Below are 53,573 nucleotides of genomic sequence, written 5' to 3'. Positions count from 1 at the left end.
CGAGCCGATGCTCAGGACGCCGAACTGGAGCGGATCGTCGTACAGCCCCGGCTCCAGCGCGTAAAACAGGACGCTGAAGACGCCGATCGTAACGGCCGAGGTCGCGATGACTCGTGCCGGACTCTCGCCGTAGCCGGACGTCGTCCCGATGATCCAGTTCTCGACGTAGTCGATGAGGTGTCCGAGCCGCCGTCGATTGGAATCCGCCTCGCGGGCCAGGTCGAGATACTGCCGCCGCCGCTGGAGCATTTCCCGGACGAAAAACCGGGATGCCGACTCGTTGTCGTTGATGACGTTGGCTCCGTTTTTCGCCAGCAGATACGTGTACTCGAGGTCGCGGGCGGGCTGATCGTGGTAGTTCGGCGTCGGCAGCGTCTCGGGGTCGATCTCGAGCAGGGAGTTCCAGGCAGCAACCCTGTCTTGGGCGTAGGACTCGGTGTCCGGGTCGGGTACTGCCTCGAGCGTGAAGGCTGCGCCCGGAACCGTTACACCGTCGTCTTCGGAACTCGACGTCCTGTTGTCTGTCGACGCCCCGCCCGTCGACGTCCTGTCGCCAGTCGACGCCTCGCCCGTCGGAGCACCGTTCGAGCGAACCCGCCTCGAGGCGAGGTGGAGTCCGTACTGGAGCAACTGCCCGGCACGGTTCTCCGCGTCCCGTTCGGGGTCGTCGCCGTCGTCCGCGCGGTACATCGAGTGGATGTCGTAGTTCGTTCGCTTCAGGTCGATCCCGTCGCTGTCCCTGAAATCGAAGTGCTCGAACCGGGTTCGCAGGAAGCGTACGTGTCGTATCAACTCGCCGTCGCGGTCGTCGCCGTCGTCCGCGTGCTCGAACGTGACGTGCCCGACCGTCGCGTCCGCGAGGTCGTAGAACACCCAGCCGCGGTCGGACTGACCGAAGGTTCCCGTCGCGATCTCGCTCCCCGCGAGGTCGACGAGCGTCTCCGTCGGCGGAGCGGTCGGCGAGGGGCGGATCGTTACGTCGTCCGCGAACGTCGTCTCCTTGAGATTCAGGGCGCCCGCACAGTCGACCCCGGTGAAGTCGGCCGTCCGGAACGTCGCCCCGCGGAAGACGGCGTGCTCGAGCGTCGCGTTCTCGAAATCCGCCTTCTCGAAGGTCACGTTCTGGAAGTTCGCCAGTCCGAGATAGGCGTTTTCGAACCCGGCCGAGGGGATGTCCGCCTTGAAAAAGGAGACCTGATCGAAACGGGCGTCCCGGAAGTGACCGCTCGCGACGTCGGCCCCGATCCAGTTCGACACCCCGAAGACGGCCCCGTTGAAGTACGCACCGTCGAACGCCGCCCCCTTGAACACGGCGTCGTTGGCACGGACGCCCCGGAAGTCACCCTCGCCGATATCGGCGTAGTAGACGTTGATCCGGTCGAACGTCGCGCTGTCGAAATCGACCACGTCGAACGTCGCGTGGACTCCCCGAACGCGATCCGCACGCAGGAAATCGAAGCGGCCACGATCGATCGTCGCGCCGTCGCAGTCGATCGTGCCGGCAGTCGCGTTCCTGAGATCGACCGTGTCGACGTCTGCGCTCCCCAGTGCCAGCGCGTCGACGCTCGCGTCCCGCCAGTCGAGCAGCTTGATCGTCGCGTGTTCGAGGTCGCAGTCGCCGAGCGCCGCTGCGTGCGCACGCACTGCGTCGAACGTCCCCTCGAGTCGGAGTTCGTCGACTGTCGCCATGCCGAACTCGAGGCGGTCGGTCGCGTCGGTTGCGGCGCAGGCGAGGTGATCGACGTCGGCGTACCTGAAATCGAGCGGATACGTGTCGTTCGTCTCGACGCCGACGCCGCCCGTCAGGTCGAGGCCCTCGAACCGGCCGCCGACGAACTGTTTGCGTCGGCGGCTCTCGGCCCCGCCGCCCGCGGCCGACTCGAGGCGCTCGCGGAGCCACGCCGTCTCGTCGGTGTCGTCGGGCCGTTCCGCGGGCTCGAGGTGGGCGAGACAGCGATCGCGTCCCTCGAGCGGTGGGTGGGGACACTTCCAGACGCCCGCGTCGGTGAGGTCGTCGTCGGGCAGGTCACTGTCGGGATGGTTGTGGTGGGACGCTCGTGACGGGTCCAGCGAGAACGTACACTCCCTCTCGGAGGGTCCGCCCGACGAAGACATACCCCCAACACTGAATGTTCCGATGGTAAAGATTTCGTTCCTGGAGCGTTCGAACTGCCGTTCGCGGCTTGCCGGGCAAGTCAGGTGACGTACAGCGAGTACGCGATCACCACGAAGCCGGCGAGCATCAGGAGGCTCTCGAGGAGGATACCAGTCATCAGCCCCACGTCCAGCAGTTCGTAGAGCATCCCGGCCAACACCAGTCCGAGCGTGACGAGGCCGAACCCGCCCGCGAGCAATCCGAGTGCTTGCTGGCGGGTGCGGCGGTAGGCCTTGAACGCGAAGAACGTGATCATGCCGCCGACGAGCAAGCTGAGCGTCTTGACGACGGTAAGCGCGATCGCGATCGTCGCCTCCGCGGCGTACGAACTCATGTCTCGGTAGCAGAAGATTACCGACGACGACCAAGTAGTTTGTCTTCCGCGCCCGTCATTCGTCCCGTTTCCGCTCCACTGTTCCACGTTTCTTCTCGAGTCTGGGAAACGATCGTCTCCCGGATCGACGTGTCGCCACCGCTGTCTCGCTCTCACCGTTCGTCCGCGACGAGCGCCGTAGCTGTTCCTCTCGCGAGGGATCCGAGAGGGGAACCGAGGAGCAAGCGGAGCGAACCATTTTGGTCACGGCGGACCGACTGTCCGACGATGACGCGACTCGTCGAACTCGAGGCGACCGGTCCGCGAACGCTCGATCCGTCGGATATCGACGACGAGAAGGGGGACGTCGCGGTCTGTCAGTGCGGTCTCTCGGACACGTTTCCGTTCTGTGACGGGAGCCACCGACGGACGGAGGACGAGGAGGACGGCGAGACCTACGTCTACGAGGACGGCGAGCGGGCCGTCGTCGACCGAGTGGTGACGGAACGGAAAGCCGAGGACGAGGACGAGGACGAGAACGAGAACGAGAACGAGGACGAGAACGAGAACGAGGACGAGAGCGGCGGCGAGCGCGAGGACTAGTCCGAGATCGACCGCGCGGAGTTTATCACGACCAGCAGGCTGCTCGTCGCCATCGCCACCGCCGCGAACAGCGGGTTCAGGAGTCCGGTGATCGCGAGCGGAATCGCGACGGCGTTGTAGAAGAACGCCCAGCCGAGGTTCTGTCGGATACGGCGGTGAGTGCCCGCCGCGAGGTCGAACGTCTCCGGGACCGCCTCGAGGTCGTCGCCGACGATCACCGCGTCGGCGGCGTCGGTCGCCAGTTTCGTCCCGCTGCCCATCGCGATGCCGACGTCGGCGGCCGCCAGCGCGGGGGCGTCGTTGCTCCCGTCGCCGACCATCGCGACGGTGCCGCGGGCCCGCAACCGGCGGACGGTTTCGGCTTTCCCCTCCGGCGGGACGCCGGCGAAGACTTCGCTTACCCCCTCGACGGCCCGGAATCGGTCGGCCGCGGCCCCCTCGTCACCGGTAAGGACGACGACCTCGCGACCGCTCGAGAGCGTTTCGACCGCTCGTTCCAGTTCCTCGCGGGGGGAGTCGCCCACGACGATCGCGCCGCGAGCACGCCCGTTCCAGCCGACTGCGACGGGGACGTCGCCGGCCGTTCGGGCGTCCGCGATTCGTGACTCGAGGCTGTCGGGGATCTCGAGGTCGGACTCGCGGAGGTAGTCCGGATGGCCGACGACGACGCGGTCGCCGTCGACGACGCCGCTGACGCCGCGGCGGTCGCGTTCGAAGTCGTCGGCGCTGACGCCGGCAGGGAGGGTGGGCTCCCCGTTTTCGTCGTCGGGGTGGTCGTCCCCACCGTCACCGTCCTCGTTGCTGTCGCCGAAGGCTGCCTCCGTGATCGCGGCCGCGATCGGATGCTCCGAGAGGGCTTCGACGGCGCCAGCGCGCTCGAGGAGCGTCGTCTCGTCGGGTCCGTCGCTCCCCTCCGTCGCGTCCGCGTACACGTCGGTCACCGTCATCGTCCCCGTCGTGAGCGTTCCCGTCTTGTCGAGCACGACGACGTCCACTTCGGGTGCGTCCTCGAAAATCGCTTCCGCGGCGACGACGATCCCGCGTTTCGCGGCCGACTGAATTCCGGAGGCGATCGCAAGCGGCGTCGCCAGTCCCAGCGCACAGGGACAGGAGACGATCACGACCGTCAGCCCGACCAGCAGCGCCTCCGAGGGGGTCGAGCCCCGCGCGAGCAGGACGACCGTCGCGGCGGCTGCGAGGGTCAACACGAGCGGGACGAAGATCGTCGCCAGCTTGTCGGCGAGTCGCTGGACGCCCGGCCGCGAACTCTGGATCGACCACAGCAGGGAGACCAGCCGGTCGAGGGTGCTCTCGGCGTCCTCGCCCACCTCGACGACGACGGGGGCGTCCGTGACGACGGTTCCCCCGCGGACCGGATCGCCGGGTGCTTTCTCGACGGGAAGCGACTCGCCGGTCACCAGCGACTCGTCTACTGCGGCCGTTCCTTCCACGAGGTCGCCGTCCAGCGGGATCCGTTCGCCGGGGCGAACGAGCAGTCGGTCGCCGGGTTCGACCCTCTCGAGCGGGACCGTCTCGCCGTCCTCGCGGCGGGCCTCGTCGACCTGCTGCTCGGTGAGGTCCGACAACAGGTTCGTCGCGCGGCGCTTGATCCGTTCCTCGTAATAGGTACCCGCGGTGACGACGAGTATGACGGCGACGCTGACGTCGAAATACAGGTCCGTCCGCCCGAGAACCATCGCGAGCGTGCTGTAGGCGTACGCGCCGACGGCCGCGGTCGCCACGAGGAGGTCCATGTTGGGCATCCCCGCCCGGAGGCTGACGTACGCACCTCGGAGGATCGGGTACCCCGTGTAGAAGAGGACGAAGGTGGTCATCAGCCAGATGTTGACCGCGACGTAGTAGCCGTCGTAGCTTCCGAAGTCGGCCACCGGCTCGTAGCCGAAGTAGGTCGGGTAGAGGAAGACGGCGTACCACACCATCACCATCATCCCGAACAGCCCGCCGCCGACGAGGAACTTTACGAGCGCCTGTCCGTCGTCGGCCTCGTGGTCGCTCTCGCGTCCGCGCTCCCGCGCGGTGTAGCCGTAGCCGGAGACGACGTCGGCGAGGTCACCAGTTTCGACCCGGTCGGGATCGTACGCCAGCCGAACCGTCTCCGTCGCGTAACTGGCCTCCGCAGCCAGGACACCGTCGGCGGACTCGGCAGTCGTCTCGAGGAAGGCCTCGCAGGTCGAACAGTGCATCCCGTCGACCGAGAGAAACGCCTCCTCGCCCTCGCCGTCCTCGAGCGCGTCGTCGGGGTCGGCGGCCTCCGAACCCGCGTCCCCGTCGGCCAGCCGGGATCGGAGCGCGCCGGGGTCGGGTTCCGCGCCGGCCGAATCGGCGTCGGCGTTCGCATCCGAGTTCGACAGCGTCCGACTCACCTCGAGACAGCCCCGACAGCAAAAGCGTCCGTCGACGTCCGGCGCGGCGACCGGCGGCTCCGGAGTGGGGAGGTCACAGAGGTCGCAGCCGGTCGGTCCGTCGTCTCCCCCGCCGCCCTCCCCGAGTTCGACGGCGGGCGGGACGGCGGCGAGATCGGCGTCGTCGCTCGAGCGGCTTCGGTCGGACGCGTCGTCGTCCGCGCTCGAACCCGGCGTGGGTGTCGATCGGCTAGTGTCTCGAGCCATGTGGAGAGGAGGATCGGTCGTCGGTCCGCTCGAATGGTGGGCGGACGCGATACGCGTGGCACTCGAGGGTGCTCGGTGTGGGTCGTCGGGTGAGCGGAGAACTCATGGGTGCGGAGTCGTGACCGAGCCGCGAACCGTTCGGGTGTCGCCGAGCCCGCCGCTTCGAGGGCTCGGACGGCTGTCGAATCCGTTTACGCACTCGTTCCGTTGTCGCCGGAGCCGTGTCCGTGGTCGTGTCCGTCGCTGTCGACCGGCGACATCGCGACGTACAGCGACGCGAAGATTATCGCGACGTTGAGCGCGGCGACGAAGCCGGCGAGTCCGGGACGACCGATGCCGTAGATTACCGTCGGCACGAATGCGAGCAGTCCGGCTGCGGCTGCGTGTCGGGGTTCGAGGTCCTCGAACGTCATTGTGTATTCCTGCGTATGATGGCTACTTAAAGGATGCACCCGTTCCCATCCTGCTGGAACGACAGGGAGGGGTAAGTCCTACCCGTTCACTACCCTCCCGTATGAGTTCGGCGACAGAGCAAAGTGCGGAGCGGCCGGATACGGCCGCAGACGTCGACGGACCGATCACGGAGATCGGTCACGACGAGTACGATCCGATCGGGACGTTGGTGCTCATCGGACTGTACTTCCTGATCCTGGTAGCACTGTGGTTTTTCATGTACTTCGTGGAATTCGTCGGGAACGACCCGACGGTCGTTAGCTCGATCCTGATGGGGGTGGGGCTCGTATGAACATCCACACGTACGAAAAAGCGTGGCTGATCGCCGCGATGCTGTTGATCGTTGGCTTCATTGCAACGATCACGTACGGGTCGATCGGCCTCGGCATCGCGATGGTCGACGACGAGGGTGGCTCGATAGACCCCAACGAGGTCTTCGACCACGAGGAGTTCAGCGACCCGGGGGTCCAGCAGGTCGGTGAGGACGAGTACGAGGTCTACGTCCGCGCACAGACGTTTACGTTCGTCCCCGACCCCATCGAGGTGCCCGCCGGCAGCGAAGTCACCTTCCACGTGACGAGCCCCGACGTGATCCACGGCTTCAGCGTCGTCGGCACGAACGTCAACACGATGGTCATTCCCGGCGAGATCTCCACGATGACCGTCGAGTTCGACGAACCCGGCGAGTACGGCCTCGTCTGCAACGAGTACTGCGGTCCACAACACCACGAGATGTCCGGCCAGTTGATCGTCACGCCCGAAGAGGACTTCGACCTCACCGAACTCTCCGCCGAGGCGCCCGACGAGGTCGCGACCGGTGAGGAGATCGAGGTCACCGCTACGGTGACGAACGGCCAGCTCGAGGACCTCGATACCACCGTCACGGCCGAGATCGGCGACGTGACTCTCGAGGAAGACGTAACCGTCGCGGGCGACAGCTCCGAGGAGGTTACCTTCGCCGTCGACAGTTCGGACCTCGGCGAGGGCGAACACGACTGGACGGTCACCGTCGACGACTACGAGGAGAGCGGCCAGGTGACGGTTGGAACGGACGAGGACGACGAAAACGACGAAAGCGACGACACGACCGATACGGAGGACGACAATGAGTAACGCGACGACCGCATACTTCGAGGATTTCCCGGAAGAGTCTAAAGTCATCCACTCGGCGTTCTGGAGCTCGTTTATCGCGCTCACTATCGGCGGCCTGTTCGGGCTGATCCAGGCGCTTCACCGGACCGACGTGTTCCGGTTCATGGACTCGGCCGACTACTACACTGTCCTGACCGCACACGGGGTGTTGCTCGCGCTCACGTTCACGATCTTCTTCCTCGTGGGCCTGTTCACGTGGGCTGTCACGACCAGCCTCGACCGCGGGATGGTCGATCTGCGCTTCACGTGGGGCTGGTACGGCCTGATGGTGCTGGGCACGATACTCGCGGCGGTCCCGATCCTCGCTGGCTTCACCGACTCCATCGACATGAGCGCGAGCGTGCTGTTCACGTTCTACGCGCCGCTCGAGGGCCACCCGCTGTTTTACGTCGGGCTCGTCCTGTTCGTCGTCGGGAGTTGGCTCGCCGGGGTCGACTGGTTCCGTACCTGGTGGGCCTGGAAGCAGGACAACCCGGATGAACGCATCCCGCTGCCGACGTTTATGGTGCTGACGACGACGCTGATGTGGTACCTCGCGACCCTCGGCGTCGCCGTCGCCATCCTCGCCTTTATCCTGCCGTGGACGCTCGGTCTCGTCGACGGCATCAACCCGCTGCTGACCCGGACGCTGTTCTGGTTCTTCGGCCACCCGGTCGTGTACTTCTGGCTGCTGCCGGCGTACATGATGTGGTACATCATGCTGCCGAAATTCGCCGGCGGAAAGCTGTTCAGCGATCCGCTCGCACGCGTCGTGTTCGTCCTCTTCCTGATCCTCTCGGTGCCGACCGGGATCCACCACCAGTACCTCGACCCCGGTATCGCGGAAGGGTTCAAGTTCATCGCCATGACGAACACGATGTTCCTCCTGTTGCCGAGCCTGCTGACCGCCTTCACCGTCGTCGCGAGCATGGAACACGGTGCTCGTCAGCGCGGCGGGAGCGGCTACCTCGGCTGGCTGAAGGCCCTGCCCTGGCGCGACCCCGTCTTCACCGGGATGTCGCTTGCGGGACTGATGTTCGCCGCAGCCGGCTTCTCCGGGATGATCAACGCCGGCATGAACATCAACTATCTCGTCCACAACACCTTCTGGGTCGTCGGCCACTTCCACCTCACCGTCGGTACCGCAGTCGCGCTGACGTTCATGGCCGCCTCCTACTGGTTCATCCCGCAACTGACCGGCAAGCGCCTGTGGAACCGTTCGGTCGCGCTGGTCCAGGTCCTCCTGTGGTTCATCGGGATGACGTTCATGTCGAACGCGATGCACCGCGGCGGTCTGTTCAGCATTCCCCGCCGGACGGCCGAACCCCAGTACGAGGAGTTCGCGTTCGAGGCCGGCGTCGGCTCCGTCGCCGAACTGGATCTCCAGGTCGCACTCGGGGGTACCCTGCTGTTCCTCTCGCTCGTCCTGTTCCTCGCGAACATGGTCGTGACCGTCTTGGGGGACCGCGCCGAGAGCGGTTCCATCCCGGCGAACACCTACGCCGATACCCTCTCCGGATCCGAGGACGCCCCCCTGATCCTCGACAACCTGAAACTCTGGACGACCATCGCAGTCGTTCTGGTCGTGTTCGCGTACACGCTCCCGATACTGAGCGTGATCCAGGACGGCGGCCTGTTCGGCTACGAGATCAACGGCTTCCCGGTCAGCATCGCGCCGTTCCTTCCCGCCGAACTGCCCGCCTCGCTCGAGACCGTTACCGCTGCCCTCCCCGAGATCGAGGTGATCCCGTAGATGCGTGAGATGCGGGTCTCCCCTGAGGCGCTACTCGTCGCCGCGGCCTTCATCATCCCGTTCGCGGTCGAGTTCCGGACCGTCCTCTCGTGGGTCGGGATCGAACTCACCGCCCTCGAGACGGCCCTGCTCGGCCTGGGAATGATCCTGGCGTTGCTCGCGTGGGCCTTCCGCCCGGCCGACGACGACAGCGAAGAGCGCCCGAAGCGGAAGGGTGACGGCGGACGCCCGAACCCGAACGAAAACAGAGGCTGACGCCGCCCTCGGGCCTTTCATCGATCGCTGATTCGACTCTCGAGGCTGATCGACGCTCGGATCTGCGGTTTCCGTCAGTCAAAACCGGTTCGCGTCCGCGATTCTCCGCTTCGTTTCTCCGACGAGTCGGTCGACTACCACGTCTCGATCCGGCCCTCGTGAACGTCCTCGACACAGCCCTCGCAATCCGGGTGGCCGTCCTCGTAACAGGCCGGCCGGTACCGGTCGTCCAGCATCGCCGCCCGTTTCTCGGCGTAGCGTCGACAGATGATCTTCGCACGTCCCGCCTCGTCCGACGGGAGCGCGCGTGCGTTTTTCGCCACCTCGTACGCCTCGCGGGCCTCCTCGAGTTGGCTGTCCGTCGACTCCCGTATCTGTTCGTACTGCTCGCCCGCTTCACGGAGTTTCGACCGCAGGAACCGCTCGAGTCGACGATCCGGCATTCACCCATTCGTTCGGTCGCCGGTCACATAGTCCCGTCGCCGGCGCGCGCACTCCGGGCACCTAGTGTGTCGAAAACCGAGAGACGGAGAGTAAGCGTTAACTTCCGGCCACGTTTTCCTCCGAGTAGAGGGCCCTTAGCTCAGTCTGGTTAGAGCGCTCGGCTCATAACGAGGTCGGACACCGGTGCGATCGCGTGAGACACCGAGTGGTCGATGGTTCGAATCCGTCAGGGCCCATCCAGAAACTGCACGGTTTTGAGCCGATATATTTGTGTGATATCGGGTCTCTGTCACTTACTATCTAATCCCGAGTAATAATTGAATGTTGTAGGTATAAAATATTTTATCTTTTGGGTGCAGATCACTGTCATCAGTACTTCTCTGGTGACCAACGGAGAGAGGGTAGTTACTCAATCAGGGGCCGACCCACTCCGATGGAACGGCCAACAGAGGAAGTCCACTGTCAGCGGACTAGTTCTCCGAACATAGCTAGCGAGGGATGCGTGGGTTCATCTAGAGCATATAATTCAGGCACTGCAAATCTCGGTTCGTCCGACGGATGCGCTCAGGCGAATTCCCGATCCGGTTCCACGAGCGGTGACGGCTCCTCGATCGTGATCTCGCTGCCGTTGGCGATGCGGACGGTGTATCCCTCGTACTCGAACTCGATCGTTGGCCGTCCGCGATCGGTATCAGCCGTTCGACAGATCGCATCGAGTGCGTCGGTATCGACCGCGGAGTGAAGCGGCGGATGCAACTCCGTCGACGGCACACCTTCGCGTTCTGCGACCTTCTCCACGACTCGGTGGCTGATGGGTGGATCGGAATGCATGCTCCCCGCTGCCAGATTCTCGGTAATAAAAGCCCGTGTCGTTGTAATGACGCTCGTCTGCCACCCGTCAGACAACGTCCGGTTCGCTCGTGGCCGGGCCGGGGGGCCTTCACCCAGTCTTCGGTGGAAACGACGCCACGACGGCATCGATCGACCCGCACCCTCGTCAGTCCGGTTCCTCATCCATTCCCGAACAGGTGCCAGCAGCCGACATGAGCGAGTACGAAGCCCGGTCCGATCCCACCCGGCAAGGCGAGTCTTTTCAACCCCGTCGCCCCTGCTCGCACGAATCCGCCCGTCCAACTCGAATGAGGGCCGCGAATCCGGTCGCGACGACGAGCATGAGCAGGGGTCAGTCGGTGGGTGGTTCATCGTCGGTCGTCCGGCACGCGTCGAAGGAAGCCTCGAGCCTGAATCGATCGATCGACGCGATCCGTGGCCCCCACACTCGGGGGGCTTCAGATAGCGGTCGACCACTCGGTCCCGCAGTTCGAGCACTCGAAGATGCCTCTCACGCCGCCCTCGAGCGATCTTTTCTCGAGTAACTCTCCCAGGCCGTCACATTCCGGGCACCGAGCGTTCATCGACCCTCGATATTCGGTCCCAACGTATGAGTTGCGGTTCCAATCAGTTTGGTCTCGCCGTCCGAGAGTTTAAATCGGATCGAGCGGCCACCGTCCCCATGGCCGATTCGATCGATCTCGAGACGAACACTACCCCCCGCCATGGCGTCACGTTCGTCAGCGTGACTGTCACGAACGGCCGGGCGACGCCTCAGCGCGTGCGGCTCGAGCCACGGTTCGACGCGCCGGTCTGGACCCCGAGTGCCAGGCGCGGGGCTGCAGTCGAGTGGACCAACGGCGCGTGGCGGGGCGTCGTCGACCCGGGGCGAACCCGCGGACTTGGGTTCGCGACTCCCGCCGATCCCCGGCCGAAGCCGGTCGAGGTCACCGCTTCGACCCGCATTTCCGGGGCAGACGGGCTGTCCTCGCCGGACACCATCCTCGATTCTCTCGAGTCCGGCTCGCCGGCCGGCGTTCCGCCGTCGACGTCGATCGACGGATGATCGTGGCAGTCGGAGGTGGCAAAGGGGGCGTCGGCAAGACGACCGTCGCGTTGAACCTCGCCCGGGAACTCGGGGCGGTCGTCGTCGACGGTGACCTCGCGACGGGCGATCTCCCCTCTTTCGAGGGTCCGACGCTGCACGACGTGCTCGCCGGTCGAGCCGACCCCGACGACGCGGTCGTCGAGCACGGTGCCGTCCCCGTACTCTCGAGCGGTCGCTCGCTCGCTGGCGTCCGGGCGTCGCTGCTCTCCGAACTCCCGCGGGTCCTGCACCGACTGGAACGCGAGCGGGGACGTGTCGTCGTCGACTGTCCCGCGGGGCTCGCCCGCGACGTCGGCTATCCGCTACACGCGGCGACCGTGGCTGTACTCGTAACGATCCCGGAACGGGCCGCTATCGTGGATGCGGTCCGTACACGAGCGCTCGCTCGGGACCTCGGAACGCCGGTCGGAACGATCGTCATCAACCGGGCGTCCGACGACGGCATCGCGGGGATCGCAGACCGACTCGAGTCGAAACTCGGCACTGGAGTCGCAACCCTCGCGGAGCGGCCGACGATCGCCGTCGCCGCCGAACGCGACAGGCCGGTCCGGGACGCGTATCCGACCTGTCCGTCGGTCGACTCCTTCGCGTCGATCGCGAGCACGCTCGAGACAGCCACGGAGGAGTAAGTCCGTACCGCTACTCCTCTTTTCCCTGCCCGTCGTCCCGTTCCGCGGCGAACTCGAACGCGGTGGGGTCACCTTCCGAACCGAGACCATTCCGCTCGCCTTTCTCACGCCGGTCGAGTTCGACGATCGGCGATCGACGGCCGTCGGGCCGAAATTTCGGTACCGCGATGCGGTGCTCGACGCCCGTTCCGACGCCCGCGCTGATCGTCCGGACGTCGAACACCGCATCGGCGAGGTGCAGCGTCGTCGTTCGTCGGTTCGGCTCCGCGCCCCGGAGACAGTGCAGTATGGCGATTCCACCCGTCTCGGACATCCGATCGGCGACGGCGTTCAGCACGTCCGGGTACGCCTCGCCGGCCGTTCGCTCGAGCGGAGCCACCGAGTCGATCACGAGGTTCGCACCCTCCGGTAACTCCCCGATCAGTCGGCGCGCGTGTTCGACTGGCTCGTCCCGGTCGAGGCGCCGTACCGTCGGGTTGCCGGTCCGGACCGTCGTCGACTCTATCGCCCGCTCGACGTCGTTCCTCGAGCGATCGGTCGTCAGGTACAGCGTTCCTCTGGTCGCGGTCGCCTCGTAGAGGAGCCGTTCCGACTGACTGGCCGGATGAGCCGTCACGGCAACGACCGTTCCGGGCGGTACGCCGCCGAGTGTCCGATCGACGGCGCGGTTCCCGGTCGAGAGCAGGGACTTCGCCGACCCTTCCCGATCGCTGCCGGGGGACGGGGTCGCGGTCGCCCGGCGGGCCACTGCAGCCGCGAGGTCGTCGAACGCCGTTCGCGCGGCGGCTTCCGTCAGCGGTGACTCGCAGTCCGGGACGGTGCCGAGAACCGGGATACCGAGGGTCGACTCGAGGGTATCGGTCACTCCATCGGTCAGGGTGACGATCGCACCGGCGATGGGGGTATCGAGTCGGCGCGCGATTTCGACCGTCGTGGCGGCCGCGTCCAGGCCGCGGTCGGTGGCGGTCGTCACTACGACGACCGCGTCGGCGTACTCCAGTGGTTCGACCGCGTCGGGGCCGGCCCCGGACGGACAGTCGACCAGTACCTCGGCGCCGGTTCGCTCGAGGCGATCGATGGCGAGTTCGAAATCGACTTCGGCCCGCTCCGACGGCTCCGGTGCGGGGACGATCCCGACGCCGGCACCGACACCGTCGCCATCGGGTCCCTGCCGACCCTGGACGACCGCCTCGAGTTCCTCGTCGGACGCGACATCGACGAGCGTGGGGTTCCGATCCGCCCCTGCGACGACGTGCAGGTTGGGCAACTGTCGGTCGGCGTCGACGGCCACGGCGGGCGTGCCCGCTCTCGAGAACGCGTCGGCCAACCCGATCGTCACCGTCGTCTTTCCACAACCGCCTTTCGCGCCGGCGATAGCGAACATGCCGCGATTGGTCGCGCCTTCCCATTTGAACCTGTAGCCGTCGGCCGGCATCGCTGTATCACTGTCCCCTCTCAGCGCGGCGGCCAGCGCGTGACGGCCGTGGTTTTCGACCGACGGCACCATTATTAGAATAGAACGTGTATTGGTAACTATGCTCAATGACCTGCTCGAGGAGTCGAACACCGCGTCGATGAGCGAGGAACAGATGCGGACGCTTCTGGAGGAGGAAGGAATCGGCATCCTCGCGCTGCCGACCGAGGGCGTCCCGTACGTCGTCCCGATGTCGTTTGGGTACGACGGGGAGTCGATGCTGTACTTCGTCTATCTGCTGTTTGGAACCGAAAGTCGCAAAGAGGACCTTTCTGACGACGTCGGGCGCGGGCGGTTTCTCGTCTACCGCGCCGAATCCGTCTACGACTGGCAGAGTATATCCCTGACCGGTCGGATCGTCGCCGTCCCGGACGACGAATGGGACACCCTGCGGGACGCGATGCAAAACGCCTGGCACCCCAATATATTCGCGTCCGCGAACCCGATGCGCGGCGTTCGGGGTTACCGGTTCCGGATCGAGTCGTGGACCGGGATCCAGCAACGGGACGGAGCATAGATTTCGGTTCGGGACTCCCCTTCCGATGCCCGCTCGAACGAAGGCCGTGGGGTCGTCACGGGTGCCAGTAAGCCGTTAGATGGAACGCGCCCGACTCCCGGTCGTTCGAAATTTGACGTTCTGCGACCAGCGTAACGCCCTTCTCCGATCCAGCCGTAACGAAACGTATGCTCGAGGGTCTCCGGTCGCGCGTCCGTGCGATCGGGTCTCGGCTCCGTCGAATCGAACGGCGCGAACGACGCGAACTGCGGGCGTGGCTCGAGAACACGCGAAATCTGATCCGCCTCTCGGCGCTGCTTTTCGTCCCGGCGCTGCTCGGTTTCGTTACGGCACTGTCGAACGCCGTTCCTGCCCTTCCGTTCTTGCTGTTTCCGCCGCTTGCGTCCGGAGCGTACACGCTCTTTTCCGAACCGGAGAGCGAGTACGCCTCCCCGCGGCGGTTCGTCGGAGGATTGACGTTGGGCGCAGTCTGTGGCTGGATCGCACTCGAGGTCGTCGGACGATATGGGTACGGCAGTTCTCCGGGAACGTTCGAGGCCCACGCCGGCGCCGCGGCCTTCGCTATCTTCCTCACCGGTTCGTTCACGTGGCTTCTCGATCTGGAGGAAGCACAATCGTTCTCGACTGCATTGCTCGTGCTCCTCACCGAACCGCTCGGAACGAATGCCGACGGTACCGTCATCGGCGTGTTCCCCGGCCGAACGGGCGCCGCGATCGCCTACGTGTTCAGCGTCTTCGTCGCGACGTCGCTGGTCGCTGCCGCGTTCGTCGGATGGCGGCGGTGGTTCTTCGAGCGACGCGCTCATCTCCTCTATGCAAGCACGACGGCCGACGACGCAGTGCTCGTCCCGATTCGAGGTGACCGTCCCGGGGCGACTGCGATGCTCGGCGCTCGCCTCGCGGCCGCACACGAGGCCGGCAAGGTGGTGCTCCTCGAGGTCGTCGATCGAGAGTCGGTCGACGATGTCTTGGACGGCCAGTCACCGAACGGGCTGGACGATACCGGCAGTGAGGAGGAAACTGATGACCGTGAAGAGCAGGCCGCGGGAGGCCACCCAACTCACAGTTCGGCGCGATCGGGTCCGGATGCAGACCAAGGGGACCCCACACCAGATGGGGGTGACGGCCGAACACGCGCCGAAACCCGAGTCGGAACCGAAACCGCCGAACGGATCGAGGAATATGCTCGCGAAATCGAAGCGGAGACGAACGTACCCTGTCAAGTCGCCGTCGTCGCGGGCAACGAGGACGATCCGACGACCGTACTCGCGGCTGCCCGGAAAACGGAGTGCGATCTGATCGTCGCCCCCTACGAATCACGTGAGGGCCACGACCGAGAGGGGCCGTCAGGGTTCGTTCGTGACCTCCTGCACGGGGGGCTCGACGTTCTGGTTCACCGCTCGAAGAAGGGCCGGGACGACTGGCAGCGAGCACTGGTCCCGGTTCGCCGCGAGAGCGATATCGCGCATGCGATGGTCGACTTTGCGACGCGGCTGGTGGGTGACGGAACCGTCAGTGTCTGTCACTGCCTCACTCGAGACCGGGACCGCCGACGGGCCGAACGAATGCTCACACGACTTCTCGAACCGTTCGACGGGAACGCCGACAGCGTGGACTGCGATTTCGAAAGCCGTGTCGTCGGTGATACACCGGAGGCGTTCGTCGCCGACCGCGCGACGCAGTACGACATCGTTCTCGTTGGCGCAAGTACCGATCGTTCCACGGTGTCACGCATCGTCTCTACACCTACCGCCGAGCGCATCACTGAACTCGACTCCGACCTCGCAATCGTTGCGACTGCTCGAGAATGATCGACGCCAGTCGGTCTCTGGTGGCCGATTCTCCTTCGAGTGGTGACATTTGGTTCGTTGCAATGAGCTCGAATCCAGTGTTGGCGCACAGATTATTTGCTCTAAAACAGTTAAAACTAGGTTGATGGAGGATATATCAGCGGTTCAAAAGTAATAAATGTATTACGAACGGTTGTCTTCACACAGTGACGACTGTATGCAACGAAGCAACAGAACTCGCCGTCAATGGCTGCGGACGTGTGCTACGACGGCGTCCGTCCCCGCACTCGCAGGATGTGCAAGTTACCTGAACGAGAACGAAGATGGTGCCCCGTCCGACTCGCTCCTCCGCGACCGCCCGGCCAGTGCCGAGTGGCGCATGTACGGCGTCGACCTGGCGAACACCGGTCACCAACCCGATGCTCGGGGCCCCGATGGGTCGGGAGACGACGGTGTCGACGTCGACTGGGAGTTTGAAGCCGACGACTCGTTCGCCGCTACGCCGCTTCTCATCGACGGAACGCTGTACGTCGGCTCGCACGACGAACGGTTCTACGCGATCGACCCCGAAACCGGCGACGAGGAGTGGTCGGTCGACCTGGAAACCTCGTTGCGCCCAACACCCGCGTACGCCGATGGCAACTTCTACTTCTCCGGCAACCGCGAACTGCTGTCGATCGACGGCGAGTCAGGTGACGTGCGATGGCGCGAAGACGGGACGAACTCCAACCCGTACTATCCGCTCGTCCTCGACGACTCGACGGGAGTCGTTACCGACGACGAGCACATCTGGCGGTTCGATCTCGAGACTGGAACCCTCGAGGAGCCGATCGATCTCCTCCCCGATCCGTACGAGATGGGTGTTTCAGAAGCACCGGCGATCAGCGACGGGACCGCGTACGTCGCCTACGAGGACCGGCTCGGTGCGATCGACCTCGAGACCGGCGAACGCGAGTGGGAGTTCGAAAACGAAGCAGGCGAGATTCTCCACCACATTAGCCCCGCCGTCGCGGACGGATTGGTCTACATCGGCGATGTCGAGGGGAACTTCTACGCCGTCGATACCGATTCGGGCGACCTCGAATGGGAGTACGAAGCGACGACGGAAGTCGCCTCGAGTCCGTCCGTTGCGAACGGGACGGTGTTCTTTGGGGATAGTGATCGAGTCATCGCACTCGAAACTCAGTCTGGTGATCTAAGTTGGGAACTCAAAATTCAGTTCTCCCCAGATCCGAAACCAGTAGTTGCAAATAGCATGATATACATTTGTTCATACTATGCTGTTTATGCAATCGATATTGAATCTGGAGATTTGGGTTGGGAATACGATCTGGGTGAACCGGCGATAGCATCACCAATTGTCGCGAATAATTCAGTTTATCTAACTAGCCACGAGAATACACTATTCAAAATTAGCTAAACATCGCCTATTTCTGTCCAATTATCGGATTCATTGGTCTCCTGTCCAGTATTACCGACACCTGGACTGCCTCGAGGCAAGAGCTGTGGGCTCGGAACGAACGTAACGACTGGAACGGAGTTTTCGAACGCTATTGGGTCCACTGAACCCGCTTTGACTTTGCCGTCCGCATTGGTTGCATCGATATAGACCGCTTTGTCCTCTCTGACGTAGGTCGTCGAATCAGTTCGCGGCCCGTCACCGCTCGTCGCTCTCACTTCGAATCGAGCATATTCGCCCTTGACGTCTACTTGCCAGGCATCCAGTTGCAGGAAGAAAAACTGCGGCCATGGAACGACCGGGGCACCGGGAAATCCCACCTCGTTTTCGTATTTTGCTCCCAGCGGTGCATGCGCAGCTGGTGCCGGGTTTAACGGCCCGTTACCGTCCGGCCGTACTGCCGGTACTTCCCCCCGTTCGACCGTTTCGAGCGGAAGATAGGTAGGCGATCCGTCGACAACGAGTCGAACGTCTTCGTGTAACGGCGACCCACCGGCCAGAGCCCATTCATCGTGGGGGTCGTCGCCGAGTGCCTCTTCCGGATTGGCCAACACCCCCTGGAAGAACCCGACGCTATCCTCGAGCATGTCGTTTGCTCCACCCAGTAGTTCGCCGATCATCTCGTCGGCTGCGTCGTTCGAATCATCGTGAATCTGGCCCATCGTTTCGATCCATGCGTAGATGTTCTCGAAGTATCGCTGGCGAACCTCTGCCCGGGCCATATCCGGTGCGTTCTCGTACGAACCGTCGATCCCATCGTAGACGACGTCGTCTTCGAGTTCGGCGACCTTCGATTCGAACTCGTAGATCGGACTCTCGCCGGTCACCATGTCGAACAGATCGACCTCCAGCGGTTCGACCTCCGTAACGACGGTTAGATGCGTTTCCGATAACTCGTTCTGGAGCCAGGTATCGATATCGTCCTCTTGTAGGTCGAGTTCACCTTCCGTATCGTAGTCGATCGCCGATTCGAAATCGTCTCTATTGAGGATCGTACTCGACTGCGACTCGATGCGACTCTCGAGCGTATCCTCGCTTCGCGTTCCGAATAGCTCCTCGACAGATTCCATCGCCGCACCGTCGAAATTGTCTACTCCGATCGGTCCGGCTGCCCCTCCTCGTTCGAGTGCGGTTTCCATTCCTCTCGATCTATCGACGGTCGCATCCGGCGCAAATTCTCCTGCGATGGTGAATTCCGCGGTATATGTGATGCTCTTTCTATCTGAATCGATCGTCACATTCGACGCGTTCCCATGTCCTTCCCAGTGGACTTGTTCTTGAACCACATTTTCAAATGTGATATTAATATCTACCAAGTTCCTCTCTAAGTCGGCTGTATCCTCTTTTCGCTCCGAAAACCTCACATCAGCACCGTCTCCAGGGAAGATGAGATACTCCCTTCCTTGATAGGTATGATTTTCGCTTCCAGTAGGGCCCTCCATAATATTAGCATCCGGGAGAGTGTTTTCACGGATTATATTCTCCTCAAGAGAAATTTCTGCCTTATATATGCTAGAAACTGATTCTTTAACACTGTCGGTACTTTCTATTTTATTTACTTCTGACTCTAATTTCCCTACTACGTTTTTGAGTCCAGTTACTTCTTCTGCATTTATCAATTCTTCTTGATAATGGGACTCTAAATACGTCTCGTCGAAGCGATCACTCTCGTTCAAATCTTCGTAAAACTCGTCTTCTAGTCCGTCCATCGTAAAGCCAGTTGTCTCGACGAACGCGGCCTCCGCGAACGGATGAATCTCTAACTCCACTTCCATCTCGCCGCGTACATAGTCCTCGAGGACGAGCGTCAATAGCTCCTGAATCGTCGGTGGATCCTCGAGTTCGCCCTCGACGTCGCCGAACACGTAATCGCTCTCACAGAGCGTTTCCATGTCCTCGAGATCGGCGTCAACGACCTCTTCGCCGAGGTCGACCGCGAGACATGCTGACGCACCTCTCATCACGCGATCCTCGTACGGGTCGACGGCCCCGTCACCGAACGCGTCTTTCTGGAGTGCAAATATCGCGTCGTTCGCCAGCACCTCGGTGTGTTCGTTCGGCGTCACGTTTTCGAACGCACGTTCGCTCGGGTCGTTGTCGAGGCGGTCGTAGTAGGCTTTGCCCCAGACGAGCGGATACAGCCGGGCTGCGAGCTTGCGGCTGAATCCCTCGTAGCCGTCCGCTTCCCGGAACCCGTCGTTGAGGCCCCGTTCGAACCGTTCCGTTCGCTCGTGGAGTTCGAACAGCATCGTCCCGACGGTGACCGTTATCGGCCGTCGGTCGCGAACCCGGGTACTCCCGTCGTCGCTCTCGAGGCGGATCGAGACGCCTTCGATCGTCGTTCTGAGGAGTCCGGTCGTTGGACCGTCTCCGTCACCGTCCCCGTTCCGGTACTCGAGTTCGACGCGATCGATCGCCGCTTCGACGCTCGCTCGATCGTTCCAGTCGACGGGCTCGAGGTCGACGGTCGTCTCGGCCGAGCCGCGCAGTTCCTGCCCGGCCGCCGGCAGCGTTCGCTCGGCTTCGGCGTAGATCAGCAGCTTCAGATAGCGTTCGAACTCGTCACCATCGGGATCAGCTATCGCGTTACCGACCGGCGTGTCGGCGGTCGTTCCGAGCGGCGCCCGGGCCGCATCGTCGGTCGCGTGCAGGACCGCCCTCCGCAGTTCGGACTGGACGAGCGGTTCGGTTCGATCGAGCGCGAGCATCGGATTCGCGTCGACTTCGGCTTCGTCTCGCGATTCCAGGATGCCGATGACGGTAACACTACTCAACAATAGCAGGACGCCGATAATCGCGAACGGCACCCGCGCTCGGTCGTCGAGCGAAACTCTAATCGTGTGCGGTTGCTGGCGTGCCATCGTTACGGTTCCCAGGTCTGGACGGTGATCGTCGCCTCCTCGAGGGCGATCGACTCGACGAGCAGGTCTTCGACGCGTTCGTCGGCCGTCTCGTCGTCGTACTTCCGGTCGATCTCCTTGAGTTCGGGCGCGAGGGCGTCGTTTCGAAGGTCGTCGGCGATCACGGCCGCGAGTCCGTTCGGTTCGTCCTCGTCGCCGAACCATTCCTGCAGGTCGTCGAGTATCGTCTCGGGCCCCCGCTCGCCGTAGACGAGCCGCTCGTTTGCGGCCGTCGCGTTAGCGGTGCTCCGGGAGAGTGGTCCCCCTTCGTCGTCCGGGTCGTCGAACTCGACGCCGACGGCCGCCGCCGTCTCCCGGTAGTGGTAGACCTTCAGCGACCGGTCCAGTCCCTGACTCTCGAGAGCATGCTGGGACTGTTCGGGCGGGAAATACCCCTCGACGAGGCGCTCGGCGAGCAGTTCGGCGACCAGCGCGATCCCCTCTTCTCGATCGTCGCCGCGGTCGTAGGCGTCCCTGATCGCCGCCTCCTCGAGTGGCGGGAGGCCGCTCGAGACAGCGATCGTCGCGCTGCCGACGTCCTCGTCGACAGGCGGTCGTTCGCCGGCCGTCGCTGTCCCGCGGATCGAGGCGTTCTCGTAGGGCTCCCAGACAGCGACGGCGTAGACCCGGTGACGGTGGTGATCGCGATCGCGGTCCGCACCGACGAGCGCGCTCCCGATCGATCCGTCGACTGCGTCCTCGTACTCGTCGCCGTATGCCAGCAGCTCGTGGTCGCCGATCCGTGCGTTCGTGACCGCCGCATCGGCGAGCAACCCGGTCGCCGGACCGTACTCGGCGCGTTCGTACGCGCCCGGGGGCGTCAGCTCCGGCGGGACGTAGACGTCGCTCGATTCGACGCCGCCGACGTCGTACTGGATCGAGAGCGTCGTCGCGGCGAGCGTCTCGGTGGTCCGTTCCGCACTGGTCCCGTCGAACCGTTCGGCCTCGGTTCCGTCCTCGAGGTAGAGACCCAGGACCAGTACGCTCGCGCTGATCAGCAGCAAGGCGAGTGCGACGTCGAGGACGGTGCTGACGGCGCGCTCGTCCGTGCCGTTTCGGATCGACCGGTTCGAGCCGTTGTCCCTCGCTCCGCTACTCGAGTGTCTCCCCCTCATTGGGACCACACCTCCACCCGAAGCGTCCCGCCGCGGACGTCTCCCGGCTCGAGTTCGACCGGAACCGGCCGAGTCGCGACACCGGTGTCGGCCGGCGGGTCCCCGACAAAAGTGGGATCGCGGACGGTTCCGTCGGCGTGGAACCGGGCGTGGTCGATCACGTGTTTTTCACCGTCGTCGACGGTCGTGATGGTGACGTGGACCGTCTTCCCTTCCGGGAGAGAGTCGATCCGAACCCGGTTCCTGATCGCGCCGTCGTTCCCGCCGATTGCCGTGAAGACGCCGTTTTCGGAGACATCGTCCCAGACGCGGTCGATCGCGACCGACTCTGGCGTTCGATCGGTCGTCTCCCCGAGGACACCGGTGAGGTAACCGCCGTACAACCCGACGGCGAGACCGATCGTCGCGACGGCGACCAGCGCCGCCAGCGGCTCCGTCTGACCCCGACCCCTACGTGCTGACGAGCGTGACATGGTAGGCCTCCGGAATGGACGACGTTCGGTCGACGTAGCCGAGGTCTTCCACAGGGACGTCGGTCCCGAGCGTTCCCTCGCCGTGGTCACAGACGTCGACTCGTTCCCCTGCCTGCGGAATCTCGACGGTCGCGTCGCAGAGAGTGTCGCCGCTCGTCCCGACCCGAACGGTGAGGGGGAACTGGAGCGTGTTCCGGTCGCCGATATCGGTGTGGTCGAGCACCACGCTCCCGGAACGGGAGTCGGGGATTTCGTATGTCTCGACGTCGCCGCCGAGCGATCCCTGTCCACCGAGTCGGAGCGGGACCTCGCGGTTGGTCTCGTAACTGAACTCGAGTTCGTCGGTCTGCTGGCCCGGCAGGTCCGCGGTTTCGACGGTGACCGAGACAGTGGGCGAGGGCATCGTCCGGACCGCCCTCGTTCGCAACTCACCGTCGGCGCGTCGCCACTCGCCCGCGTTGTCCTCGTGGGCCGCCCTGACGTCGGTCAGGAACGCGTCGACGCCGCTTTCGTTCGGTGCAGCGATCTCTGTCGCGTATTCCTCCGTGACCGGGGTGCCGGATGTAACGTTCTCGAGTCGCTCGTGTCCGGTCACCGGGACGACCTGTCCGTAGGCGATGCTCGCGTGGGCGGTACCGTGGTCGTTTCGCATGGTGATCGTCTTCCCGTCGATCCTGATGGCGTCGGCGTCGTGCTCGTAGGTCGTTGTCACGTATCCGTTCGCATCCGCCGTTCCGGCGGCTCGTTCGATGGCGTTTGCCGCCGCCGTCGCGTCCGGCGGCGGTCCCGTCGGCAGCCCGAGTGCAATACCGGCCGTCGCGAGGGTGAGGAGGCTGACTGCGAGCCAGACGTACCACGCGTCGGCGGGCGTCTCCAGATCCATGCCGGCCGTGGCCGCGTGTTCGTATTTAAACCTCAGCGGCTACAGCAGGAGATCGATCGCGACGATCGCGACGACGTACACGACCGTCGCCGACAGGAGTGCCCGCCCAGTATGGTAGCCGAACAGCGCCCCGTCGAGTCCGTACCGCAGGGCGTAGGACAGCGGTATCAGCACGAAACACAGCGTGAGGACGAACGCCCCGATCGAGAGCGCGAGCGGGTCCGTCGGGAACGCGGTCGACCCCGTCGTTCCCTGCACGTCGATGCCGGCCATCATATCCGCGAGCCCGACCGTCGCACCCGCTACGAGCGGACCGAAGCAGGCAGCCGTATTGTCCAGCGTTCCCGTCACCTGCTCGAGGTCGCGTTTGGTCTTTCGCTCGAGTTCCTCGAGGTCTTCCAGGTGGTCGGCCATCGAAACGATCGCCCGACCCGCCGGCCGCCCTTCGTCGGCGGCGATCGCTAGCAGGGCCGCCGTGCTGCGGGCCCGTGGGCTTGGCACGGTCCGGAGGGCCCCGTACTCACCGAGGAAGGCAGCTTCGACGTCGACGTGCAGGCGACGCTGGAGGGCCGCCGCGGTCCGGAACACCTCGCCGGTTTCGGCCGGGACCCGATCGCCGGCGAGTGCGACTGCGGACTCGACGGATTCGCCCTCCGCGACCTGCCGGCCGACGAGGTAGAGTGCGTCGGTGAGGTGGGCTTCGACGTCCTTGACCGAGTGGCGAACCGAGAGAATCGGGTCGTAGATGGCGAGCAGTCCCGTTCCGAGGCCGAGTCCGACGCCCGCGACCGGCGCGAGGTGGGGGTATCCGACCCGGCCGATCGCCGCGTGGGCGGCGACGCCGACCGCGACGCCTGCGAGGGATCGCCTCCACAGCCCGTCGGGGAGGTCAGGGTGGTCGCGATCGACCGATGGCGGCGGGAACGCGACGGGTCGGCGGACGAGCAACCAGAGGCTCGCGGCGACGAGCACCGCCGGGAGAGCGACGTTGTAAAGCAGCACGACCATCCAGATGTTGACCGGCAGCCCGACCATCGGGACGGCGGGGACGAGCGCGACGAGCGCGAGCGGAAGCATCACCCCGAACGCGAACAGCGCACTCGTCGGGGCACGGATCGCTGCAGTGAACTCGGCCATCCGCTCGCGGGTCCCGTCGAGTATCGCCTCGAGCGCACGGTCGAGCGTCCGGGCCCGTTCCGCCTCCGGGGCTTCCTGTGCCGTCGCGAGCAGGTGCGCCGATCGTCGCAGTGCGGGGAACCGATCGGCCCACTCGTCGGCGAACGAGAGAAGCCCGGTCTCCGGCGTCCCCAGCGAACGATCGATGTGGGCCGCGAGACTCGCTGCCAGCGGCCCACGTCCGGTCTCGGCTGCGAACCGGACCGCGCTCTCGAGGGACGGCTGGACCTGCATCCTGAGCACCGTTCGGCCGACGAGATTGGGCGCGTCCCCCAGTGCCTCGGTTCGCTGGAATGCGGCGATCAATCCCGGCAACGAGTGTACCGCATGAATCGTCGCCAGGGGAACGAGCACCAGGAACGGAAGCACCGACACGAGCGGAGCAGGCGTTACGGTGAGGAACGCGACCGGAAGGGCCGATGCCACCCCGGCACCGTACCCCGCACGGACGACGGTTTTCGGCGGCAGATCGCGCTCGAGACCGAGAAACGACAGCGCTTCGGCGAGTTCGTCGCCCGGCTCCACCGGCCACGGATACAGCGCGGCGAACGCTCGAGCGAGGGTGACGAGGGGGTGAGTCACTTCCGACGACGCCATGCGGATCACCCGTCACCCCTTCGGTGGCTGCGATCGGCGTACGCTTCGGCGACGTCGCCCGGGCTCGTGCGTCCGTCCGCGGCGAGTCCGGCGAGGGTTTCCCGGCGCGCCGCGAGCGCCGCCCGGACGTCCGCGTACGTCTCCCCCGGACCGGCGAGGTTGTCAACCAGGCGGCTCTCTCCACGGTCGATCCGGCCGGTCGGACGAGCGTCCTGCCCCTCGAGGGCGTAGAGCGGTTCGAAGCGGACGTCGACCTGCCGTCCTTCTTTGCCGGCGTCCACCAGCACTTCCTCGATGCGGGCGAGTCGCCGCGTTCGCCCCGTCGGGGTCCGGTAGGTCTGGACGGTAACCACGAGGTCAGTCACGCCGAACGACGAGGGTTCGACGCCCAGGTCCGAGACGACCCGTTCGTAGACGTCGTCGGCACCGTCGCCGTGGATCGTGCCGAGGACGGCGTTGGCGTTCGCTCCGACTCGCATCGCCTCGTAGAGGACGCCCGCTTCTTCGCCGCGAATCTCGCCCACGACGAGCGCGCCGTCACCGAGTCGGAGCGCAGTCCTGAGTGCCTCTGCCGGCGAGAGTTCGGGTCCGTCGCCTGCGCCGGTACGCAGCGCCTGTACGTCGCGGCCGACCGACTGGAGGGGGTCGACGGGGAGTTCGGGGGTGTCCTCGATGATGACGGTCCGCGTCTCCGGTGCCAATTCGTACAGCAGCGTTCCCAGCAGCGTCGTCTTCCCGGCTCCGCGCGTGCCCGCGATGAGAACTGCCGCGTTGCGTTCGATCGCGACGGAGAGCAGGGCCGCGGCCGCCGCGGGAACCGTTCCGTTCGCGACCAGCGCGGGCAGGGTGAACGCGTCGTCGGCCTGCTCGCGGAACGCGAACGCTGTCCCGTCTGCGACCGGATCGGTGACGCCCGCGATCCGAACCTCCGTTCCGTTCTCGAGGGCGGCCGTCGCGTCGACGGTCGGCGTCGCCCGGGAGAACGCCCGTCCACTGGTTCGCCGGACCCGGGAGCCGAGCGCACGTGCGCCCGCCGCGGTCAGGGAGACGTTCGTCGCCATCGATTCCCCGTCGGCGACCACCCGCAGCGGGTTCCGCGAGACGGGCGAGGTCGCGTAGACGTCGGTCACCGCCGGGTCGGCGAACAGGTCCTCGAGCACGCCGTAGCCGGCGGTGTGTTTCGCGAGGATCGAACTCACGAGCGGCTCCACCTGCTCGCCGTCGCTCACTCGCTCGATCGCCCGCGAGGCGACGCGTTCCCCCTCGACGGCGCCGGTCGCGATCGCTTCGTAGCCGTCGATCAATCGCGTCCGGTTCTCGGCCGACAGCGAGAGGTCGACGACGTCCAGGGCGTACAGCGGGATCCCGTCGTCTCGATCGTAGATCCGTGCCTCGCTGCCGGTCTCGAGCGACCGGACGTCCCGGAGTCGTCCCTCGAACGACCGATCGACGACGTAGTGGCCGATCTCGACCCCGACGGAGGGGGCGAGGTCGGCGTAGTCTTCGACGGCGCCTGCGGCTTCGATCAGACCGGCTTCGGTCCCGAAATCGGCGACGCGGTCGACCCGCGTCCGCAACTCCTCGCCGGCCGCGAGGGGGTCCGTCGCCGCCGCCTCGGCCAGTCGTTCGTGATCGTCCCCGATCAACTCGAGGAACTGTCCAGCGGCGACGAACAGGAGGACGGCCCGGTCGTCGTACCGGTACTCGAGTCCCTCCGAGCGGACGATCACCTCTCGGACGCTCCGCTCGACGAGCGCCTCGACGACGGTCCGGCGGCACGTCGGGGCCTCGAGCAGGTCGCCGTCGTCGGGACAATCGTCGGCATCGACGATCAGTCGACCCTCGTCGAACGCGGTCGCACACGAACACCGGCCCGGGGTATCGTCGTCGCGAGATGTGACCCACAGCTCGAATCCGATCCGCTCGAGCGCCGGGCCGATAGCCCGTCGGGTAACGTCGCCGAACATCGTCCTCAGTCGGTGGCGACGACGACCGGGTCGCCGTCGCCATCCCGCTGGAGCGTGAGTGCGAGCGTGCGCCGTTCCCCGACGCCGCCCAGTTCGACTGTTTCGTTCGCGGTCGGATCGGCGTGGACGATCGGCGCGTCGATCGGGTGTTGGCGTTCGGCCCGGCCGTCCGCGGCGTAGGACGCGAGGCTTCCGGTCTCGTCGATCCGTTCGATCCGGAGGTGCGCGATCGGAGCCGTCGTCAGCGAGTCGGCCGGGAACGAGAGCGTCACGGTTCGACGCGGTGCAGGGACGCCATCCGGTGTTGGTTCTTCGCTCTCGAGTAGCGACACTGCGGCGTCGTCGATCGCTGCGACGTCACCGGCGAATCCTCGTTCGCTCGCTACGCCTGCGACACTCTGGATCGCCGGGAGCGACAGGGCGATCACGGCGACGGTGAGCAACGCGGCGAGGACGTACCTGATCATAGCTTCGTTCGAAGCGCCGCGAGCAGTCCGGTTGCGGCGTCGTCACTCGTGTCTGAATCGTCCGTCCCTGGTTCGCTTCTTGCCGTTGCACTCGCGTCTTGGTTCCTCGAACCTCTCGATTTCGGCACGTCGCCCGGATTCGACGAGGGGCCGTCCTCGAGTCGCCGGTCGACCGACCGCTGGTCCGCCGGAACGACGGTCGACTCGTCGGCGTCAGCGGACGCTCCGGTCCACGTTCGCCCGGCCGATTCGGGAAACGACGGCGTTCCGGCGTCGTCCCGGTCCCGTTGCGACTGGCCGTCGTCCTCGTCCGTCGCATCCGCCCCCTCGACGATCGCTGCCGCCGTTCGTTCCGGCGCCTTCGGCTCGGTGCTCGTCGAGCGCTCCGTTCCCACCGCTGCGCTCGTCTCCGGGTTCTCGCGTGCGGTCGTCGCCGATCGTTTCCGGCCGGACTCGTCGTCCGGATCGGACTCGGTTCGATCCTGCTGTCCGGTGCTCGCGTCAGGGTGTCCGTCTCCGTCTTCGTCTCCGGATGCCGGAAGCCGGCGCTCGAGGCGATCTACGGCCGCGACCGCCGCCGCAGCCTGTCGCTCCACCTCCTCGTTGACCGCCCGGAGCTCGCCCGTGAACCCTTCCAGCGATCCGGTCCGACCCTCGAGGTCGGCGAGCCGACGCTCGTGTTCTTCGAGGCGCTCCTCGAGATCGGAAATCGCCGCGAGGGCCGACTCGAGATCCGCAAGCTCGTCGACCCTCGCGTCGCCGTCGACGACCGCACGTTCGACCGCGGCGAGCCGTCGCTCGAGTCGCTCGGTGTCGGTCATGGGCGGTTTCGCCGACCGATCATACTTAAACCTCGGCACCGCCTCCCCGGTCGGACCGATCCTCGTAGCCGGCGACGTCGCTCGCTCGTGGGCTGTCCCCGCCGTGGGGGGTGTCCCGCTGCCGGATCCGGGCCGCGTGCACCGTCTCGGTCGCGTCGTCGATCACGACGACCTCGCCGGGCCGTTCGGGCATCCGGCTGGCCAGTGATCCCTCGAAGTACGTCGGCTGTGCCGCCTCGAGCGCGTCCACGTCCGCGCCGGCGGTGAGCCGGTGGGTAACGAGCACGTCGGACTGGGAGATGCCGACCGGAGGAACGGCGCTCGGCCGCTGGGTCGCCGCGACCAGCGTGATGCCGGGTGCACGCCCTCGCGTGAGGATCGTCCGGAGGGCTGGTTCGGCGACCCCGTCGAAGAAGGCGTGAGCCTCGTCGAGCAACAGCCACGGGAGGCGGTCGATCGTATCGTCGACGCGGGCCCGATAGAGCCCCTCCGCGACGCCGCGACAGACGGCGTTCATCGGCGCGGCGTCGAGTCCGGAGACGTCGACGACCGTCACCCCGGTGGTCGCGAACTCCGCCGCAGAGAGGCCATCGGCGTCGAAGACGTCCCACGAATCGGCCAGCGACAGGTGGTTGATCGTCGCGCGACGATCGGCGGTCGGCGCGTCGGCGGAATCGATGCACTCGCGCATGCCGTCGAGCGTCGCCGCCGAAAGGGCGGCCTGCCAGACCAGTCCGCCGGCCCCGCTTTCGGGCGAAAGCCCGAGCAGCTCACACCAGGAACGGGGATCGAGCGCGCCGGGGGCGACGGTCGGCGACTCGAGGACCGTCGCCGGAACCGGGTCGCCGTCCGCCGGTTCCGAGAGCGTACGGAACGCGCCCATCGGGTCGATGATCACGGGGGCAACCCCCGGTGTCCGCGCGAGCGCCTCCGCGATCACGCCGAGCGTGTAGGACTTTCCGTATCCGCGCTTTCCGACCACGAGCACCGCGTGGGGCCGATCGAGGTCCAGATAGAGGGCTGCCCCGTCGCTGCCGTCGAGCGCCCGGTAACTGCCCAGGCGACCGACCGGCCCGCTCTCGAGGTCGTCTTCGCGACCGAGTACGAACTCCATCGTCGGTCGTTGCCCGGGCATCCCTTTTCAATCCTCGTCCCGGGGTTTAAACTGGAAGCCGGGGCCAACCGGGGTATGCGATCGAAAGCAGTCGCCGGGAACGAGCGTCAGCACTCGGGCGCAGGCGACTCGTTCGCTGACGACGACCGCGCTATCGAGGGATTGCCGATCCGGCTCGTGATCGCGCTCACGGTCGGTGTCGCGGCACTGGCGCTCATGCTCAATATGCTCGGAGGAATCGGTGACGTCGGCGACACCGAGGTTACGGTCGAAGTGGCCAACGACGACCAGGTCGTCGAGGCCGACTCGGATGCCGACGTCTCGGTCTTCGTCATCGACGAGAACGGAAACAACGTCCAAGACGCGACCGTCCTCGTCTCGGCCGGCTCGGCTCAACTCAACGGCGTCGAGGAGGCTCACACCGGGGCGGATGACAACGAGGCCGTCGTCGAACTCGAGGAACCCAGCCTTCGGGCCGACCAGGACATGGGGACGCTCGAGATCGACATCGTCCCGCCCTCGGACAGCAACTACATCGACGAACAGCCGAACCCGGAGATCATCGTCACGGAGGCCTGACGCGACGGGCGATGTTCGAACTCACGACCGCGATACTGATCGTCGTCGCGTTCGGCGTACTCCTCGGAATCGGACCAGCGGTCGTCATCTTCGGTCTGACGGTCGGATTCGAGGCCATCGATCGGACCGTTCCGCGGGCGGTCGCCGTCTTCGTCGCCCTGGTACTCGCCACAGGTCACGGGTACGCGATTGGCCTGCCGGTCTCCGGCCAGCAGATTGCCGGCGTCGGCGAGACGACCCTGTTGCTCCCAGTCGCGGTCGGAACGTTCGTCATCGCCGCGCTCGGCCTCTATGCCCACAGTCAGGCCGAAACGGTCGCCGCCGACCTCCCGCTCGAGGCCGCCCGGCCAGCGCGTCGCGAACGCGGCCTCTCGGCGGCCGCCCTCGAGTCGGTCGACGCGGCCGGTCGAGTGGCGGTCGCCGCGACCGGCGCTGTTCACGGTCTCGACGGCCACCCGTCGCTCGATCCTGCTCTCCGCCAACGACTCGAGACCGGTTCGTGGCGACTTCCGGCGGACCTGCCGCTGTCGGCGCTCGAATCGCGGCTCGAAGCGCACCTTCGAACGAGCTACGACCTGGCCGCCGTCTCGGCGTCGATCGACGAACGAGGTCGCGCGACGATCGCCGCGGCCCCGCCGGCGAACGGCGTCTCGAGTCGCGTTCCCGAAGGGTGGCGTGCAGTCACGATTCGGGCGCTCGTTCCGACCGGGCTGGCGGCGACCGATACGATCGTCGTCCGAACCGGGTCGGAGGCCGTCCGCGGGCGAGTCCTGAGCGTTGGGCAGGTCCCTGACGAGGGACACTCGGCGGCATCGGCTTCAGAGCCCGAAAACCGGGGCCTCGAGCGAGTAACCGTCGCTGTCCCGACCGCCGACGCCGACCCCCTGCTGGAGGCCGACCGCGCTCGGATCGTCGTCGTTCCGGGACCGGACGGCGGCGGAGCCGACGCCGATACCGCGGCGTGTGCCCTCCTCGAGCGGGCGGATCAGTCGATCCGTTCTGTCCCCTTCGGTCGTCTCCGCTCCCGACTCGCCTCGAGCGACGTCGACGCGACGCTTGAGGACGACGTCGCCGTGCTCGCGGCGCGAGTCGGGACGAGGGATCCGGAGCACGACGACCGAACCGCGACCGTCGAGGACGCCGATCGTTCGTGGGTCGTCGATCCGGACATCGCGTCCGTTCCGCTCGAGTGGAGCGACGCAGTGATCGTCGCCGGGACGCGGACGACGATGAAACGCCTTCTCGATCCGACGGTCGACTGCTCGTCGTCGCAGCACTCGTCGAGCCGGGCAAACGCAGCGGAAGAGCCCGCGTCGTGTACCGGGGAGGTGAGTTGAATGGCCGTCGTCCTGGCGACTCTCGTCACCGAGTGGACCGAAACAGCCCTCATCAACGTCCTGGGTTTCGCCCTCCTCGCGACGATTGCCGCGACGGGGATCGCGTTCGCGTACCGCCGGTACGGGACGAGGCGTCTGCCGATCGGCGTCAGTGCTCTCGCCGGACTGGCCGCCGTCGGACTTCCATTGAACGTCGCCGCTACCCGGGGAACCGCGGTGATCGTCGGAACCGATCCGTTTCACCACGCGACTGCCGTCTACGTCCTCGGGGCTGCGTTCGCCGGTACGGTCGCCGCCGAGGGCGGACGGCGCATCGGTGACCACCTCGCCTGCGAGGTCTACGGGATCGAACCGATTCCGGACACCGTCGAGGCCGCTGCTGTCCTCCGGTCGGCGCGATTGTCCGGTCCGATCCATCTCCCGGAGACGATCGCGGACGCCGACGGCTATCCCGTCGTCAACCGAGAAACCAAGCGCACGCTCGAGGGACGGACGATGCTGTTTCCGCACGCCCTGTCCATCGACGACCTCGAGTCGCGGCTGATCGATCGACTCGAGCGGGACTACGGCATCGGACACGCCTCGGTGGACCTCGCCCGGGACGGGACCGTCGAACGGCTGGCGATCGGCGGGCGTCGTCGAGGGAGCAGCCGGACCCTCCCGCCCGATACCGCTGCCGTCGCGGTACGTGCGGATCCACCGGCGGACGCGACCGCCGGGGATCCGGTCGAACTCTGGACCGATCGCCCCGACGGAGTCGATTCGCGGCGGCTGGCTGCGACGGGAACGCTTCGAGCGACCGACGAAACGACGGCGACGATCGCTATCGACCTGGCGGACGCATCGGCGTTCGATCCCGCCGGGAACGGCAGTACCGCTTCAGGTCCAGAGTATCGACTCGTTACTCGCCCGGAGATGCCGACGGCCGTTCCCGAGCTCCTTGCCGCGCTCGAGACGGCCCCCGAGACGGTCGTCCGCGCGAGGGTCGAGTCGGGGTCGGACCTCGAGAACGAGTTCGTCGACTGGGTTCCGGGACGTGTGCTCCTGGTCGAGCGAGGACACGAGGATGGCGGTTCCGGGACCGAACTCGTCCCGTTTCCGGCTACAGATCACACGCTGTCTGCGGGCGATGCGCTCTACGCGCTCGGGACGCCGGCCGAGTTAGAACCGCTGTTCGCGACCGGTGCGGGATCCGTCGACGATTCGGCCGAGGAGTAACGGCTCCCTCGCCGACGGGCGAGGGAACGGACGACCGGATTCCAGCCGGCGGTGACGAGGTCGTTCGGTCGTCGTTCGAACGCGCCGCCGTTCGTGGCCTCCCCGTGGCCCGCTTCTCCTCCCGGTGGCGGCGGAGCCGTCTCTCTCGGAGCCTCGAGGCGCGGTCGCTCGTCCTCGGTGAGTCAGTCAGACGTCGACGTACTGTCGTTCCCACTCTCGGCGCTTCTCGATCGCTCGACGACCGTCGTCGGTGATCGCGTAGTAGTTGGTTCGTCTGTCGAGCTGTCCCTTCTCGACGAGTTCCTTGTTGACGAGCGTATCGAGGTTGGGATAGAGCCGCCCGTGGTTGATCTCGGAACTGTAGTACGTCTCGATCTCGTCTTTGACGTCCTGTCCGGACGGCTGGTCTGCGCCCGCGATGACGTACAGGAGGTCGCGCTGGAATCCGGTTAAATCGTCCATGTTTCACCCGTCTAATCAAACCACACGACTGACTATTTGTTATCGGCGGCGTATTACGACCGTTGGACGCGTTTTAGACGACTTACTGTGACTTGTGTCGCCTTGAGTTGGGTTTCACTCTGTATAATGGTTGATTGGTGACAGGTTTGTGCCGTGTCGGAGCTGCTAACCGATACTGAACGGATCTCGAACCGTTTAGGTAGCGTCGATGGATACGCGACGGCTATGACTCGCTCCCAACCTCGTTCGGGCCGTTCCGCTGTACCGACGGTGCCGCAGGTGGCCCTGATCGGCCTCTTCGTAACGGCACTGGTGACCGCGCAACTGACCGCCTCGAAGGTGCTTGCGTTCTCGCTGCCGTTCTCGCTGCCCATCACCGGCGACGCTCTCGTTCTGCCGGGTGCCGCGCTGGCCTATGCTCTGACCTTCCTCGCGAGCGACTGTTACACCGAACTCTACGGGCGACGCGCGGCCCAGATCGTCGTCAACGTCGGGTTCGCGCTGAACTTCGTCGTGCTCGCGCTGGTCTGGTCCACGGTCGCCGCTCCGGCCGCCCCGAACAGCATCGATCCCGGCATGTTCGCCGACGTGCTCGGCGCCTCGACCAACATCGTCCTGGGGAGCCTTCTCGCGTACCTCGTCAGTCAGAACTGGGACGTGATCGCGTTCCATCGGATCCGGGGCTACACCGGCGGAGACAAGCTCTGGCTGCGTAACATCGGCTCGACGGCGACCAGCCAGGCGATCGACACGATCATCTTCGTCGCCGTCGCCTTCGCGGTCGCCCCGGCGCTGCTCGGGGTCGGAATCGTGCTTCCGATCGGGGACCTCGCCGCGCTGATGATCGGTCAGTACCTGCTGAAACTCGCCATCGCAGTGCTCGACACGCCGATCGTCTACGCGATCGTCGGACTCGTTCGGTCCCGGACCGACGGCGACATCACCGAAGTGCCTTCGTAAACGCGCAATCGCTCGAGGTGCCCGCGGTCGTCGGCCGTTGGTCGTCGGCAGTCGATCGCCGACCGACTCCGAAAGGGTGGGATTTTGTGTGGCCGTTGCCATCCCCGGGTATGGACGAACGCGTTCGCGAACACGCCGAGGTACTGGTCGACTGGAGCGCCCGCGTCGAGGCGGGCGACGACGTCGTGGTGTCGGTCGGGCCGGACGCACACGAACTCGCCGTCGCCGTCGCCGAGGAACTCGGCGAGCGCGGGGCCAACCTCCTCGCGACCTACAGTTCCGACGAGATCACGCGTGCGTACCTCCGCGCGCACGAGGGAGAGTTCGACGAGGCGGCCCACGAGAAGGCGCTGCTCGAGGAGGCCGACGTCTACCTCTCGCTGGGCGGCGGCCGGAACACGAGCGCCACGGCTGACGTCTCGAGCGAGACGCGCCGGAACCACCGCGAGGCCCGCCGGGAGATCCGCGAACAGCGGTACGACACCCGCTGGGTTTCGACGTACCACCCCACCCGGTCGCTCGCCCAGCAGGCCGAGATGGCCTACGAGGAGTACCAGGAGTTCGCTTACGACGCGATTCTGCGCGACTGGGAGTCGTTCGCCGAGGAGATGGCTCGGATGAAAGACCTCCTCGACGAGGGGTCGGAGGTCCGACTCGTCTCCGAGGACACCGATCTCACCATGCGGATCGACGACCGGACCGCGGTCAACAGCGCCGCCTCCGTCGCCTACGACTCCCACAACCTGCCGAGCGGCGAGGTCTTCACCGCACCCTACGCCACCGAGGGCGAGGTCACCTTTGACGTCCCGATGACGCTCCGGGGCGAGACCGTCCGGAACGTCCGCCTCGAGTTCGAGGACGGCGACGTCGTCGATTACGAGGCCGAACAGGGCGAGTCCGTCGTCGGCGACATCCTCGACACCGACGAGGGGGCCAGTCGCCTGGGCGAACTCGGGATCGGGATGAACCGCGCCATCGACCGCTACACGGACAATATCATGTTCGACGAGAAGATGGGCGACACCGTCCACCTCGCGGTCGGCAGGGCCTACGACGCCTGCCTGCCGGACGGAGAGTCGGGCAACGACTCCGCGGTCCACGTCGACATGATCACCGACGTCAGCGAGGACTCCCGGCTCGAGATCGACGGCGAAGTCGTCCAGCGCGATGGCGAGTTCCGCTGGGAGTGAGGACGTTCGGAGTAGTCAGTAGTCCGTTATTACGCCTCGTCAGGCGGTCACAACTCTCGTAATCCGTCCCATACTAATGTGGTGGACGGTCGTCACCTCGAGTACCGCCTCGCCGGTGGCGGCCAGTAACCGGTCGGGAACGCCGCGTCCCGCTCCCCGTTTTCGACAGTTGTCTGCCCGCCCTGCCGGAGGCGGAAGATATCCGGCGTCACCGTTCCACGTTCGTCGCGTCCTCGCCCCGAGCGGACAGTACAGTCGACAGCCACAGGACCGTCGAGCGCCAACGCTTCCACATGCGCGATCACCTCCGAGCGGGGATCGCCGTCTACAACGACGGCTACTACCACGCTGCACACGACGCCTGGGAGGACCACTGGCTCGAACTCGAGTCCGGCACCGACGACGAGCGACTGCTACACGGGCTGATCCAGACGAGCGGCGCCGTCCACCACGCCCGAAACCGCAACTGGGAGGGTGCCGTCGGACTGGCCGAAAGCGCCGGCGACTACCTCGCACCTCTCCCGTCGACGTACCGCGGTCTCGAGGTCGGGCCGATCCGTCGTTTCCTCGCGTCGCTTTCGGCCGATCCCGAAATCGCTGAACGCCGACCCCCGGTTCGACTCGAGTACGAGAGCGGGGTACCGACGCTCGACTCGCTCGGAGTCACGGAAACGGGCATCGCCGCTGTCGTCCTCGCCGAGGAACTGGGCTTCGACGAAAAACCGGTCGAGCGGGCCCGAACGTACGCCCGGCGGGACCTCGAGGCCGGCGCGGACGACAGTCTGTTCATCGCTCTGCTGTTCGACTTCGTCCGCGAGGACGAGCACCGCGGGCTCGTCTACCGGCGACTGTCGGAGCACGTCAGCAAGCGTCGGTCCCGCGAGGAGGACGTGAAGGGACTGTTTTCGGAGTGACGGCCGGCTCGAGCCTTCCAGTACGTTTTCCTGCTCGAAGTCCGACCATCGGTTGCTATGCCGGAGTTCGTTTCCATCACGTGCGAGGAGTGTGGCGACGAATTCAGGGCCTATCCCGACGCGAACGCGGCGGAACGCGGGTTCTGCAGCCCCGCGTGCTCGCTCGCGAACGCAGACTGAGACGCTGAGTCTGTTCCGGGACGGCCCTTCGATTCGGGATATCGGCAACGACGGGAAGTCGCCCGTTCCGGACGCGACCGAGAACTAGTAACGGAAGGAGTTCGATGGCGGTCGTCTTCCGGTTATCGCCGTCGTTTCGTTCCCGCCGTCGTCTACAGCCCCGGGTCCACCTCGAGCAGGCCGAGTTCCGAATTCCGGAACGATGCGCTCGTATCGAACGTTCCCGAATCGCCCTCGCTGACGTCGGTTTCTTCTTCGTCCGCGAGGAGGTGACCGAGTTCGCTCGCCGACCCGCCGACGTCGATCTCGATGGCGTACACTTCCCAATCGTCGCTGTCGTCGAACTCGTCCTCGAACGCTTCCAAAATATCGTCCCTCACACCGGATTCGTACTGAGCGACGACGTCGAAGTCCACGTCCGGATAGTAGTCTTCTGCAGTGATGACGACGTCTTCGTCGTCCTGTGCGGCCGCCGTGCTCGTCGCGGCACCAGTTCCGACTGCGAGGGCCGTGGCAGCGAGTGCACCGTCTTTCAGCCGGGAGCGTTGCGAATCCGTTGCCGGATTTTGATCGGTTTTGCTCATGGAAATCTCACACCCCGCTGGGGGTCTCCGGTCGTTGAACGAAGCCGTGAATAAACTCTATCGTTCGTTTCCCGGTGTTTGAGTCGGTAACTCGAGACTGAGTGAAATTGACACGCAGACAGAGGAGTGGTTCGTACGTCGTTTTCGGGTCGATCGACCCGTAGCGAAACCCTATCGACAACTGTGGTTTTAATTCGGAAACGATTTTCATCGCCGCGTTACCCGGCGCTGTAGTCGCCTCTCACCGGCACGTGTCGGAACCGAGCGTCAGCCGTGGTCGGCAGAATTGTCGCGAGGCTCGTACCCCAGCACTTCTCGAGCGCGCTCTATCGAGTAGTACTTGCGGTCGTTGTCGGAGATACCGTAGACGACCTCGTAGTCGTACTCCGCCCGGATACAGCGATCGAAGAGGTGTGCACAGTCGCGGTGGGAGAGCCACATCGCCTGCCCGCGTTCGTAGTCGATCGGCGGGTGATCTTTGGTGAGGTTGCCGATCCGGACACAGACCACGGAGAGGCCGTATTCGTCGTGGTAGTACCGACCCAGGATTTCGCCGGTCGCCTTCGAGACGCCGTAGAGGTTGCCGGGGCGGGGGAGTTCGGTCCCGTCGAGCCGGAATTCGTCGTCCTCGCGATACATGTCCGGTGTCCGCTCGTCGGTCTCGTAGGCCCCGACGGCGTGGTTCGAGGAAGCGAAGGCGAACTTGTCGACGCCGGCGCCGACCGCGGCCTCGTAGACGGTCTGGGTGCCGTCGATGTTGTTCGGCAGGACGCTCTCCCACGGCGCGGTCTTACGCGGGTCGCCTGCGAGGTGGAGAACGACGTCGATGCCCTCCATCGCCTCGCGGACCGCTTCCTCGTCGGTGATGTCCGCCACGACGAACTCACCCGGGTAGTTACGATCTCCCGTCGGTGGATCCCGGTCTAGCAACCGCCACTCGTACTCCCGTTCGTCCGCGAGTCCCTCGAGGATCGCCTGCCCGACGCGCCCCGAAGCTCCCGTGAGCAGGACCGACTGTGCCATTCGTTCGGTGTGAGGGAAAGCGTCGGTAAGTAACGTGCGATTCCGGGCTGGCGCCTCCGCGGCCGACCCGGGACCGCAACCCCCTTGCCGACCGCTCGCGAGGGCTCGAGTATGACCGACACCGCGCCGACCGACGCCGAAGCCGCCTGTTTCGAGGCCGGCATCAAGTTCGGCTCGCTGTATCACCAGTTCGCCGGTACGCCGGTCTCGCCCGACAGCGCCGACAGCGTCGCGACCGCGATGGAGGAGGCGATCGAGAACCAGCCCCACTGCCGTGCCGTCGACGTCGACGTTCGCGAGGACGAACTCGCGGCCGCCATCGCCGATGCGGGAGCCGACTACACCGAACTCACAGGTCGGTTCCTCGAGGTCGAAATCGTGATCGACTACGAGGGTTGCGAGGTCGTCGCCCGCATGGAGATGGAGGACGGCTATCCGCTGATGCGACTCGAGTCGGTCGAGGACCGGTCGTCGTTGTAGCCTCGAGACGAAGCCACCGCCACAGTTCCGTTGGGCGGTGTCTTCTTACGCTCACTGTCCCAAGTTCCGATATGGTCGTGTCCCTCTCGATGGGCTGGCGACGGCTCCTGTTTGCCAACTGGCCGCTCGAGCCCAACCGGGTGCGTCCACACCTCCCGCAGCGCCTGTCGGTCGACACCCACGACGGGAAGGCGTGGCTCTCGGTCGTCCCCTTCACGAACGTCGACGTCCGGCCGCGGGCGCTGCCGTCCGGAACCGGAGTGGCGCTGCCCGAACTCAACCTGCGGACGTACGTCTCCTACGAGGGCCATCCGGGGGTGTACTTCTTCAGCCTCGACGCCGACGGACTCGCCGCCGTCCTCGGTGCGCGGCTGTTCCACCACCTTCCGTACTACTACGCGGACATCGACCTTGCCGCGGACGACGGGGCCGTCAGGTTCACGAGCAGGCGTCGCCACCGCGGCGCGCGCTCGGTTCGCTTCGACGCGACGTACGGGCCGACCGGGAGCCGATACTACGCCGACCACGGGAGCCTCGAGGGGTTCCTGACCGAACGCTACCGTTACTACACCGAAGCGCCGGACGGTTCGATCCGGTATGCCGACGTCTCCCACGAGCCCTGGCCGCTGTACGACGCCGAGGTCTCGTTCCGCGAGAACACGCTCTTCGCCGCCAACGGGTTCGACCGGCCGGAGACGGAGCCGGTCCACCTGTACAGCCCCGGCGTCGACACGATCGCCTCCGGCAGCAAGCCAGCACGGGAGTTGCGGACTCGGTAGGGTCCCGGGCCCGGCGCAGTATACACCTTTTCGAAATCCGCGCGCTATTTCATCTCGAGCCGCCCGCTCGAGCCCGTTTTCACTTTCACTTTCGGGCGACCTTTTAACCTCGGTCCCCGTGAAGGTGGTGACATGAGCCAAGCGACGTTCGGCGACGACGAGGAACTGTTCGGCGAAGCGGCCAACGAGATGCGCGAAGACGTCGAAGCCTCGCTCGAGGAGGCCTGGGCGGCCCTCCCGGCGGCCGACGATGTCTGGGAGACCGACGCCGACAACGTATTGGGCGTGCTCAACGGGCTCAACTCCGCGCTGGATCCCGGCGACGCCGAGGATCACCTCCGCGACGCCAAGAAGTGGTTCACGATGGGCCAGCGCGCGGACGCCTTCGACGACGCCGACGACCTCGAGGCCGAGATCGCGGACCTAGAGGAGGCGATCGCGGACGTCGCCGAGGCCGGCGAGCAGGTCGGCGACCTCACGTCGACGATCCCGGCGCTTCGTGGGACGCTCGAGGAGGCGGTGCCGGACGAAGACGAGGTAGAGGCTGCGGACGTGGACGAAGAGGCGGAGGCCGACGACGGGGACGAAGAGCCCGAGGAAGCCGAGGCGGAGTAACGAACCAACTCCCGCCGCTACCTTCGCTCCGGCCGCGAAACGTCCCGTTCCGCCACGGCTTCGAGCAGCCGCGCCAGCGCCGCGGCCGCCAGCTCGAGCAGTTCCTCGCCGCGCTCGGCCGACCCCTCGCGCGGGTCGCCGACGACGCCGTTGTCGCTGAACGCCGCGCTGTCGTAGGCCAGGTTCGCGTAGCTCACCCACTCCCCCCAGCCGTCGGCGGCGTCCGCGCTCGCCTCGTCGACGCGCTCCTCGCGGACGAGCTCCGGTGCGACCTCCCTGAGCAGCGCCGTCTCGAGGGGACCGCCGTGGCCCATGTCGCTCGAGTGGTCGCCGACAGCCTCGAACCAGGTGAACGGGACGGCGTAGGTTTCCTCGTTGCCGTCCCGCGTAAGTCGCGCGCCGGCCTCCCGGAGCGCGTCGACGTTGCCGCCGTGGCCGTTGACGAGGACGACGCGATCGAACCCGTGGGAGAACAGGCTCTCGACGGATTCGCGGACGTAGCTTCGGAAGGTGTCCGGCGAGACCCACATCGTCCCGGGGAACTGGCGGTGTTCCTCGGCCACTCCGACGGGGATCGCTGGCGCGCGGACGACCTCGCGATCGATACGCTCACAACCCGCGTCGGCGACCGCCTCTGCAGTGAGGACGTCGGTGCCGAGCGGCGCGTGCGGGCCGTGCTGTTCCGTGCTGCCGACCGGGACGACCGCGAGCTCGGCCTCAGAGTCCCGGACGTCGGTCCACGTCGCGTCGCTGAGATCCATGCGGGAGTAGATCGCCCGTTCGGACATGAAACCACCGACCATCGACGGTCGGTCAGCGCAGTCGTCCACCGTGGCGAGCGCAGGCTCAACCCGTTTCACCCTGCTCCCGTACATCTCTCCTATGACCGACGACAGCCGCGAGCTGGGAGTCGAACTGGGGGACCTCCACGACGACCTCGAGGCCGTGGAGTATCCGATCAGCCAGGACGACCTGCTCGACGAGCACGGCGACCGCGAGGTCGACTTCGGCGAGGAGACGATGCCCCTCGAGGAGTTGATCGGGCCGATGAACGAGGAGGAGTACGAGGACTACAGCGCGGTCGAGCAGGCGATCATGAACATGGTCGGCGACGAGGCGATCGGACGCAAGAACTACAGCGACCGGACGCCGCCCGCCGCGGGCGAGGACCGTCAGGACGAGGGCGCGCCCGAGCAAGAAGGACAGCGCGAGCAAGAGTCGTTCTGAGTTGGGCGACGGGCTTCGGCGGGTACTCGGCGGGTGCGGGAGCGCGGAAGCGAGTTTTTCGCCGTCGACCCCTTCTCAGTCGTCGTTCCCGACCTCCGTCCGCGCCTGCCGGCGCTGGGCACGCTCGATGAACTCCTGCGGTAACTCGTCGATCTCGCCCGCCTGGACGCCCCAGAGGTGCGAATAGAGCCCGCCGTTCTCGAGCAGTTCCTCGTGTTCGCCGCGTTCGACGATCCGGCCGTCCTCGAGAACGAGGATCTGATCGGCGTCTCTGATCGTCGAGAGCCGGTGGGCGATGGCGAACGTGGTACGATCGGCGGCGAGTTCGTCGATCGAGCGCTGAATGAGCATCTCCGTCTCGGTGTCGACGTCGCTTGTCGCCTCGTCCAGTACGAGGATGTCGGGGTCCTTGAGGATCGCCCGTGCGATGGAGATCCGCTGGCGCTGGCCGCCCGAGAGCTTGACACCGCGTTCGCCGACCTCCGTGTCGTAGCCCTCCGGCAGGTTCCGGATGAACTCGTGGGCCTCGGCCATCTTCGCGGCCTCGATCACTTCCTCGCGGTCGGCGTCGAACGTGCCGTACTTGATGTTCTCCTCGACGGTCCCGTAGAAGAGGAACGTGTCCTGGCTGACGTAGCCGATCGACTCGCGCAGGCTCTCGAGGGTCACCTCGCGGATGTCCTGGCCGTCGACCCTGATCGCACCTCGATCGACGTCATCAGAATCGCTCTGCGATTCTGATTGGCTCGAAAGAGCTTCGCTCTTTCGAACGTCGTACATCCGCAGGAGAAGTTTGAGGACGGTCGACTTGCCCGCGCCGGTGGGACCGACCAGCGCAAGCGTCTCGCCGCCGTTGACGGTGAAGTCGATGTCCTCGACGATCGTCTCCTCTTCGTCGTAACCGAACGTCACGTGATCGTACTCGACGCGGCCCTCGTCCACCTCGAGGTCCGTCGCGTCGGGCGTCTCCGCGACCCGGCTCGGCTCGTCCATCAGGCCGAACATCCGGGCCGAGGACGCGCGGGCGCGCTGGTACATGTTGATGATCTGGCCGAACTGGGCCATCGGCCAGATGAACCGCTGCGTGTAGAGGATGAACACGACGAACTCCCCCTCGCTCAGAGTGCCGGTGAACGGCCCGGGCGGTCCCTGGAAGACCCACAGGCCGCCGACGAGGAACGTGACGACGAAGCCGATCCCCGCGATCACCCGGAGTCCGGGGAAGAACTTGATGCGCGTCTCGATGGCGTCCCAGTTCGCGTCGAAGTAGTCCCGGGAGACGTCGTCGACGCGTTCGGACTCGTACTCCTCCGTCGTGCTCGATTTGATCACCTGGATCCCGCCGAGGTTGTTCTCGAGCCGGGAGTTGACCGTGCCGACGGCCGAGCGGACGGCGGCGTACTTGGGCTGGATGATCCTGACGAAGAAGTAGGTGAACACGGCGATCAGCGGCACTGGGAGCAACGCGACCAGCGCGAGCTGCCAGTTGTACGCAAAGAGGATGACGCCGATCCCGAGGACCATCACCGCCATCCGGAACAGGGAGTTCATTCCGTCGTTCAGGAACCGCTCGAGGCGGTTGACGTCGTTCGAGAGGATGGACATCATCTCCCCGGTCTGCTTGTCGGCGAAGAAGTCCATGTTCAGCCGCTGCATCTTGTCGTAGGTGTCGGTCCGGATATCGTGCTGGATGTTCTGGGCGAAGGCGTTGAACCCCCAGTTGCGGAGCCAGTGAAACGCTGCCCCGAAGAAGAACGCGCCGGCGATGACGCCGACAGTCAGGTAGAACTGTTCCACCTGCGAGGCGGGGACGTACGGCTCCACGAAGCCGCCACCGAACGGGAGCGCCTCCGTGTAACTGGTGCTGCCAGCCTCCTCGCGGAACACCGCGTCGAGCGCCACCGCCAGCATCACCGGCGGCAGCAGATCCAGTACGCGGGCGAACACGCTCGCGACGATGCCGACGATCGCGTGGAACGAGTAATCGCGGCCGTACTCGAGGAACAGCCGCTTCATCGGGTTCTCGATCTCCTCGCGCTGCTCCTCGAACGGGTCATCGTCGTCCCAGTCGACGCCGCTTCCGCTCATCGTATCCGCTTCGGGGACCGGTACCAATAAGCGTTTGCTACGAATCGAAATACGCCGACTATCCCCCGTCCGCGCCGTTCCCGTCGTCGCTCCCTTCGCCCTCGGGTTCGACATCGATCTCGACCGTGTCGCCGACCGCCATCCCGGTCTCGTTGGCGTACCCTCGTGGCACCTCGAGTACCCACTTCGCCTCGCCGGTGTACTGGATATTTTCGCCGTCCTCGCCGGGTTCGGGGGCGCGTGCGTGTTCGATCGCCGTGATCTCGCGGTCCGCGCCGATGAAGACGATGTCGATGTCGAAGTCCATCTCACGCATTACGTAGGTCCGTTCGGCCTCGTTGTCGTGGACGAACAGCATGCCCTCGCCGTCCTCGAGCGAGTCGTGATTACTCAGGCCCGTGTAGCGCTCGTTCCAAGTGTCGGCGACCTCGACGTTGACGGTCGCTTTCGGCTTCTCGGACCCGGGTGTGGCGTCGGTGTCGGCGTCGGCGTCGGCGTCGAAGACCCGCACCTCGGCCCGGTCGTCACCCCACGGAGCCGAGACGAGTCCGGCCTGTGCGAGGAGAACGGCGCCCAGCGCGACGACTGCGAGGACGAGGACGGCCTTCGACGTGCGCTCGAGTGCCATGGTTGTCGTGCGACTCGAGAAAGTAAATGTTATTCGGGCGGGTGGCTTTGGTCCGGGTGCGGGCTCGTGGTCTAGCTGGTTATGACGCGGCCCTTACAAGGCCGAGGTCGGTGGTTCGAACCCGCCCGAGCCCATTTCTGTGGTGAACAACGCATGAACCACAGAAATGTATGTGAGGGCGGGTTCGAACGACGGAACGAGCGAGCGGCAGCGAGCGAAGTTGAGGTGGTTCGAACCCGCCCGAGCCCACTATTCCTAGCGCTCACGCGATTATTGTAGAGTTGCCCGCTCGAGCCAGGGTCATCGTTTCGCGTCCAGAAGTCCGTCCCCTCGTCACAAACCGGCGGTCATCACTGTCTGATCGACCGTGAATCATCGACGGCGCCGCGAAAACCGACGCCGACGCCGACGCCGAATCCGAAACGAGCCAATCCGGAGGAAACCTCGAGCCGCCGTCCGTAATCCGCCACTATCTCGGTTTCGTCCGTGCTTCCCGGCAGTAGTCAGTGCTTGAGGCGTGCGACGTTCTCCCGGATCTGGCTGAAGAACCCGTCACCCGACTCCGCCTGCAGCGCCGAGTGCAACGTCGAGTTTTCGGGTTCGTCTTTGATCACGACCCGGAGGTACGGCTCGAGTTGGTCGAAGTTGTCCGAGAGGACGACGGTGTGGTTGTCCTCGTCGTGGTCGACGACGCCGGCGTCGGCCAGTTTCGGGACGTGGCACTGGACCGACGAGACGTAGACGCTCTTGTACTCGTTTTTCTCGACTTCGTCCGGCGGCACGTCGTGTTCCCAGCCGGCCACCTGTTCGGCGAGCGTCGAGAGCTCGATCGGATCTTCCCGCCCCCGCAGTGCGTACAGGAGGTATCGTCGCCGCCGATTGGCGAGCAGCTCCAGGATGGTGTCGGCGGAGAGTTCTTGCTCCTCCTGACTCGAGGTAAGTGCTTCCATAACACAGGGTTACCCGCCAGACCGGAAAAGGGTGTCTTGAATATCCGAATATCCAACAAACGACGGTTAAGGAAGATCAAACTATTGTATCTCATCCGTACGGAACGATTTCGAACGGTTCGACCGACGATCTCGAGGGCTCGGCGGATCTGTAACCGAATCGATCGGAGTCGTCGCAATTCGAAATCCTTTTTTATACCATGGACGGAGAAAGAGGTAAGCCGCCTTAGCTCAGACTGGGAGAGCACTCGACTGAAGATCGAGCTGTCCCCGGTTCAAATCCGGGAGGCGGCATCCCGATTTTACGCGATTCCCACTCGAGAAGTTACTGGACCTGACTGAAGATCGAGCTGTCCCCGTTCCCGCGAGCGCAGCGAGCGGGAAGTCGAAAGACGAGCGCAAGCGAGTCTTTCGCGTGGTTCAAATCCGGGAGGCGATACTTCTCTCGCGAACGACGTCGTGAGCCGGAGGAACCCATCCGAGCGGTGGACTTCTGCGGCGAGCTACACCGCGAGTTACGGGTGTGTCTTCTGACCGGGTTTGCAGTAGCGAATGCTTCACTACCGTTCGACGTTCGTGTCGTTCGCCGGGACCGGACCGCGTGGTTCCGTCCGGGATCAGAGCCACTCACTGACGGTATCGCCGCTGAGAACCTCGGGAATGACGACCTCGTCGGCGCCCGCGCGCCGGGCGACGGACTCGTACATCTCGTCGCCGACACGGACGATTACCCGCATATTCGGCGAGAGCTGACTCGCCATGATGGCGATCTGGATGTTCGCGTTCGAGTCGTCGATAGCTCCGATGATAGCCGATGCCCTCCCGACGTTGGCCCGCTCGAGGACGTCCTCGCGACGGGCGTCGCCTCGAATAGCGAGCGTCTCCTCGCCGATGCGGTCGAATTCGGCTTGGTCGAGTTCGATCACCAGGACGTCGTGGCCGTCCTCGCGCAGTTGTGCGGCGAGGGTGCGCCCGAAGATCCCGTACCCGCAGATGATGACGTGGTCCGAGAGGTCGTCGATTCGTCGTTCCGTTTGCATCTGTTTGAGTTCCTCCGTAATCTGGCCGCCGAAGGCCGCCGACAGGACCGTCTCGCCGATCCACAGGCTCGAGAGGATGATCCCGACTCGCACCGCGACCGCGAAGGCCTTCGTCGCCCGCTCGGGGCCGCTATGGTCCTGAAAGTGCAACTCGATGCTCGTCAGATCGACGAGCCAGAACGTCGCCTCCATCAATCCGACTCCCGCGAGCAGCATGTGCCCGATGATCCCGGTCGCGGTGACGGTCACGAGAGCGAGGATCGGTCTAACGGCGCGGCCCAGAATCGGTCGGCTCGACAGCGGGGTGTCCATGCCTCGGCTCGGACGTTCTTCGTTCGAGAGTGACAAAAACTCAGTCCCCCACTGAATAGGGAATACGTGGCTAGACAGTCGATTTACGCCCCGTCCGCGTCCATGGGGAAGTGCGGGTAGACCCTGTCGCGACTCGACCACCGAGTAGCGAAGTGGCTCTCCGAGTCTGACACCGGACGGAGTCGAACGGGAGTCGAACGGCCCACGATGCCCGTGCCGACGTCGCGGTCTACCCCGACTCCGACACGATCGGCGTGTTCGCCGGGTCACCGCCGGGCGGCGAGGCGAGCGGACGGTCGCCGGCTACTTCCGCCGGGACGACGCGGTGGACTACTGGCTGGACGAGGAGGACGGCTGAAACCGCTCTTACAGGTCCTCGAGTTCCCAGCCGACGAACGGCGACTCCAGTTCCACCTCGAACGCCTGTAGAACGCGGGCGAGCCCGAAGTAACAGCCGGCGAGCATCGCGATCCCGACGGCCGTCGCCTCGTCGTAGTGGTCGGTCAGCGCCGCGTGGTCAGCGTCGTCGACCGTGTCGTCGACGAACGCGGCGATGTACTCGACGATTGCGGCGAGTTCGGGCTCGAGGCGGTCCGGCTCCTCCCGCGAGATGGCGACGATTCCCGCCGGCGTGACGCCCTCGTTCAGGGCGACGCGGACGTGTTGCTGCCACTCGTAGGCCGACCCGGCGTGGTAAGCCGTCGCCAGAATGACGAACTCCCGCTGGCGGGCAGAGAGTCCGCCTTCGTGCCAGACCGCCGAGCCGTACTCCCGGAAGGCCTCGAGTAGCTCGACGTTTCGGCCCAGCGTTCGGTAGACGTTCAGCGTGCCACCCTCGAGTCGGTGGTCGACCGCGGGCTCTTCGTCGGTCTCCGAGAGGGTGTCCAGCAGCGAGCGTTTCTCGGGCGGAAGGTCCTCGGGATCGGCGTACTCGATGCGTGCCATGCTCACTGGTCGTACTCGAGGGGGAAATACGGTCGGCCGGGCCGCTTCGGTCCTTCCGCTCCGCGTGCCTCGAGGAGTACCGTCGCAGCGGTCAGTAACTGCGCGCGGTCGGCTCGTAGGTCCGCATCTCCCCCTCGAGGATGACCGGTCGGTACCACAGCTCCGGCGAGCCGTCGTTCCACGAGAGCATGGTGTGTTTGAGCCACTCCTCGTCCTTGCGCTCGCGGTGGGCGGCCCGCCAGTGGGCGCCGCGGAACTCGGTTCGGGCAAGCGCGCCGACGGCGATCGCCTTCGCGACGTCGATGAGGTTCCGCAGTTCCAGGGCATGAACCAGATCCGTGTTGAACGTTCGCGACGGGTCGTCGACGGCGACGTCCCGGTACCGGTCGCGGGCGGTTCGAAGCTCCCGCAGCGCCTGCTCGATCCCCGCTTCCTCGCGAAAGACGTTGACGTACTTCCCCATCGCGTCCTGGACGGCCGCCCGGATCGTTGCGGGATCGGTGCCGTCCTCGCGCTCGAGGAGCCGTTCGATGCGCTCGCGGTCGCGTTCGACCGCGCGGTCGATCGTCTCGGCAGGTTCGAGCCCTGTTCCCGCTCCCGCTCCCGGGCCGCCGTCGGCGACCGCGGTTTCCCCGTCCGCCGCTCCCAGATCCACCGGCACGTCGACCTCGCCCTCCTCGTAGACCTCCGGCTTCCCCGTCTCGATGTCGGCCGGCTCGAGATTGTCGCCGGCGGCGTGGCGGCCGGCACGTTTCCCGAAGACGAGCAACTCGGCCAGCGAGTTACCGCCCAGCCGGTTGGCGCCGTGCATCGAGACGCAGCCGCACTCCCCGGCCGCGTAGAGCCCGTCGATACAGGTCCGTCCGTTCTCGTCGACCTCGATGCCACCCATCGTGTAGTGGGCACCCGGCTTGACCGGCATCGGCTCGGCGAGGGCGTCGACCCCCTCGAAGTCCTCCGCGAGGTGGACGATGTTCTCGAGGCGGTCGCGGATGCGCTCGGCGCCGAGGTGGCGCATGTCCAGGAACACGTGGTCGTCCTCGATCCCGCGTCCTTCGTCGACCTCCGTGAGTTCGGCGCGGGAGACGACGTCCCGCGAGGCCAGTTCGCCGGCGTTGTTCGCGTACCCGCGTTCGAACATGAACCGTTCGCCGTCGGCGTTGAACAGCCGGCCGCCCTCGCCGCGGACGCCCTCCGTGATCAACACCCCCGTCGAGGGCAGCGTCGTCGGGTGAAACTGGATGAACTCCATGTCCTCGAGCGGCACGCCCGCGCGGTAGGCCATCGCCATCCCGTCGCCGGTGTTGGCGACCGCGTTGGTCGTGTGTTCGAAGACCTGCCCGGCGCCGCCCGTCGCAAGGACGACGCCACCGGTCGCCCGGAAGCCGGCGAGTTCCCCCGTCTGCAGATCGAACGCAACTACGCCGTGACAGGTGCGGTCGGCCGGGTTCGCCTCCCCCGAGACGACCAGCCGAGTCACGTACCACTCGTCGTAGACCTCGATCCCGCGTTTGACCGCCTGCTCGTACATCGTATGCAGCAGGTGGTGGCCCGTCTCCGCGCCCGCGTAGGCCGTCCGCGGGAACGCCATCCCGCCGAACGGCCGCTGGGCGATCCGTCCGTCTTCGGTCCGGGAGAAGCCCATCCCCCAGTGCTCGAGGCGGGTGACTTCCTCGGGGATCGTCTCCGCGAAGGTCTCGACGGCCGGAGCGTCGGCGAGGTAGTCGGCCCCTTTCATCGTCTCGTAGGCGTGATCCTCGACCGCGTCGTCGGGATGGAGCGCGGCGTTGACGCCGCCCTCCGCGGCCCCAGTGTGGGACCGAACCGGATGAAGTTTCGAGACGATCGCGACGTCGGCACCTGCTTCGTCGGCGGCGATCGCAGCCCGGAGTCCGGCCCCGCCGCCGCCGACGACGATGACGTCGTGGTTGTGCATGCATGACACTCCGTTTCGGCGACGCAACCGGGTTTACCTTCATTTTGAAGACGATCACCATTACCGTGGCGGGAACTCCGCGGTTTCCGACTCGTCGGAATCGAGAGGAGTCGGCTCCTCCGTGATCGACTCTCCCTTCTTCCGTTCGGCGGCCGGTAACACGTGGCTCCAAGCTCGGAGAAGCCGACAGAGGACTCGAAGTATCGCGACCCCATCGCGAAAACGCTCGAGCACGAGACGCCGATGATTCCGGTAGCTCACGGATTCGTTCGTCGCGAAAAGGTCCGGCCTCGAGCGGACTATCGACTCCTCATGTCCGTTCGTCGTCAGAAAGTCCGGGTGCGAGAATCGAACCACGGTCGATCGCTTCCTTCCTCGCTTCGCTCGGAAGACTGCGTTCTCCCTGATTCGATCCTCTGACGATTTCCGTGGCTCACGCGGTCGTTCGCCACAGAAAGTCCGGGTGCGAGAATCGAACCGAAGCCAGACGATCGCTCTCACTCCGTTCGACGGCTGCGACTGGCAGGGTTCGAACTCGCCTTCCGGCTTTTCCACTCCTCCCTGCAGTCGTCGTGAAAAAGTCCGGGTGCGAGAATCGAACCCGCGTCTCAGCCTCCACAAGGCTGAAGGATAACCACTACCCCAACCCGGACGCGCTTGCAACTCAATTTACGAGGGGTGCGACTGAAATACGTTACGACTCGAGCACGGGTGTGTGGGACTCCGTACCGTACGATTAGCCCACCTGTTGCCGGTCTGCCCGCCCGAGTTCGTCGGCGGTCGGATCGGCCCCGTGTCCCCGATGCTCGACCGAGACGTTTTTCGCCCGAGAGCCGGTAGGACCGACAACGCGTGGCCATCACCGACAAGATCTACGTCAAGAACCACCGACAGCTCAGCTCCCAGCTCGAGACGAACATCCCCAAGGGCGCGTTCAAGGGTGCGACGCTCGACGTGCTCTTCCAGGGCGAGGGACTGGAGAAACTCGACGACGCGACCCGCGAACGGGTCCTGGACTTCTCGAGCGATTTCCTCGACTGTGGCTGTGACAACAACCCCTACTGTGGCTGCCCGGAGCGGAAGTTCATCCGGTACCTGCTGGAACTGCGCGCCCAGGGACTGGGGCCCGACGCGATCGTCGACGTGATGACCGACGACTACATGATCTATGCCTACCCCGGGGACGTTCTCTCGTTTCTGGACGACGCCGTGCGCACCCTCGAGGCCGCGGAGGGGCTCGCGCGGGTCGACGGCGAGGGAGAGAAACGGGACGAGATCCGGCGGACGAAGCAGGATCTCGCGCGGTAGTCGCGTTCAGATCCGGTCTCGGTCGGCCCGGTCGGCTCGAGCGAACCCGCCCTCGAGCTACCGAAGCTGATACGACTCGTCGTCCTCGTCCAGGTCGTCGAGCAAGAGCACCTCGTCCTGTTCGTCCTCGAGTCGGTCCTGTAGCTCGTTGACGTACGATTTGTACTCGTCGAGTTGCTCCCGGAGGTGGTCGGCCTCGAGTTCGAGCCGTTCGTGCTCGCGGATGAAGCTCTTGGGAACTTCGACGGTCGGCGGGAAGGAGAGTTCCCCGTCCTCGTCGCCCGTCTCGGACCCGGGACCCGACTCGAGTTCCGATTCCGGGACGACCGCGACCTGCCCGTCGTGTTCGACGAGCTGGTCGACGTAGTCCCGGAAGACGGCGGACAACGAGATGTCCCGCTCCTCGGCGATATCCTGGAGCGACTCGAACGCGTCCTCGTTGACGCGAAACGAGATCGTCTTGTTCTTGTTGCCCATTCGTCTCTTACTGTCGGTTCGTGTCACTTAACGGTTCGTCAGACGACCCCACGGCCGTCCGTCCGATCGCCTCGGACCGAACGCGTTCACGGAGCACATCGCGATCACAGCGCACCGACCGCCGTTCGGGCCGTTGGTTCCTCCGATCCTCGAGCACTTACTCGTCGGTTACCGCGGGTGATGCGTCGAAAAAACGGGTGCGAACTGATCGCCGATTGTGCCTCGTTCAGGCGGTCTCCGCGTCGTCGACCTCGAGTTGCTCGAGGGCCTGGATGACGTCGCGCCGGTAGTTCTCCACGGGTGAGTCGTACCGTTCGCGGGCCATCTGGGCGTACTCGTTGGTCGGCGCGGTCGAGCCGCTCTCGGGGGCCTCCTGTTCGGCCTCCCACTCCTGGAACTCCTCGATGCGCTCCAGGGTGCGTTCGGCGGTCTCGGCGACCCAGCGGTCGCGGGTGCCTTCGTCGACGACCGCGATGGACTCGGGGCGGACCGAGACGTTGACGGTGCCGTCTTCGGTCTCGTAGGTCCGCGGTTTCCCGACGACCGACACGTAGGCCGGCGGCTCCGTGTCACGCAGCGTCGCGGCCGCTTCGGGCTGATACTGGCCGGCGTAGACGAAGAACGTCCCGGTCGGGTCGACGACCCGGCCGCGCCAGTACTCGCTGTCCTCGCCGACGTCCTCGGTCTCGGTCAGCGTCCCGACGATGAACACGCGGTTCGCGCGGTCGCCCGTGGGCAGGAGTGCGTAGTTGGGCGCGCGCTCGTCGTCGCTTTCCTTGAACGAGTACGTCGAGTCGTTGAATTCCGAGGCGAAGACGCGTCGCGCGACTTCGCGGGTGAGTTCTGACTGGCTCATATCACATCGACCTCGCTTTGATCAGCAGGTCCTCAGCATCGATCGTCCCGTCCAGTTCCTCGACGTCGTCGGCCAGCACGTAGCGGCCGAAGGTCGGCCCCTCGATGCGGTAGTAGGTGCCGACGATGTCCTCGGCGATCTCGTCCGCGACGATCGTCGTGTCCAGCGCGTCCATCGCCATCTCCTTCGCCTCCTCGAGGCTCAACCCGGTGAGCTCCTCGGTAGCCTCCTTGTCGAAGATGACCTCGTGGGCGTCGATCCCGTCGTCGACGACGGCCTTGATCCGGAGGTCGAACTCGCCTTCGACCTCGCCGTGTTCGTTACAGCGGCCGTTCTGCAGGACACGGGTACAGTCCTCCTTCGGACAGCGCTTGATGAGCCCGCTCCCGCTTTGCATGTCGACGAGCGCGCCCTCGACGACGCTCGTGTCGTTGCCGACTTCGATGTCCTCGTCGAGTTCCTCGATCACCGTCGTCGAGTTGAGCTTGACCGAGTACCGGCCCTGGTACTCGTCGGTGACGACGTTGCGAAGCTCGTAGACGCCGCCCTCCTCGAGCGCGGGCAGGTCCGACTTGGCCCACTTCGTGAACTTGATCGTGCCCGTCGGGTCGCCCAGCAGGCCGACCTGCGCGACGGCGTCGCTCCGGGGATCCCAGAGTTCGATGACCTTCGCGGTGAGGTCGATCCACTGCTCGGGTTCGTCGACGTCCTCGATCCGGACGTCCTCGCTGGAGCCGCCTGCAAGCTCCTCGCGCTCCAAGTCTGCCTCCTCGAGGTAGTGGTTGGTGACGCTGCGGCGGGCTTCGTCGATCGGTACCTTGTACTCGTCGACGAGGGTGGTCAGCCGGTCCTCGATCTCGTCGACGCTAACGTCTATGTGGTCTGAAAACTGCTCGTGGATGTCGTCCGCGTGCTCTCGTACGTCGCTCATTGTGTCACGCCTCCTCTTTCGTTTCGGTGGGAGGCATACCCCTGTTCGCGCCCGATCCTATTTAAAGTACTGTGACCGGGGCGGAAGTAAACAGCCGGCTCGAGTCGGTCGAATCGGGGCTATTCCTCGTCGCCGTAGGCGGAAAGCGGTTGATCGGTCGTCTCTTTCCGATGGCTCGTCGCCAGCCCCGCGAGATGCGGTGCCTCGGGCACGATCAGTTCCTCGCAGGCGGTCTGGCACGCGCCGGTGCTCCCCGGAATGCAGAACACCGGCGTATCGACGGCAATCCCTGCCGTCGCGCGCGAGGCGATCGCTCGAGTGCCGATCTCCTCCCACGAGAGCGCGCGGAAGCGTTCGCCGAAGCCGGGTAACTCGCGTTCGAACAGCGACGCGGTCGCCTCCGGCGAGACGTCGTCGACCGTCACGCCGGTTCCCCCGGTCGTTACGACCACGTCGATGTCCCGCCGGGCGACGAGCCCTCGCACTGCCGTCCGGATCGAGGAGTAGTCGTCCCGGACGAGCAGCCGGTCCCGGATCTCGTGGCCCTCGGCCTCGAAACACTCCTGGATCGTATCCCCGCCGGGGTCGTCGGGATCCTCTTCGTCGGACTGTGCGCGCGAACTCGAGACGGTGACGATCCCCACGTAGAGGGGGTCGATGATATCGTGCCCGTGGTGGTCGGTGCCGCGTCGGTCGCTGCGGTCGGTCGTCATGGTGATCGAATATGCAGGCCGGAGGGCGATAATAGCTCCCCCGAAGCGGTCGAGGCGGTCAGTCGTCGTACTCGTTCCCGGCGGAACTCGAGGTCGCGACCGATCACCGCCAGCCGCGTTTCGCGGTCGCCCCACTCCTCGTCTCAGGCGAGGTCGGGCTGACCCTGCCGGTAGGCCTCCTTGCGTTCTTCGGAGAACCTGGCGATCCAGCGGCCCGTGACCTCGAGGCTCGTCTCGGTCCCGGCGTAGCTCATCGTGATAGCCTGGTCCTCGCGGCCGGCGATCCAGCAGAGTCCTTTCACACGGACGAGGCCGTCGGGGAGGTCGATACTGGCTTCCACGAGGTCGGCGTCGACGGTTCAGTTGTCTCTCCCTGTCAGAACTCAGGCCGTCGGCCGCGGGGCCCGTTCGAGCCCGAGGTCGCCGTCCGCGGCCAGTTCGTAGATCGAGAGCAAGCGATCGATCACTCGTTCCTGACTTATCCGCTCTACCGCCTCGCGACCGTTCGATCGCTCGCCGCGCTCGAGGACGGCCTCGAGTGCTCGAACGAGTTCCGCGTCGCTCGTTCCGACCGCAGAGGGTTCGACTCCCGCGAGCCGTTCCCGGACGTCGCCGACGTCGGTCGAGACGACCGGCAGGTTGCAGGCCATCGCCTCCTTGACCGACATCGGCGACCCCTCGTGGTGGGAGGTCAGCAGGAGCGCGTCGGCCGCGTTCATGTAGGTCGGCACCGACTCGTAGTCGACGCCGTGGACGACCTGAAAGTTGACCGGCCGCTCCAGT

53 protein-coding genes, 4 tRNA genes and 1 pseudogene (2 of these 58 only partly in view) are annotated in these 53,573 nt (G+C 65.5%); 25 read left to right on the top strand and 33 right to left on the bottom strand.

The window, feature by feature from the left end:
* Positions 1-2,115, bottom strand: the 5' portion of a protein-coding gene (locus tag CHINAEXTREME_RS03120; protein WP_007141009.1) for a pentapeptide repeat-containing protein. 138 nt of this gene lie to the left of the window's left edge; 2,115 of the gene's 2,253 nt are visible here — the first part of the coding sequence; it begins with the start codon at positions 2,113-2,115; its stop codon lies beyond the left edge, outside the window.
* A gap of 80 nt (positions 2,116-2,195) precedes the next feature.
* Entirely contained in the window at positions 2,196-2,489 is a 294-nt protein-coding gene (locus CHINAEXTREME_RS03115; RefSeq protein ID WP_007141008.1) for a DUF7521 family protein, read from the bottom strand.
* A gap of 267 nt (positions 2,490-2,756) precedes the next feature.
* On the opposite strand from CHINAEXTREME_RS03115, the gene CHINAEXTREME_RS03110 reads away from it, so the two are divergent.
* Positions 2,757-3,071 (top strand): CDGSH iron-sulfur domain-containing protein, encoded by a 315-nt coding sequence (locus CHINAEXTREME_RS03110; RefSeq protein WP_007141007.1) that lies wholly within the window; start codon positions 2,757-2,759, stop codon positions 3,069-3,071.
* Here CHINAEXTREME_RS03110 and CHINAEXTREME_RS03105 read toward each other — a convergent pair.
* Both CHINAEXTREME_RS03105 and CHINAEXTREME_RS03100 read right to left on the bottom strand, forming a co-directional pair.
* Positions 3,068-5,701: a heavy metal translocating P-type ATPase gene (locus CHINAEXTREME_RS03105; protein WP_007141006.1), complete on the bottom strand. Its 2,634-nt coding sequence runs from the start codon at positions 5,699-5,701 to the stop codon at positions 3,068-3,070. The genes CHINAEXTREME_RS03110 and CHINAEXTREME_RS03105 overlap by 4 nt on opposite strands.
* A gap of 191 nt (positions 5,702-5,892) precedes the next feature.
* A complete protein-coding gene (locus CHINAEXTREME_RS03100) occupies positions 5,893-6,114 on the bottom strand; it encodes a hypothetical protein (protein ID WP_007141005.1) in 222 nt (73 codons plus the stop codon).
* A 101-nt stretch (positions 6,115-6,215) separates the two neighbouring features.
* Between CHINAEXTREME_RS03100 and CHINAEXTREME_RS03095 the strand changes: the two genes are divergently transcribed.
* The 4 genes from CHINAEXTREME_RS03095 to CHINAEXTREME_RS03080 are packed head-to-tail and all read left to right on the top strand — an operon-like array spanning position 6,216 to position 9,293.
* On the top strand, positions 6,216-6,446 hold the full coding sequence (locus tag CHINAEXTREME_RS03095; RefSeq protein ID WP_007141004.1) for a hypothetical protein: 231 nt from the start codon (positions 6,216-6,218) through the stop codon (positions 6,444-6,446).
* Positions 6,443-7,267, top strand: a complete 825-nt coding sequence (locus tag CHINAEXTREME_RS03090) for a cytochrome c oxidase subunit II (RefSeq protein ID WP_007141003.1) — start codon at positions 6,443-6,445, stop codon at positions 7,265-7,267. The genes CHINAEXTREME_RS03095 and CHINAEXTREME_RS03090 overlap by 4 nt, the downstream gene beginning before the upstream one ends.
* Entirely contained in the window at positions 7,260-9,038 is a 1,779-nt protein-coding gene (locus CHINAEXTREME_RS03085) for a b(o/a)3-type cytochrome-c oxidase subunit 1 (protein ID WP_010546451.1), read from the top strand. Before CHINAEXTREME_RS03090 ends, CHINAEXTREME_RS03085 begins: the two co-directional genes overlap by 8 nt.
* Positions 9,039-9,293 (top strand): hypothetical protein, encoded by a 255-nt coding sequence (locus tag CHINAEXTREME_RS03080; protein WP_007141001.1) that lies wholly within the window; start codon positions 9,039-9,041, stop codon positions 9,291-9,293.
* Between the two features lie 134 nt (positions 9,294-9,427).
* Here CHINAEXTREME_RS03080 and CHINAEXTREME_RS03075 read toward each other — a convergent pair whose 3' ends face one another.
* Complete coding sequence (locus CHINAEXTREME_RS03075) at positions 9,428-9,736, bottom strand: DUF7091 family protein (protein WP_007141000.1); 309 nt, start codon at positions 9,734-9,736, stop codon at positions 9,428-9,430.
* 129 nt (positions 9,737-9,865) lie between these two features.
* On the opposite strand from CHINAEXTREME_RS03075, the gene CHINAEXTREME_RS03070 reads away from it, so the two are divergent.
* Positions 9,866-9,973: transfer RNA gene (locus CHINAEXTREME_RS03070), tRNA-Ile, on the top strand.
* 328 nt (positions 9,974-10,301) lie between these two features.
* On the opposite strand, the gene CHINAEXTREME_RS03065 is transcribed toward CHINAEXTREME_RS03070, so the two are convergent.
* Positions 10,302-10,568, bottom strand: coding sequence for a HalOD1 output domain-containing protein (locus CHINAEXTREME_RS03065; protein ID WP_076738697.1), 267 nt, complete (start codon positions 10,566-10,568; stop codon positions 10,302-10,304).
* A gap of 682 nt (positions 10,569-11,250) precedes the next feature.
* On the opposite strand from CHINAEXTREME_RS03065, the gene CHINAEXTREME_RS03060 reads away from it, so the two are divergent.
* Together CHINAEXTREME_RS03060 and CHINAEXTREME_RS03055 are read left to right on the top strand one after the other, a co-directional pair.
* Entirely contained in the window at positions 11,251-11,634 is a 384-nt protein-coding gene (locus tag CHINAEXTREME_RS03060; protein WP_007140998.1) for a DUF7857 domain-containing protein, read from the top strand.
* Positions 11,631-12,305 (top strand): nucleotide-binding protein, encoded by a 675-nt coding sequence (locus CHINAEXTREME_RS03055; RefSeq protein ID WP_007140997.1) that lies wholly within the window; start codon positions 11,631-11,633, stop codon positions 12,303-12,305. Before CHINAEXTREME_RS03060 ends, CHINAEXTREME_RS03055 begins: the two co-directional genes overlap by 4 nt.
* A gap of 10 nt (positions 12,306-12,315) precedes the next feature.
* Here CHINAEXTREME_RS03055 and CHINAEXTREME_RS03050 read toward each other — a convergent pair whose 3' ends face one another.
* A complete protein-coding gene (locus CHINAEXTREME_RS03050; protein ID WP_449289594.1) occupies positions 12,316-13,809 on the bottom strand; it encodes a DUF7125 family protein in 1,494 nt (497 codons plus the stop codon).
* A 31-nt stretch (positions 13,810-13,840) separates the two neighbouring features.
* Between CHINAEXTREME_RS03050 and CHINAEXTREME_RS03045 the strand changes: the two genes are divergently transcribed.
* The 3 genes from CHINAEXTREME_RS03045 to CHINAEXTREME_RS03035 all read left to right on the top strand — a co-directional run bounded on the left by CHINAEXTREME_RS03045 (position 13,841) and on the right by CHINAEXTREME_RS03035 (position 17,506).
* Positions 13,841-14,296, top strand: coding sequence for a pyridoxamine 5'-phosphate oxidase family protein (locus tag CHINAEXTREME_RS03045; RefSeq protein ID WP_007140995.1), 456 nt, complete (start codon positions 13,841-13,843; stop codon positions 14,294-14,296).
* Between the two features lie 167 nt (positions 14,297-14,463).
* The gene (locus CHINAEXTREME_RS03040; protein WP_007140994.1) at positions 14,464-16,107 is read left to right on the top strand and encodes an HPP family protein; all 1,644 of its coding nucleotides are present in this window, start codon (positions 14,464-14,466) and stop codon (positions 16,105-16,107) included.
* A 358-nt stretch (positions 16,108-16,465) separates the two neighbouring features.
* Entirely contained in the window at positions 16,466-17,506 is a 1,041-nt protein-coding gene (locus CHINAEXTREME_RS03035; RefSeq protein WP_007140993.1) for a PQQ-binding-like beta-propeller repeat protein, read from the top strand.
* Here CHINAEXTREME_RS03035 and CHINAEXTREME_RS03030 read toward each other — a convergent pair.
* From CHINAEXTREME_RS03030 to CHINAEXTREME_RS02985, 9 genes are read right to left on the bottom strand one after another with little or no spacing between them, the layout of a single operon-like run.
* A complete protein-coding gene (locus CHINAEXTREME_RS03030) occupies positions 17,503-20,406 on the bottom strand; it encodes a DUF7286 family protein (RefSeq protein ID WP_238593337.1) in 2,904 nt (967 codons plus the stop codon). The two genes, CHINAEXTREME_RS03035 and CHINAEXTREME_RS03030, sit on opposite strands and share 4 nt — an antisense overlap.
* Positions 20,407-20,408: 2 nt before the next feature.
* Positions 20,409-21,560 carry a DUF7284 family protein gene (locus tag CHINAEXTREME_RS03020; protein WP_007140990.1) on the bottom strand — a complete coding sequence of 384 codons (1,152 nt, stop codon included), beginning with the start codon at positions 21,558-21,560 and terminating at the stop codon, positions 20,409-20,411.
* Positions 21,557-22,033 (bottom strand): DUF7285 family protein, encoded by a 477-nt coding sequence (locus CHINAEXTREME_RS03015; protein WP_007140989.1) that lies wholly within the window; start codon positions 22,031-22,033, stop codon positions 21,557-21,559. Before CHINAEXTREME_RS03015 ends, CHINAEXTREME_RS03020 begins: the two co-directional genes overlap by 4 nt.
* On the bottom strand, positions 22,011-22,916 hold the full coding sequence (locus CHINAEXTREME_RS03010) for a DUF7283 family protein (RefSeq protein ID WP_007140988.1): 906 nt from the start codon (positions 22,914-22,916) through the stop codon (positions 22,011-22,013). Before CHINAEXTREME_RS03010 ends, CHINAEXTREME_RS03015 begins: the two co-directional genes overlap by 23 nt.
* 39 nt (positions 22,917-22,955) lie before the next feature.
* The gene (locus CHINAEXTREME_RS03005; RefSeq protein ID WP_007140987.1) at positions 22,956-24,689 is read right to left on the bottom strand and encodes a type II secretion system F family protein; all 1,734 of its coding nucleotides are present in this window, start codon (positions 24,687-24,689) and stop codon (positions 22,956-22,958) included.
* A gap of 5 nt (positions 24,690-24,694) precedes the next feature.
* Positions 24,695-26,656 carry an ATPase, T2SS/T4P/T4SS family gene (locus tag CHINAEXTREME_RS03000; protein WP_007140986.1) on the bottom strand — a complete coding sequence of 654 codons (1,962 nt, stop codon included), beginning with the start codon at positions 26,654-26,656 and terminating at the stop codon, positions 24,695-24,697.
* Between the two features lie 5 nt (positions 26,657-26,661).
* Positions 26,662-27,123: a DUF7311 family protein gene (locus CHINAEXTREME_RS02995; RefSeq protein WP_007140985.1), complete on the bottom strand. Its 462-nt coding sequence runs from the start codon at positions 27,121-27,123 to the stop codon at positions 26,662-26,664.
* Positions 27,120-27,944, bottom strand: a complete 825-nt coding sequence (locus CHINAEXTREME_RS02990; RefSeq protein WP_007140984.1) for a DUF7310 family coiled-coil domain-containing protein — start codon at positions 27,942-27,944, stop codon at positions 27,120-27,122. Before CHINAEXTREME_RS02990 ends, CHINAEXTREME_RS02995 begins: the two co-directional genes overlap by 4 nt.
* Positions 27,945-27,969: 25 nt before the next feature.
* A complete protein-coding gene (locus CHINAEXTREME_RS02985; protein WP_007140983.1) occupies positions 27,970-29,058 on the bottom strand; it encodes an ATP-binding protein in 1,089 nt (362 codons plus the stop codon).
* 75 nt (positions 29,059-29,133) lie between these two features.
* Between CHINAEXTREME_RS02985 and CHINAEXTREME_RS02980 the strand changes: the two genes are divergently transcribed.
* Genes CHINAEXTREME_RS02980 through CHINAEXTREME_RS02970 form a run of 3 tightly spaced genes read left to right on the top strand, consistent with a single transcriptional unit; the run spans position 29,134 to position 32,192 of the window.
* On the top strand, positions 29,134-29,637 hold the full coding sequence (locus tag CHINAEXTREME_RS02980; RefSeq protein WP_007140982.1) for a DUF7382 domain-containing protein: 504 nt from the start codon (positions 29,134-29,136) through the stop codon (positions 29,635-29,637).
* Positions 29,638-29,648: 11 nt separating this feature from the next.
* Complete coding sequence (locus tag CHINAEXTREME_RS02975) at positions 29,649-30,974, top strand: hypothetical protein (protein WP_007140981.1); 1,326 nt, start codon at positions 29,649-29,651, stop codon at positions 30,972-30,974.
* A complete protein-coding gene (locus tag CHINAEXTREME_RS02970; protein ID WP_007140980.1) occupies positions 30,975-32,192 on the top strand; it encodes a hypothetical protein in 1,218 nt (405 codons plus the stop codon).
* 186 nt (positions 32,193-32,378) lie between these two features.
* Here CHINAEXTREME_RS02970 and CHINAEXTREME_RS02965 read toward each other — a convergent pair whose 3' ends face one another.
* Positions 32,379-32,654, bottom strand: coding sequence for a PadR family transcriptional regulator (locus CHINAEXTREME_RS02965; RefSeq protein ID WP_007140979.1), 276 nt, complete (start codon positions 32,652-32,654; stop codon positions 32,379-32,381).
* A 225-nt stretch (positions 32,655-32,879) separates the two neighbouring features.
* Here CHINAEXTREME_RS02965 and CHINAEXTREME_RS02960 point away from each other — a divergent pair, with 225 nt between their 5' ends.
* The 4 genes from CHINAEXTREME_RS02960 to CHINAEXTREME_RS22395 all read left to right on the top strand — a co-directional run bounded on the left by CHINAEXTREME_RS02960 (position 32,880) and on the right by CHINAEXTREME_RS22395 (position 35,898).
* Positions 32,880-33,614, top strand: coding sequence for a queuosine precursor transporter (locus tag CHINAEXTREME_RS02960; RefSeq protein WP_029601445.1), 735 nt, complete (start codon positions 32,880-32,882; stop codon positions 33,612-33,614).
* 110 nt (positions 33,615-33,724) lie between these two features.
* On the top strand, positions 33,725-34,804 hold the full coding sequence (locus tag CHINAEXTREME_RS02955; RefSeq protein WP_007140977.1) for an aminopeptidase: 1,080 nt from the start codon (positions 33,725-33,727) through the stop codon (positions 34,802-34,804).
* A 293-nt stretch (positions 34,805-35,097) separates the two neighbouring features.
* A complete protein-coding gene (locus CHINAEXTREME_RS02950) occupies positions 35,098-35,718 on the top strand; it encodes a DUF309 domain-containing protein (protein WP_007140976.1) in 621 nt (206 codons plus the stop codon).
* 57 nt (positions 35,719-35,775) lie between these two features.
* Positions 35,776-35,898 (top strand): hypothetical protein, encoded by a 123-nt coding sequence (locus tag CHINAEXTREME_RS22395; RefSeq protein WP_007140975.1) that lies wholly within the window; start codon positions 35,776-35,778, stop codon positions 35,896-35,898.
* A 152-nt stretch (positions 35,899-36,050) separates the two neighbouring features.
* On the opposite strand, the gene CHINAEXTREME_RS02945 is transcribed toward CHINAEXTREME_RS22395, so the two are convergent.
* Both CHINAEXTREME_RS02945 and azf read right to left on the bottom strand, forming a co-directional pair.
* Positions 36,051-36,482, bottom strand: coding sequence for a hypothetical protein (locus CHINAEXTREME_RS02945; protein ID WP_007140974.1), 432 nt, complete (start codon positions 36,480-36,482; stop codon positions 36,051-36,053).
* Positions 36,483-36,749: 267 nt separating this feature from the next.
* On the bottom strand, positions 36,750-37,505 hold the full coding sequence (gene azf, locus CHINAEXTREME_RS02940) for an NAD-dependent glucose-6-phosphate dehydrogenase Azf (protein WP_007140973.1): 756 nt from the start codon (positions 37,503-37,505) through the stop codon (positions 36,750-36,752).
* A gap of 111 nt (positions 37,506-37,616) precedes the next feature.
* On the opposite strand from azf, the gene CHINAEXTREME_RS02935 reads away from it, so the two are divergent.
* From CHINAEXTREME_RS02935 to CHINAEXTREME_RS02925, 3 genes are all read left to right on the top strand, one after another.
* Entirely contained in the window at positions 37,617-37,985 is a 369-nt protein-coding gene (locus CHINAEXTREME_RS02935; RefSeq protein ID WP_007140972.1) for a dihydroneopterin aldolase family protein, read from the top strand.
* 71 nt (positions 37,986-38,056) lie between these two features.
* Positions 38,057-38,764 (top strand): YqjF family protein, encoded by a 708-nt coding sequence (locus tag CHINAEXTREME_RS02930; protein WP_007140971.1) that lies wholly within the window; start codon positions 38,057-38,059, stop codon positions 38,762-38,764.
* Positions 38,765-38,896: 132 nt separating this feature from the next.
* A complete protein-coding gene (locus tag CHINAEXTREME_RS02925) occupies positions 38,897-39,379 on the top strand; it encodes a DUF5790 family protein (RefSeq protein ID WP_007140970.1) in 483 nt (160 codons plus the stop codon).
* Positions 39,380-39,396: 17 nt separating this feature from the next.
* Here the strand turns inward: CHINAEXTREME_RS02925 and CHINAEXTREME_RS02920 are convergent, their stop codons facing one another.
* Positions 39,397-40,140, bottom strand: coding sequence for a creatininase family protein (locus tag CHINAEXTREME_RS02920; protein ID WP_007140969.1), 744 nt, complete (start codon positions 40,138-40,140; stop codon positions 39,397-39,399).
* Between the two features lie 121 nt (positions 40,141-40,261).
* Between CHINAEXTREME_RS02920 and CHINAEXTREME_RS02915 the strand changes: the two genes are divergently transcribed.
* Entirely contained in the window at positions 40,262-40,606 is a 345-nt protein-coding gene (locus CHINAEXTREME_RS02915) for a DUF5789 family protein (protein ID WP_007140968.1), read from the top strand.
* Between the two features lie 75 nt (positions 40,607-40,681).
* On the opposite strand, the gene CHINAEXTREME_RS02910 is transcribed toward CHINAEXTREME_RS02915, so the two are convergent.
* Complete coding sequence (locus tag CHINAEXTREME_RS02910) at positions 40,682-42,694, bottom strand: ABC transporter ATP-binding protein (RefSeq protein ID WP_007140967.1); 2,013 nt, start codon at positions 42,692-42,694, stop codon at positions 40,682-40,684.
* Between the two features lie 58 nt (positions 42,695-42,752).
* Complete coding sequence (locus CHINAEXTREME_RS02905; protein ID WP_007140966.1) at positions 42,753-43,322, bottom strand: DUF192 domain-containing protein; 570 nt, start codon at positions 43,320-43,322, stop codon at positions 42,753-42,755.
* A 60-nt stretch (positions 43,323-43,382) separates the two neighbouring features.
* Between CHINAEXTREME_RS02905 and CHINAEXTREME_RS02900 the strand changes: the two genes are divergently transcribed.
* Positions 43,383-43,456, top strand: a tRNA-Val gene (locus tag CHINAEXTREME_RS02900).
* A 369-nt stretch (positions 43,457-43,825) separates the two neighbouring features.
* On the opposite strand, the gene CHINAEXTREME_RS02895 is transcribed toward CHINAEXTREME_RS02900, so the two are convergent.
* Positions 43,826-44,272 carry a DUF7344 domain-containing protein gene (locus tag CHINAEXTREME_RS02895; protein ID WP_007140965.1) on the bottom strand — a complete coding sequence of 149 codons (447 nt, stop codon included), beginning with the start codon at positions 44,270-44,272 and terminating at the stop codon, positions 43,826-43,828.
* A gap of 220 nt (positions 44,273-44,492) precedes the next feature.
* Here CHINAEXTREME_RS02895 and CHINAEXTREME_RS02890 point away from each other — a divergent pair.
* Positions 44,493-44,566 (top strand) — tRNA-Phe (locus CHINAEXTREME_RS02890).
* Positions 44,567-44,889: 323 nt separating this feature from the next.
* On the opposite strand, the gene CHINAEXTREME_RS02885 is transcribed toward CHINAEXTREME_RS02890, so the two are convergent.
* From CHINAEXTREME_RS02885 to CHINAEXTREME_RS02865, 4 genes are all read right to left on the bottom strand, one after another.
* Positions 44,890-45,624 (bottom strand): potassium channel family protein, encoded by a 735-nt coding sequence (locus tag CHINAEXTREME_RS02885; RefSeq protein ID WP_007140964.1) that lies wholly within the window; start codon positions 45,622-45,624, stop codon positions 44,890-44,892.
* A 366-nt stretch (positions 45,625-45,990) separates the two neighbouring features.
* A complete protein-coding gene (locus CHINAEXTREME_RS02880; RefSeq protein WP_007140963.1) occupies positions 45,991-46,569 on the bottom strand; it encodes a carboxymuconolactone decarboxylase family protein in 579 nt (192 codons plus the stop codon).
* Between the two features lie 91 nt (positions 46,570-46,660).
* A complete protein-coding gene (locus CHINAEXTREME_RS02875; RefSeq protein WP_007140962.1) occupies positions 46,661-48,505 on the bottom strand; it encodes an FAD-binding protein in 1,845 nt (614 codons plus the stop codon).
* A 580-nt stretch (positions 48,506-49,085) separates the two neighbouring features.
* Positions 49,086-49,157: transfer RNA gene (locus CHINAEXTREME_RS02865), tRNA-His, on the bottom strand.
* A 200-nt stretch (positions 49,158-49,357) separates the two neighbouring features.
* On the opposite strand from CHINAEXTREME_RS02865, the gene CHINAEXTREME_RS02860 reads away from it, so the two are divergent.
* The gene (locus CHINAEXTREME_RS02860; RefSeq protein WP_007140960.1) at positions 49,358-49,813 is read left to right on the top strand and encodes a DUF5814 domain-containing protein; all 456 of its coding nucleotides are present in this window, start codon (positions 49,358-49,360) and stop codon (positions 49,811-49,813) included.
* Between the two features lie 57 nt (positions 49,814-49,870).
* On the opposite strand, the gene CHINAEXTREME_RS02855 is transcribed toward CHINAEXTREME_RS02860, so the two are convergent.
* From CHINAEXTREME_RS02855 to CHINAEXTREME_RS02830, 6 genes and pseudogenes are all read right to left on the bottom strand, one after another.
* A complete protein-coding gene (locus tag CHINAEXTREME_RS02855; protein WP_007140959.1) occupies positions 49,871-50,290 on the bottom strand; it encodes a ribbon-helix-helix protein, CopG family in 420 nt (139 codons plus the stop codon).
* 226 nt (positions 50,291-50,516) lie between these two features.
* On the bottom strand, positions 50,517-51,146 hold the full coding sequence (locus CHINAEXTREME_RS02850; protein ID WP_007140958.1) for an RPA family protein: 630 nt from the start codon (positions 51,144-51,146) through the stop codon (positions 50,517-50,519).
* A 1-nt stretch (position 51,147) separates the two neighbouring features.
* Positions 51,148-52,077, bottom strand: coding sequence for a hypothetical protein (locus CHINAEXTREME_RS02845; protein ID WP_007140957.1), 930 nt, complete (start codon positions 52,075-52,077; stop codon positions 51,148-51,150).
* A gap of 119 nt (positions 52,078-52,196) precedes the next feature.
* Positions 52,197-52,790, bottom strand: coding sequence for a MogA/MoaB family molybdenum cofactor biosynthesis protein (locus CHINAEXTREME_RS02840; RefSeq protein WP_007140956.1), 594 nt, complete (start codon positions 52,788-52,790; stop codon positions 52,197-52,199).
* A gap of 146 nt (positions 52,791-52,936) precedes the next feature.
* A pseudogene (locus CHINAEXTREME_RS02835) lies at positions 52,937-53,116 on the bottom strand (GTP-binding protein); the annotation flags it as partial.
* A 57-nt stretch (positions 53,117-53,173) separates the two neighbouring features.
* A protein-coding gene (locus CHINAEXTREME_RS02830) for a glycosyltransferase (protein ID WP_007140954.1) crosses the window boundary here: on the bottom strand, positions 53,174-53,573 show its final stretch. Its footprint extends 569 nt past the window's final position; only the last 400 of its 969 coding nucleotides appear in the window; its start codon lies off the right edge, out of view; its stop codon occupies positions 53,174-53,176.

Source organism: Halobiforma lacisalsi AJ5 (genome assembly GCF_000226975.2).
Lineage (GTDB): Archaea > Halobacteriota > Halobacteria > Halobacteriales > Natrialbaceae > Natronobacterium > Natronobacterium lacisalsi.
Note: the sequence above shows the minus strand (reverse complement) of the source record. Positions and strands in the feature narration are given on the sequence as shown.

What these genes read in the sequence shown, in the direction of transcription:
- CHINAEXTREME_RS03115 (WP_007141008.1), bottom strand. Translation starts at nt 2,489, where the DNA reads ATGAGTTCGTACGCCGCGGAGGCGACGATCGCGATCGCGCTTACCGTC.
- CHINAEXTREME_RS03110 (WP_007141007.1), top strand. Translation starts at nt 2,757, where the DNA reads ATGACGCGACTCGTCGAACTCGAGGCGACCGGTCCGCGAACGCTCGAT.
- CHINAEXTREME_RS03105 (WP_007141006.1), bottom strand. Translation starts at nt 5,701, where the DNA reads ATGGCTCGAGACACTAGCCGATCGACACCCACGCCGGGTTCGAGCGCG.
- CHINAEXTREME_RS03100 (WP_007141005.1), bottom strand. Translation starts at nt 6,114, where the DNA reads ATGACGTTCGAGGACCTCGAACCCCGACACGCAGCCGCAGCCGGACTG.
- CHINAEXTREME_RS03095 (WP_007141004.1), top strand. Translation starts at nt 6,216, where the DNA reads ATGAGTTCGGCGACAGAGCAAAGTGCGGAGCGGCCGGATACGGCCGCA.
- CHINAEXTREME_RS03090 (WP_007141003.1), top strand. Translation starts at nt 6,443, where the DNA reads ATGAACATCCACACGTACGAAAAAGCGTGGCTGATCGCCGCGATGCTG.
- CHINAEXTREME_RS03085 (WP_010546451.1), top strand. Translation starts at nt 7,260, where the DNA reads ATGAGTAACGCGACGACCGCATACTTCGAGGATTTCCCGGAAGAGTCT.
- CHINAEXTREME_RS03080 (WP_007141001.1), top strand. Translation starts at nt 9,039, where the DNA reads ATGCGTGAGATGCGGGTCTCCCCTGAGGCGCTACTCGTCGCCGCGGCC.
- CHINAEXTREME_RS03075 (WP_007141000.1), bottom strand. Translation starts at nt 9,736, where the DNA reads ATGCCGGATCGTCGACTCGAGCGGTTCCTGCGGTCGAAACTCCGTGAA.
- CHINAEXTREME_RS03065 (WP_076738697.1), bottom strand. Translation starts at nt 10,568, where the DNA reads ATGCATTCCGATCCACCCATCAGCCACCGAGTCGTGGAGAAGGTCGCA.
- CHINAEXTREME_RS03060 (WP_007140998.1), top strand. Translation starts at nt 11,251, where the DNA reads ATGGCCGATTCGATCGATCTCGAGACGAACACTACCCCCCGCCATGGC.
- CHINAEXTREME_RS03055 (WP_007140997.1), top strand. Translation starts at nt 11,631, where the DNA reads ATGATCGTGGCAGTCGGAGGTGGCAAAGGGGGCGTCGGCAAGACGACC.
- CHINAEXTREME_RS03045 (WP_007140995.1), top strand. Translation starts at nt 13,841, where the DNA reads ATGCTCAATGACCTGCTCGAGGAGTCGAACACCGCGTCGATGAGCGAG.
- CHINAEXTREME_RS03040 (WP_007140994.1), top strand. Translation starts at nt 14,464, where the DNA reads ATGCTCGAGGGTCTCCGGTCGCGCGTCCGTGCGATCGGGTCTCGGCTC.
- CHINAEXTREME_RS03035 (WP_007140993.1), top strand. Translation starts at nt 16,466, where the DNA reads ATGTACGGCGTCGACCTGGCGAACACCGGTCACCAACCCGATGCTCGG.
- CHINAEXTREME_RS03030 (WP_238593337.1), bottom strand. Translation starts at nt 20,406, where the DNA reads ATGGCACGCCAGCAACCGCACACGATTAGAGTTTCGCTCGACGACCGA.
- CHINAEXTREME_RS03020 (WP_007140990.1), bottom strand. Translation starts at nt 21,560, where the DNA reads ATGAGGGGGAGACACTCGAGTAGCGGAGCGAGGGACAACGGCTCGAAC.
- CHINAEXTREME_RS03015 (WP_007140989.1), bottom strand. Translation starts at nt 22,033, where the DNA reads ATGTCACGCTCGTCAGCACGTAGGGGTCGGGGTCAGACGGAGCCGCTG.
- CHINAEXTREME_RS03010 (WP_007140988.1), bottom strand. Translation starts at nt 22,916, where the DNA reads ATGGATCTGGAGACGCCCGCCGACGCGTGGTACGTCTGGCTCGCAGTC.
- CHINAEXTREME_RS03005 (WP_007140987.1), bottom strand. Translation starts at nt 24,689, where the DNA reads ATGGCGTCGTCGGAAGTGACTCACCCCCTCGTCACCCTCGCTCGAGCG.
- CHINAEXTREME_RS03000 (WP_007140986.1), bottom strand. Translation starts at nt 26,656, where the DNA reads ATGTTCGGCGACGTTACCCGACGGGCTATCGGCCCGGCGCTCGAGCGG.
- CHINAEXTREME_RS02995 (WP_007140985.1), bottom strand. Translation starts at nt 27,123, where the DNA reads ATGATCAGGTACGTCCTCGCCGCGTTGCTCACCGTCGCCGTGATCGCC.
- CHINAEXTREME_RS02990 (WP_007140984.1), bottom strand. Translation starts at nt 27,944, where the DNA reads ATGACCGACACCGAGCGACTCGAGCGACGGCTCGCCGCGGTCGAACGT.
- CHINAEXTREME_RS02985 (WP_007140983.1), bottom strand. Translation starts at nt 29,058, where the DNA reads ATGGAGTTCGTACTCGGTCGCGAAGACGACCTCGAGAGCGGGCCGGTC.
- CHINAEXTREME_RS02980 (WP_007140982.1), top strand. Translation starts at nt 29,134, where the DNA reads ATGCGATCGAAAGCAGTCGCCGGGAACGAGCGTCAGCACTCGGGCGCA.
- CHINAEXTREME_RS02975 (WP_007140981.1), top strand. Translation starts at nt 29,649, where the DNA reads ATGTTCGAACTCACGACCGCGATACTGATCGTCGTCGCGTTCGGCGTA.
- CHINAEXTREME_RS02970 (WP_007140980.1), top strand. Translation starts at nt 30,975, where the DNA reads ATGGCCGTCGTCCTGGCGACTCTCGTCACCGAGTGGACCGAAACAGCC.
- CHINAEXTREME_RS02965 (WP_007140979.1), bottom strand. Translation starts at nt 32,654, where the DNA reads ATGGACGATTTAACCGGATTCCAGCGCGACCTCCTGTACGTCATCGCG.
- CHINAEXTREME_RS02960 (WP_029601445.1), top strand. Translation starts at nt 32,880, where the DNA reads ATGACTCGCTCCCAACCTCGTTCGGGCCGTTCCGCTGTACCGACGGTG.
- CHINAEXTREME_RS02955 (WP_007140977.1), top strand. Translation starts at nt 33,725, where the DNA reads ATGGACGAACGCGTTCGCGAACACGCCGAGGTACTGGTCGACTGGAGC.
- CHINAEXTREME_RS02950 (WP_007140976.1), top strand. Translation starts at nt 35,098, where the DNA reads ATGCGCGATCACCTCCGAGCGGGGATCGCCGTCTACAACGACGGCTAC.
- CHINAEXTREME_RS22395 (WP_007140975.1), top strand. Translation starts at nt 35,776, where the DNA reads ATGCCGGAGTTCGTTTCCATCACGTGCGAGGAGTGTGGCGACGAATTC.
- CHINAEXTREME_RS02945 (WP_007140974.1), bottom strand. Translation starts at nt 36,482, where the DNA reads ATGAGCAAAACCGATCAAAATCCGGCAACGGATTCGCAACGCTCCCGG.
- azf (WP_007140973.1), bottom strand. Translation starts at nt 37,505, where the DNA reads ATGGCACAGTCGGTCCTGCTCACGGGAGCTTCGGGGCGCGTCGGGCAG.
- CHINAEXTREME_RS02935 (WP_007140972.1), top strand. Translation starts at nt 37,617, where the DNA reads ATGACCGACACCGCGCCGACCGACGCCGAAGCCGCCTGTTTCGAGGCC.
- CHINAEXTREME_RS02930 (WP_007140971.1), top strand. Translation starts at nt 38,057, where the DNA reads ATGGTCGTGTCCCTCTCGATGGGCTGGCGACGGCTCCTGTTTGCCAAC.
- CHINAEXTREME_RS02925 (WP_007140970.1), top strand. Translation starts at nt 38,897, where the DNA reads ATGAGCCAAGCGACGTTCGGCGACGACGAGGAACTGTTCGGCGAAGCG.
- CHINAEXTREME_RS02920 (WP_007140969.1), bottom strand. Translation starts at nt 40,140, where the DNA reads ATGGATCTCAGCGACGCGACGTGGACCGACGTCCGGGACTCTGAGGCC.
- CHINAEXTREME_RS02915 (WP_007140968.1), top strand. Translation starts at nt 40,262, where the DNA reads ATGACCGACGACAGCCGCGAGCTGGGAGTCGAACTGGGGGACCTCCAC.
- CHINAEXTREME_RS02910 (WP_007140967.1), bottom strand. Translation starts at nt 42,694, where the DNA reads ATGAGCGGAAGCGGCGTCGACTGGGACGACGATGACCCGTTCGAGGAG.
- CHINAEXTREME_RS02905 (WP_007140966.1), bottom strand. Translation starts at nt 43,322, where the DNA reads ATGGCACTCGAGCGCACGTCGAAGGCCGTCCTCGTCCTCGCAGTCGTC.
- CHINAEXTREME_RS02895 (WP_007140965.1), bottom strand. Translation starts at nt 44,272, where the DNA reads ATGGAAGCACTTACCTCGAGTCAGGAGGAGCAAGAACTCTCCGCCGAC.
- CHINAEXTREME_RS02885 (WP_007140964.1), bottom strand. Translation starts at nt 45,624, where the DNA reads ATGGACACCCCGCTGTCGAGCCGACCGATTCTGGGCCGCGCCGTTAGA.
- CHINAEXTREME_RS02880 (WP_007140963.1), bottom strand. Translation starts at nt 46,569, where the DNA reads ATGGCACGCATCGAGTACGCCGATCCCGAGGACCTTCCGCCCGAGAAA.
- CHINAEXTREME_RS02875 (WP_007140962.1), bottom strand. Translation starts at nt 48,505, where the DNA reads ATGCACAACCACGACGTCATCGTCGTCGGCGGCGGCGGGGCCGGACTC.
- CHINAEXTREME_RS02855 (WP_007140959.1), bottom strand. Translation starts at nt 50,290, where the DNA reads ATGGGCAACAAGAACAAGACGATCTCGTTTCGCGTCAACGAGGACGCG.
- CHINAEXTREME_RS02850 (WP_007140958.1), bottom strand. Translation starts at nt 51,146, where the DNA reads ATGAGCCAGTCAGAACTCACCCGCGAAGTCGCGCGACGCGTCTTCGCC.
- CHINAEXTREME_RS02845 (WP_007140957.1), bottom strand. Translation starts at nt 52,077, where the DNA reads ATGAGCGACGTACGAGAGCACGCGGACGACATCCACGAGCAGTTTTCA.
- CHINAEXTREME_RS02840 (WP_007140956.1), bottom strand. Translation starts at nt 52,790, where the DNA reads ATGACGACCGACCGCAGCGACCGACGCGGCACCGACCACCACGGGCAC.